The 57,671-nt window shown below is 69.8% G+C and carries 38 protein-coding genes, 3 tRNA genes and 2 pseudogenes (1 of these 43 only partly in view); 28 read left to right on the top strand and 15 right to left on the bottom strand.

Annotation, left to right across the window (positions count from 1 at the left end; translation table 11 throughout):
* Window positions 1-19, top strand: partial view of a carbohydrate ABC transporter permease gene (locus ACFY6U_RS21535; protein ID WP_390040404.1) — the end only. 836 nt of this gene lie to the left of the window's left edge; 19 of the gene's 855 nt are visible here — the last part of the coding sequence; its start codon lies beyond the left edge, outside the window; it ends in the stop codon at window positions 17-19.
* The gene (locus ACFY6U_RS21530) at window positions 16-1,407 is read left to right on the top strand and encodes a glycoside hydrolase family 32 protein (protein ID WP_390040402.1); all 1,392 of its coding nucleotides are present in this window, start codon (window positions 16-18) and stop codon (window positions 1,405-1,407) included. The genes ACFY6U_RS21535 and ACFY6U_RS21530 overlap by 4 nt, the downstream gene beginning before the upstream one ends.
* Before the next feature lie 29 nt (window positions 1,408-1,436).
* Here ACFY6U_RS21530 and ACFY6U_RS21525 read toward each other — a convergent pair whose 3' ends face one another.
* Window positions 1,437-2,501 (bottom strand): LacI family DNA-binding transcriptional regulator, encoded by a 1,065-nt coding sequence (locus tag ACFY6U_RS21525; RefSeq protein WP_390040468.1) that lies wholly within the window; start codon window positions 2,499-2,501, stop codon window positions 1,437-1,439.
* A gap of 249 nt (window positions 2,502-2,750) precedes the next feature.
* Between ACFY6U_RS21525 and ACFY6U_RS21520 the strand changes: the two genes are divergently transcribed.
* Window positions 2,751-3,065 carry a hypothetical protein gene (locus tag ACFY6U_RS21520; protein ID WP_390040400.1) on the top strand — a complete coding sequence of 105 codons (315 nt, stop codon included), beginning with the start codon at window positions 2,751-2,753 and terminating at the stop codon, window positions 3,063-3,065.
* 374 nt (window positions 3,066-3,439) lie between these two features.
* On the opposite strand, the gene ACFY6U_RS21515 is transcribed toward ACFY6U_RS21520, so the two are convergent.
* Window positions 3,440-4,162, bottom strand: coding sequence for a hypothetical protein (locus ACFY6U_RS21515; RefSeq protein WP_390040398.1), 723 nt, complete (start codon window positions 4,160-4,162; stop codon window positions 3,440-3,442).
* A 34-nt stretch (window positions 4,163-4,196) separates the two neighbouring features.
* On the bottom strand, window positions 4,197-11,390 hold the full coding sequence (locus ACFY6U_RS21510; RefSeq protein ID WP_390040396.1) for a ricin-type beta-trefoil lectin domain protein: 7,194 nt from the start codon (window positions 11,388-11,390) through the stop codon (window positions 4,197-4,199).
* A gap of 294 nt (window positions 11,391-11,684) precedes the next feature.
* Between ACFY6U_RS21510 and ACFY6U_RS21505 the strand changes: the two genes are divergently transcribed.
* Window positions 11,685-15,152, top strand: a complete 3,468-nt coding sequence (locus ACFY6U_RS21505; RefSeq protein WP_390040394.1) for a DNRLRE domain-containing protein — start codon at window positions 11,685-11,687, stop codon at window positions 15,150-15,152.
* An 880-nt stretch (window positions 15,153-16,032) separates the two neighbouring features.
* Here ACFY6U_RS21505 and ACFY6U_RS21500 read toward each other — a convergent pair.
* On the bottom strand, window positions 16,033-16,626 hold the full coding sequence (locus ACFY6U_RS21500) for a TetR/AcrR family transcriptional regulator (RefSeq protein WP_390040392.1): 594 nt from the start codon (window positions 16,624-16,626) through the stop codon (window positions 16,033-16,035).
* Window positions 16,627-16,756: 130 nt separating this feature from the next.
* Here ACFY6U_RS21500 and ACFY6U_RS21495 point away from each other — a divergent pair, with 130 nt between their 5' ends.
* The 5 genes and pseudogenes from ACFY6U_RS21495 to ACFY6U_RS21475 form a co-directional block, all read left to right on the top strand.
* Window positions 16,757-17,521 (top strand): 3-oxoacyl-ACP reductase family protein, encoded by a 765-nt coding sequence (locus tag ACFY6U_RS21495; RefSeq protein ID WP_390040390.1) that lies wholly within the window; start codon window positions 16,757-16,759, stop codon window positions 17,519-17,521.
* A 100-nt stretch (window positions 17,522-17,621) separates the two neighbouring features.
* Entirely contained in the window at window positions 17,622-18,572 is a 951-nt protein-coding gene (locus ACFY6U_RS21490) for an alpha/beta fold hydrolase (protein WP_390040388.1), read from the top strand.
* A 44-nt stretch (window positions 18,573-18,616) separates the two neighbouring features.
* On the top strand, window positions 18,617-19,036 hold the full coding sequence (locus ACFY6U_RS21485) for an ester cyclase (RefSeq protein ID WP_390040386.1): 420 nt from the start codon (window positions 18,617-18,619) through the stop codon (window positions 19,034-19,036).
* Window positions 19,037-19,412: 376 nt separating this feature from the next.
* Window positions 19,413-19,811, top strand: a complete 399-nt coding sequence (locus tag ACFY6U_RS21480; protein ID WP_390040384.1) for a nuclear transport factor 2 family protein — start codon at window positions 19,413-19,415, stop codon at window positions 19,809-19,811.
* A 99-nt stretch (window positions 19,812-19,910) separates the two neighbouring features.
* Window positions 19,911-20,026 (top strand): annotated as a pseudogene (locus ACFY6U_RS21475) (DNA-binding response regulator); the annotation flags it as partial.
* A 1,010-nt stretch (window positions 20,027-21,036) separates the two neighbouring features.
* On the opposite strand, the gene ACFY6U_RS21470 reads toward ACFY6U_RS21475, so the two are convergent.
* Both ACFY6U_RS21470 and ACFY6U_RS21465 read right to left on the bottom strand, forming a co-directional pair.
* The gene (locus ACFY6U_RS21470; protein ID WP_390040382.1) at window positions 21,037-23,964 is read right to left on the bottom strand and encodes a discoidin domain-containing protein; all 2,928 of its coding nucleotides are present in this window, start codon (window positions 23,962-23,964) and stop codon (window positions 21,037-21,039) included.
* A 363-nt stretch (window positions 23,965-24,327) separates the two neighbouring features.
* Complete coding sequence (locus tag ACFY6U_RS21465; protein WP_390040380.1) at window positions 24,328-25,341, bottom strand: LacI family DNA-binding transcriptional regulator; 1,014 nt, start codon at window positions 25,339-25,341, stop codon at window positions 24,328-24,330.
* Window positions 25,342-25,781: 440 nt separating this feature from the next.
* On the opposite strand from ACFY6U_RS21465, the gene ACFY6U_RS21460 reads away from it, so the two are divergent.
* From ACFY6U_RS21460 to ACFY6U_RS21425, 8 genes are all read left to right on the top strand, one after another.
* Entirely contained in the window at window positions 25,782-26,840 is a 1,059-nt protein-coding gene (locus tag ACFY6U_RS21460; protein ID WP_390040378.1) for a LacI family DNA-binding transcriptional regulator, read from the top strand.
* Window positions 26,841-26,935: 95 nt separating this feature from the next.
* Window positions 26,936-28,348 (top strand): ABC transporter substrate-binding protein, encoded by a 1,413-nt coding sequence (locus ACFY6U_RS21455; protein ID WP_390040376.1) that lies wholly within the window; start codon window positions 26,936-26,938, stop codon window positions 28,346-28,348.
* Between the two features lie 7 nt (window positions 28,349-28,355).
* Complete coding sequence (locus ACFY6U_RS21450; RefSeq protein WP_390040374.1) at window positions 28,356-29,351, top strand: carbohydrate ABC transporter permease; 996 nt, start codon at window positions 28,356-28,358, stop codon at window positions 29,349-29,351.
* Entirely contained in the window at window positions 29,348-30,214 is an 867-nt protein-coding gene (locus tag ACFY6U_RS21445; protein WP_390040372.1) for a carbohydrate ABC transporter permease, read from the top strand. Before ACFY6U_RS21450 ends, ACFY6U_RS21445 begins: the two co-directional genes overlap by 4 nt.
* 47 nt (window positions 30,215-30,261) lie before the next feature.
* A complete protein-coding gene (locus tag ACFY6U_RS21440) occupies window positions 30,262-31,740 on the top strand; it encodes a glycoside hydrolase family 32 protein (RefSeq protein WP_390040370.1) in 1,479 nt (492 codons plus the stop codon).
* A 1,285-nt stretch (window positions 31,741-33,025) separates the two neighbouring features.
* Window positions 33,026-33,289 (top strand): type II toxin-antitoxin system VapB family antitoxin, encoded by a 264-nt coding sequence (locus tag ACFY6U_RS21435; RefSeq protein ID WP_390040368.1) that lies wholly within the window; start codon window positions 33,026-33,028, stop codon window positions 33,287-33,289.
* Window positions 33,286-33,699, top strand: a complete 414-nt coding sequence (locus tag ACFY6U_RS21430; RefSeq protein WP_390040366.1) for a PIN domain nuclease — start codon at window positions 33,286-33,288, stop codon at window positions 33,697-33,699. The genes ACFY6U_RS21435 and ACFY6U_RS21430 overlap by 4 nt, the downstream gene beginning before the upstream one ends.
* Window positions 33,700-34,395: 696 nt before the next feature.
* Entirely contained in the window at window positions 34,396-35,235 is an 840-nt protein-coding gene (locus ACFY6U_RS21425; RefSeq protein WP_390040364.1) for a TauD/TfdA family dioxygenase, read from the top strand.
* 33 nt (window positions 35,236-35,268) lie between these two features.
* On the opposite strand, the gene ACFY6U_RS21420 is transcribed toward ACFY6U_RS21425, so the two are convergent.
* Entirely contained in the window at window positions 35,269-35,868 is a 600-nt protein-coding gene (locus tag ACFY6U_RS21420) for a TetR/AcrR family transcriptional regulator (protein ID WP_059205527.1), read from the bottom strand.
* A gap of 983 nt (window positions 35,869-36,851) precedes the next feature.
* Here ACFY6U_RS21420 and ACFY6U_RS21415 point away from each other — a divergent pair.
* The 6 genes from ACFY6U_RS21415 (at window position 36,852) to ACFY6U_RS21390 (ending at window position 42,719) form a co-directional block, all read left to right on the top strand.
* A complete protein-coding gene (locus tag ACFY6U_RS21415; RefSeq protein ID WP_390040361.1) occupies window positions 36,852-37,892 on the top strand; it encodes a Rieske 2Fe-2S domain-containing protein in 1,041 nt (346 codons plus the stop codon).
* Between the two features lie 9 nt (window positions 37,893-37,901).
* Complete coding sequence (locus tag ACFY6U_RS21410) at window positions 37,902-38,903, top strand: PDR/VanB family oxidoreductase (RefSeq protein WP_390040359.1); 1,002 nt, start codon at window positions 37,902-37,904, stop codon at window positions 38,901-38,903.
* Window positions 38,904-39,035: 132 nt separating this feature from the next.
* On the top strand, window positions 39,036-40,142 hold the full coding sequence (locus ACFY6U_RS21405; RefSeq protein ID WP_390040357.1) for an ABC transporter substrate-binding protein: 1,107 nt from the start codon (window positions 39,036-39,038) through the stop codon (window positions 40,140-40,142).
* Window positions 40,143-40,222: 80 nt separating this feature from the next.
* Window positions 40,223-41,095, top strand: coding sequence for an ABC transporter ATP-binding protein (locus ACFY6U_RS21400; RefSeq protein WP_390040355.1), 873 nt, complete (start codon window positions 40,223-40,225; stop codon window positions 41,093-41,095).
* Window positions 41,092-41,871: an ABC transporter permease gene (locus ACFY6U_RS21395; RefSeq protein WP_390040353.1), complete on the top strand. Its 780-nt coding sequence runs from the start codon at window positions 41,092-41,094 to the stop codon at window positions 41,869-41,871. The genes ACFY6U_RS21400 and ACFY6U_RS21395 overlap by 4 nt, the downstream gene beginning before the upstream one ends.
* Window positions 41,868-42,719, top strand: coding sequence for an ABC transporter permease (locus ACFY6U_RS21390; protein WP_390040351.1), 852 nt, complete (start codon window positions 41,868-41,870; stop codon window positions 42,717-42,719). The genes ACFY6U_RS21395 and ACFY6U_RS21390 overlap by 4 nt, the downstream gene beginning before the upstream one ends.
* 529 nt (window positions 42,720-43,248) lie before the next feature.
* On the opposite strand, the gene ACFY6U_RS21385 is transcribed toward ACFY6U_RS21390, so the two are convergent.
* Window positions 43,249-44,112: a helix-turn-helix transcriptional regulator gene (locus tag ACFY6U_RS21385; protein WP_390040349.1), complete on the bottom strand. Its 864-nt coding sequence runs from the start codon at window positions 44,110-44,112 to the stop codon at window positions 43,249-43,251.
* 130 nt (window positions 44,113-44,242) lie between these two features.
* Here ACFY6U_RS21385 and ACFY6U_RS21380 point away from each other — a divergent pair, with 130 nt between their 5' ends.
* Window positions 44,243-45,202: an NAD(P)-dependent alcohol dehydrogenase gene (locus tag ACFY6U_RS21380; protein WP_390040347.1), complete on the top strand. Its 960-nt coding sequence runs from the start codon at window positions 44,243-44,245 to the stop codon at window positions 45,200-45,202.
* A 258-nt stretch (window positions 45,203-45,460) separates the two neighbouring features.
* Here the strand turns inward: ACFY6U_RS21380 and ACFY6U_RS21375 are convergent.
* The 4 genes and pseudogenes from ACFY6U_RS21375 to ACFY6U_RS21360 all read right to left on the bottom strand — a co-directional run.
* A pseudogene (locus ACFY6U_RS21375) lies at window positions 45,461-45,520 on the bottom strand (MarR family transcriptional regulator); the annotation flags it as partial.
* Between the two features lie 857 nt (window positions 45,521-46,377).
* Window positions 46,378-46,451 (bottom strand) — tRNA-Ile (locus tag ACFY6U_RS21370).
* 189 nt (window positions 46,452-46,640) lie between these two features.
* A tRNA-Asn gene (locus tag ACFY6U_RS21365) sits at window positions 46,641-46,713 on the bottom strand.
* A 5-nt stretch (window positions 46,714-46,718) separates the two neighbouring features.
* Window positions 46,719-46,791 (bottom strand) — tRNA-Asn (locus ACFY6U_RS21360).
* A gap of 132 nt (window positions 46,792-46,923) precedes the next feature.
* Between ACFY6U_RS21360 and ACFY6U_RS21355 the strand changes: the two genes are divergently transcribed.
* The 4 genes from ACFY6U_RS21355 to ACFY6U_RS21340 all read left to right on the top strand — a co-directional run bounded on the left by ACFY6U_RS21355 (window position 46,924) and on the right by ACFY6U_RS21340 (window position 52,658).
* Window positions 46,924-47,229, top strand: a complete 306-nt coding sequence (locus ACFY6U_RS21355) for a YtxH domain-containing protein (RefSeq protein WP_390040346.1) — start codon at window positions 46,924-46,926, stop codon at window positions 47,227-47,229.
* 148 nt (window positions 47,230-47,377) lie between these two features.
* Window positions 47,378-48,832 (top strand): FGGY family carbohydrate kinase, encoded by a 1,455-nt coding sequence (locus ACFY6U_RS21350; protein WP_390040344.1) that lies wholly within the window; start codon window positions 47,378-47,380, stop codon window positions 48,830-48,832.
* Window positions 48,833-48,996: 164 nt separating this feature from the next.
* Entirely contained in the window at window positions 48,997-50,730 is a 1,734-nt protein-coding gene (locus ACFY6U_RS21345; protein ID WP_390040342.1) for an ABC transporter ATP-binding protein, read from the top strand.
* Window positions 50,730-52,658 (top strand): ABC transporter ATP-binding protein, encoded by a 1,929-nt coding sequence (locus ACFY6U_RS21340; protein ID WP_351495084.1) that lies wholly within the window; start codon window positions 50,730-50,732, stop codon window positions 52,656-52,658. Before ACFY6U_RS21345 ends, ACFY6U_RS21340 begins: the two co-directional genes overlap by 1 nt.
* A gap of 246 nt (window positions 52,659-52,904) precedes the next feature.
* On the opposite strand, the gene ACFY6U_RS21335 is transcribed toward ACFY6U_RS21340, so the two are convergent.
* The 3 genes from ACFY6U_RS21335 to ACFY6U_RS21325 all read right to left on the bottom strand — a co-directional run bounded on the left by ACFY6U_RS21335 (window position 52,905) and on the right by ACFY6U_RS21325 (window position 57,643).
* On the bottom strand, window positions 52,905-54,203 hold the full coding sequence (locus ACFY6U_RS21335; protein ID WP_390040340.1) for an RNA polymerase sigma factor: 1,299 nt from the start codon (window positions 54,201-54,203) through the stop codon (window positions 52,905-52,907).
* Window positions 54,204-54,307: 104 nt separating this feature from the next.
* The gene (gene dnaG / locus ACFY6U_RS21330; RefSeq protein WP_390040338.1) at window positions 54,308-56,227 is read right to left on the bottom strand and encodes a DNA primase; all 1,920 of its coding nucleotides are present in this window, start codon (window positions 56,225-56,227) and stop codon (window positions 54,308-54,310) included.
* A 153-nt stretch (window positions 56,228-56,380) separates the two neighbouring features.
* Window positions 56,381-57,643 (bottom strand): NAD(P)/FAD-dependent oxidoreductase, encoded by a 1,263-nt coding sequence (locus ACFY6U_RS21325; RefSeq protein ID WP_390040336.1) that lies wholly within the window; start codon window positions 57,641-57,643, stop codon window positions 56,381-56,383.
* Window positions 57,644-57,671: the final 28 nt, after the last annotated feature.

The following is a 57,671-nucleotide window of genomic DNA, read 5'->3' as shown; positions in this document are numbered from 1 at the left end:
GGCAGGAGTCAACCGTTGAGCAATGACCCCAACGCGCCGCGTTTCAGAGTCCGTCCGCCCGTCGGCTGGATCAACGACCCCAATGGGCCATTCCGTTGGCGGGACCGCTACCACCTCTTCTACCAGCACAACCCCGACGCACCGGTGCACGCGAATGTCCACTGGGGTCATGCCTCCAGCGCCGACCTCGCGCACTGGGAGCACCACCCGGTCGCCCTCACGCCGACGCCGGGCGGCCCCGACGAGGCCGGCTGCTGGTCGGGCTGCGTGACCGACGACGCCGGCACACCGACCGCCGTGTACACGGGAGTCGACCGTGCCCACGCCGGACTCGGCACCATCTGCCTGGCGCGTGCGGCGGACCCGGACGACGAGCTGCTGACCGAGTGGAAGCCGCTGCCGACGCCGGTGGTGGCAGGGCCGCCGCCGGGACTGGACGTGGTGATGTTTCGCGACCCGTTCGTCTTCCGCCGCGCGGACCGGCGCTGGGCCCTCGTCGGGGCCGGGCACGCCGACGGCACGCCGTCGGTCCTGCTCTACGACTGCGACGACCTGACCGACTGGCGGTTCGCCGGTGTGCTGCTGGACGGCAAGGACCCGGTGGCCGTGGGCGTGTTCGGCGACAAGTCGGTGGGCTGGGAGTGCCCGCACCTGTACCGGACAGCAGGCGGCGACCACGTGCTTGTGGTGTCCCTGTGGGACGGAGATCCCTGCTCCACCGGATACCTGACCGGCCGTCTGCCAGCCGATGGCCAGGGCGCGTTGAGGTTTGTGCCGCGCGCCGGCGGCCGGCTCGACCACGGGCGGGACTTCTACGCTCCCGCCGTGCTCCAGGAACCGGACCGCGCACTGCTGTGGGGCTGGTCGTGGGAGGCCCGCCCGCAAGAGGAGATGGACCGGGCCGGATGGGCAGGCGTCCTCACCGCGCCACGGGTCGTCGACATCCACCCCGACGGTTCACTGCGGGTGAGTCCGGCCCCGGAACTCGACCTGCTGCGCCCGGCCGAGCCGTTCGTCACCGCGCCGGGCCGGGTTCCGCTTCCCCACACGTACGACCTGACGGTCACCGCATGCGAACCGACCACGGTGAGCCTGCTCCGGGGCGCGGCGGGCCGGGAGCTGACCGTCCGGGCGGACCCTGCCTCGGGGACCGTCGTCCTCGACCGCAGCGCCTGGCCCCGGACCGGCAGGGAAGGCTCCGCCCCGATCACCGTGCACGTGCCGAAGGGGCCGGAACTCGCGCTCCGGCTGCTCGTCGACGGCTCGCTCCTCGAACTCTTCGTCGCGGAACGGGCCATGGTCACCGAGCGCGTCTACCGGCGCCCCGGCGACATCGCCGAGCTGGTCGTCGACGGGCCGGGTGCCCGGGTCACTGGCTGGGCGCCGGACCCACGAAGGCGCGGCTGATCACAGGGCAGGCCAGGCACGGGCCAGGGTCACAGGGAGGGCGCCGGTCCCACGGAATCGCGGCTGACCACAGGGCAGGCCAGGCGCCGGACGGTCGCGGGCGGCGTACGGCCGGCTTCGATGGCGTCCAGGAGCAGCCGGGCCGCCGCCTCGCCCATCGCCCGGTGCGGCAGCGCGACCGAGGTGAGCGGCGGTGTGAGGAACGCGGCCATGTGCTCCTGGTCGTCGTAACCGACCACGGACAGATCGGCGGGCACGTCGATCCCGAGCCGGGTCGCGGCGTGCAGGACACCCGCCGCGACCCGGTCGTTGTAGCACAGGACGCCAGTGGGGCGACGGTCCGGATCGACCCCGTCGAGCAGTCGCAGCGCCCCCGCGTATCCCGCGGAGATCTCCCCGCCGCCGCGCACGATCCACTCCGCGGGCACGGTGACGCCCTCGGCGCGCAGCGCGTCCCGGAAGCCGCGGGTACGTTCCGCCGAGGCGATGTCGTCCAGACCGCCGATCACGGCGAGCCGGCGGTGGCCCGCACCGAGCAGCAGCCGGGCCGCGGTACGGCCACCGGCGCGCTCGGCAGGGACCACGGCGGGCAGGGAGTCGTCCTCGGGCAGGCAGTTGGCCAGCACGGAGTGGGTGCGGTGCAGGCCCTCGGGGACGCGGACCCGGCGCAGTGACATGGCCGCGTAGATGATGCCGTCCACGCGCCGGTCGATCAGTTCCGCGACGGCCGCGTCCTCCTTGGCCGGGTCACCGCCGGAGTCGACGGTGAGGACGAGATGGTCGCTGCCCCAGGCGGTCTCCATGGCGCCGCGCAGCAGCCGACCGGCGAACGGCGAGGACGCGATCTCATCGGTGACCAGCCCGATCACGGCCGTACGGCGACGGCGCAGACCGCGGGCCACCGGGTCGGGGCGGTAGCCAAGGCGGGCCGCGGCCTGCCGGATGCGTTCCTGGGTGGCGGGCGAGAGGTTGCCCTCGGCTCGGCCGTTGAACACGAAGGACACCGCGGTGTGCGACACGCCGGCGAGCCGGGCGACGTCCCGTGACGTCGGGCGCCCGGCGCCCGTGCTCCTGCTCTCCTCGGCACCGCCCACGCCGTCCGCCGCCTCGCCCAGCCCGTCCCTGTCGATCACCGTCCACCCTATCCGCGGGGAGCGTCACGGCATACGGGAGATCCTCAGGGCGCCGCGGCGTGGGCGTCCGGTGTGATCACCGGATTCCCCGGAGGGCGGGGACCGCTTCGGACCGGGCGTAAGCAGGTCATCCGCCGGCGATGCCGGCCCACCGGCCCGGTGGAGGGCAGCGCGGGCCGGACCGCACAAGCCGCTCACGACGACCGGGCCGTGGTGGCGGACCTGACCGGCGCCCTCGCCGAAGGTGACGTCCTTGGTCCGGTGGACGGTGTTCTCGATGACCCGGTGCGCGCGTGCCCGGGCCGCGATCTTCTTCGCGGTGGCCTGCTCGGCGCGCAGACCGGTGACGGCGTAGGCGGTCTCGGCCTACCGCTCCTTCTCGCCGATGCGGCGGCGCTTGCGGCGGATGCGCACCACCTGGCGGGCATGCAGGAAGCGCAGTCCGCCGGCGGTGACGATCTCGACTTCGCGGATCTCTTCCCAGCCCTCCCGCGTTCGCGGGAACAGTCCAGAACGGGGACATGACTCCAGGGCAGCGGGCTCGACTGTCGTGCAGGGTCGACGGCGGTCCGTTTCCCGCCGACCTCGTCCTTGACGCCGCGCTCGCGTGGCTGCCGGGGACCCGGTCGCGCACGGCGCCCATGGCGCGGGTGAATCCGCCGCCAAGTGCGTTGATTCCGGCCGCGGGCCTCCGGCGGCGCACGCCCTGTGGGGCGCGCCAGCCGGCGTCCGCCCAGCCTGACGAGCGCGTCCGAAACCGGTGCGCAGCGGATCACCTTTCCAACGCGCAAAGGCTCCGGTCCGAGTCGCCGGACCGGAACCTCACAGTGACCACGCAGAGCACCGCCAGACAGCGTAAGGATTCACTCTCCTGCATGGCCCACTCGCGGACGCAGACCTCACCCGTGGTACAGCACGCGAACGGCGTAGGCGTCGGCCGGAAGTGCGTCGAGGTAGTGGTTGAAGTAGCGGCGCCGCTCGGCGTTTGCGATGTCCAGCCAGCGTCCGTCCAGGGTCAGCAGGGCGTGGGAGGGCAGGGCGGAGTCCATGGCGTGGCGTACCAGGCCGTCGAGGTCGCCGCTCAGGCGGGCGATCGGGTCGCCGCCCACGATCTCCTCCAGTTCCGGGTTGTCCAGGAACGCCGCGATGACCGGCTGAGCGCGGTAGTCCTCCACGGCCTGCATCGGTGAATAGCTCCCGGGGTCGGCGAGGTGCCGGGCCCGGAAGTCCCCGAAGGCGCGGCCGGGCGGGTAGGCGGAGGCGAACTCCTGCCATGCCTCGAAGGCCCTGCGGGCCCCGGCGGCCGCCCGGGCCCGCGGCGTTTCGAGATCCAGCAGCGCTCGCGGGCCGCCGTCGCACAGTGCCGGCGGCACGTTGCGCGGCTCTCCGGACAGGGTCTTGGCACCCCGGACGAGGCGCGGGTCGCCCTCGTGCCCCGGGACGACCAGGAACTCGCAGCCCCCGCCGTCGATCTGCCAGTAGTCCCACCAGGTCTCGCCGTCCGGATCGCCGACGCCGGCGTCACGGTTGTAGTCGTACGGCGCCATCGCCGCGCCGATGGCCCGGACGACGTCCCCCGGGTCGCACGGGGGGACGCACACCGTCACTCGCTCTTTCGCCATAGCCCTTTCCTCGGTCTGTTCCCGACGCTCATGGTCACATCATCGGCGGCGGGTCACAGGACACGAGCCATCCGTCACAGCCCCGCTGCCACGACCGGGTGGCGTCCCAGATCATGTAGAGGTCACCGATCACCCCGAGACCGCCCATGAGCTTGCCCACCCGGCTTCCTGCCCCGCCCGTCCTGGGCTCGGACGGCGCATCGGGCATGCTGGGAGCCTTCTCGATGACCTCACCAGGGGTGATCCGGACGGTCCCGCCGTTGATCTTGCGGACCAGCGGCTGCACGCGTTGCGTGTCGAAAGCACCGTCCGGCCAGATCACGCGCACGTGCTTGTTGCCGACGAACCTGTCCCGGATCGCCTCCGCCTCGGCCTGGCTCTTGGCGACGTAGACGACGTTCTGGGTCTGCCCCTTGCCGGTGCTGGTGGTGTTCATCTTGTTGGAGACCGTCTTGGCGACGTCGTCGGCGTTGAACACCTTGGCGTTGCTCTCGTTGGCGTCCCAGGTGTCGACGGCCACGATCTTGCCGTTCTTCCAGGTGACCTTGATGTAGTCCGCCGTGGCACCGGCCGCGACATGGTCGCCGTTGGGGCCGTGCATCAACCCCTTCCTGGGTATCACACCCTTGTCGTCCTGCCACAGGTACCGGGAGCCGCTGCCGTTCTTGGAACCGTCGTAGTACTTGCCGCCGTTGCGCAGGTCCTCGTTCATGTAGTCGAACGCGACCTTCTCCGAGGCGATGTTCGACTGCCCGCCCAGGGTGTGCGGGACGCCGCGCTCGTCGTAGATGACCTGGCGGCCGCTGACCGCGCGCTGCGTGAGCGCGTGCTCCGGTTTGATCTCCTTCGGGGGGTCTGCCGCGACGGGCACTCCGTTGCGGCACACCGCCGTGCCCTCCCAGCACTCGATGGCCTGCAGACCGTCCGGGTCGCTCTTGGTGACCGGGTTGTTGTCGGCGTAGGAGTAACCGTTGATCTGCAGCGGGTCGGACGGGTCGATGACCGGGTCGGCGGAGAGGAAGCGGCCGGTGGACTGGTCGTACTCGCGGGCGCCGAGGTGGGTCAGGCCGGTGGCCGTGTCCTCGATTCCGGTGCGCAGGTAGGAGCGCCGGTCGGGCCAGCTGGACGGCTGGCTGCCGCGCGTCTCGCCGAAGGGCTTCGAGAAGCGGCGGGTGACAGGCTGTCCGCTGGACTCGTCCACCGTGGTGGTGGCGGTGCCGAGCTGGTCGGTGAGCAGGATGCTCAGCCGGTGACCGGTGGTGCTGCCGTACTTGGTGGAGCGGACCACGGTGGGCGCCCCGGAGTGGGAGTAACCGCGCGAGGCGGCGACGATGTTGCCCTTGGTGTCCGCGCTCACCTCGGTCTCGCCGAGGTAGAGCACGCTGCCCGCGGCGGTGTGCTCCAGCAGGCGGTTGCCCGCGGCGTCGTACACGTACGTCGTGCGGTCGGCCGGCGTCCACTGCTGGGCCGCGCTGCCGTTGCAGGTGTAGAGCTGCAGGTCGGTACCGTCCGCGTCGTTGGAGCTGGGCACGTCGACGCACTTGCCGGAGGCGGGGTTGTAGAGGCTCTTGTCGGAGGTGCGGACGGTGAACTTCTGCGCGCTGCCGCCGTCGCAGGCGGCCAGCAGGATCTTGGTGCCGTTCGCGGTGCCGGAGGCGCTCGCGCACTTGCCGAAGATCCGCAGGGTGTCGCCGGTCGTCCGCCACTGCTGGGCGCGGGAGTTGTTGCACCGGTAGAGCTGGACGGGGTTGTCGTCGGCGTTGGAACCGCCGGCGTCGTCCAGGCACTTGCCGGACAGGCCGACGACCGCTCCGGCGCCGTCGCCGAAGCCCTTGACCTCGGTGACCTTGTCCTCGGCGCTCCACAGGAGGCTCTGGGTGCCACCGGGCAGGGTCCGGGTCTCGGCGTTGCCTACCGCGGTGTAGGTGTAGCTGGACGCGGTGCCCGTGGCCGGGGTGACCCTGGTCAGGGTGTGCGGCTGCGCGAGCGTGCCGCCGGTGCCCTGGGCGCCGTAGCCGTAGACGCTCTTGACGTCCTTGGCGGTGTCGGCGGGGTCGTGCTCGGTGAGGCTCGCCCGGTTGCCGATCGCGTCGAAGGTGAAGGACTGCCAGTAGGCGGTGGTGTCGGTGGAGACCGTGCCGGCGGCGGGTGCGGCGGCGGTCAGCGAGGCCGCCATGTCGCTGTCGGGCGCGGTGGCGTCCGCGGCGGAGTCCGGTGCCTCGGCGATGGGGCCGGCCGAGGACTGGCCGTCCTGCCGGTAGCCCCAGGCGGTGCCGCTCGCGGACTTGCAGCCGGTGCCCGCGGTGCCCACGGCCACCGAGGAGGTCCAGGCCTGGACCATCTCGCCCAGGTAGTCGTAGCTGAAGCACTGGGTGTCCCAGGTGCTCGTCGACCCGGTGGTCTGCTTGCGGGCGCTGGAGGTGACGTTGCCCGCCCGGTCGTAGGAGTAGTAGGAGTCCGAGATCCGGTGGGAGCTGTCGGTCTCCCGGTCCCACACGGTGCGCTGGACGCGGCCGGTGTGCTCGTCGATGAAGTTCGTCGTCCACACCCGGTAGGGCTGCGCTCCGCTGACCGTGCGCAGGGGCTCGCCGTAGGGCGAGTAGGTGACGTCAGAGGTGTACCAGGTCAGGCCGGAGGTGGACTGGGGCAGGCCGTCGCTGTCGTAGCGGGTGACGACCTTCTCCTTGGCGAGGCCGCCGACGGCCGGCAGGGTGACGCTGAGCGGCTTGCCGGTGGGCGTGTACGTGTACTCGTACCGGTAGGTGCCCGCGAGTCCGGTGGTGTCGGCCTGCGCGGGGACGACGATCTCGCGTCCGGTCGGCCGGTACTCGCTGTCGTAGCCGGTGACCGAGTCGACGTAGTCGCCGGTGGCGTCGTGCCGGATGGAGGAGGCGGGCTTGCCGACCGCGCCGGGCAGGTCGTAGGTGAACTCCTTGACCGGCGTGGCGGTGGGCGAGCCCTCCCGCACGTAGGTGACCCGGCCGACGGCGTCGTAGGAGGTGTAGGTCGTCTTCTGGTTCGCGTCGGACGCCTTGGTCTGCCGGTCGAGGTCGTCGTACTCGAAGGACGAGGTGCCGAGGTCGGGGTCGGTGGAGGTGCTGAGCCTGCCGCGCGCGTCGTAGGTGTAGGTCCAGAGGTTGCCCTGGTGGTCCTTGACGGAGGTGCGGTTGCCCCGGGCGTCGTAGCCGTACCAGGTGCTGCGCCAGTCGCTGAGGTCCTTGTTGGTGAAGTGCTGGACGCGGGTGGCCCGGCCGAGGGCGTCGGTGGTCGTCTTCGTCGCCGGGGTGGCTCCGCCGGCGGGCTTGGCCAGCGTCCAGTTGTCGCCGTAGCTGGTGGTGTCGGAGTAGACGGCCGTGCCGCTGTGCAGCGCGGTCGTCTTCACCGGGCGCTCCCGGCCGTCGTACGCGGTCCGGGTCATGCTCGGCACCAGGCTGGGGCTCCTGGGCTTGAACTGGGCGGCTTCCGGCTCGCCCTTGGCGAGGTAGTCGCCGGTCTGTTCGCGGACCAGGCCGTGGTCGTCGTAGCGGGTGTCGACGACGACGCGGCCGGGGCCGTGCGCCTCGCTCTGGACCTGGAACTTGCGGCCCAGGCCGTCGTAGAGGGTGACCTGCTTGCTGTAGGTGCCGTCGTCCTTGATCGTCTGCACGGTGACCGCGGTGGGCTTGGTCGTGCTGGCGGTGACGGCGGCCATCTGGTAGCCGATGATCACGTCCGGGGACTGGTCGCCCGCGGAGCGGGACGCCGACCAGCCCTTGGTCAGCCGGCCCAGCGCGTCGTACTCACTGCGGGAGACGTGCCCGTTGGTGTCGGTGACGGTCAGGGCCAGGCCGCGGCCCGGGTCGTAGGTGGTGGTGCTGGTGTGTCCCTTCGGGTTGATCGTCTTGATCGCGGTGACCGGTCCGCCGATGTCGGCGGGCGTGTACTGGGTCTCCGTGACGCCCTTGAGCGGGTCGGTGATCTTGCGCGGCCGGCCGAGCGGGTCGTAGCTGCGGCCGGTCACCACCGAGTAGCCGACGCCGGTGCCGTCGGGGGTGGCGGTGCTGGTGGCCAGGCCCTTGGTGGGGGCCGCGCCCCAGGCGCCGTTGTCGTAGCTGGTGCGGGTGGCGTTCATCAGCTGGGTCGCCGGGTCGGCGGTCGCCCAGCCGTCGCAGGAGGTCGCCGTCATCCGGACCTGCTTGGGCAGGCCGATGAGGTTGGCGTCCTCGTTGTTGACGTAGTCGGTGCGGGCGCAGGTGTAGTCGCTGAGCTTCTCGCCGCTCCCGTCGGGTGTGACGACGGCGGTCTGCACCTGCCACGGCAGCCCGTGGTCGGTCTCGAACTCGGTCTCGGTGCGCACCGCCTGCCAACTGGAGTCGACCGTCTGGATCGCGTCGGTGCGCCGGACCCCGACCTGCTGGGCGAGGAGCGGGTCGAGTCCGCCGTCCCGGGTGCGGGAGGCCGTCTGGTGCGACCAGGGGTAGTTCAGGGTGCGGTTGAGGAGCCGGCCGCCGGTGCCGTCGTAGGTGAGGGTCTCGGCGGCCATGCCGGCGTACTGGGGCGCGTCGTCGGCGGCCAGTGTGACGGTGCCGGTGGAGTCCTTCACCGCGCCGCCGGTGCCGCGGAAGTAGCGGGTGACACCGTACGACTGGGTCTGCGGGACGCCCACGGTGGTGCCGCCGTTCTTCGCACCGCGGTACGTGGACACCTTCTGGTAGCCGCGCCAGACGCTGTAGGTGCGCAGGCTCGGCTTGGTGAGCTCGTCGTCGTCCTGGCTCCAGGCCGCGTCGCTGTAGGCGTACTTGGTGGTGACGCGGTCCGAGACACCGGAGATCTTGTCGGTCTCGGTGACCGAGTCGACGACGTACTTGTTGAACCAGGCGAGCGGAGGCTTGGCCTGTTCCGCGTCCGGCGACCAGCGCACGGGGTAGCAGGTGCCGTGGTTGTCGGCGGGGTCGACGGACGGCTCGGTACGGCAGCCGCCGCGGTAGACGACCTCGACGTCACCGCCGTTCTCGGTGGACACCGTGCCGATGCGGGGCCGGGTGAACCCGGGCCGCGGGTCGCCCTTGTAGCGGGGGACCAGGTTGGGCAGCTGCTGGTCCTTGAGGTAGCCGCCGAGCGGGTCGTCCTTGCTGACGACGTACGGCCCGAAGCTGACGCCGGACGTGGTCAGCAGGGTGCCGGTGGTGTCGCCGGGGGCGTAGCCGGTGCGGGTGACGGAGTCCAGCCACAGTCCGGGCGAGGTGTTGTACCAGTCGCGCGGGAAGGAGTGGTGGAGGGTGTAGGTGTCGACGCGGGCCAGGCCGCTGCTGCCGGGCCGGGCGGCGTACGTGGTCACCGTGCCCAGCCGCATCCGGATCCAGAACGACGGGAAGGCCGGGCACAGCTTGGAGTCGGACTTGCAGTTGAGGTTGCCGGGGCTGTCCCACCAGGGGCGGTAGGAGGCGGGGTTCTTGGTGTCGTCGAACTTGTCGGCGGCGCAGGAACCGTCGGTCTCCACGCAGCGCTGCACGGCGTCGAAGACGATCTTGGCGGCGGGGCTGGTGAGGCTGTCGGGGCGCATCCCGTACTCGATGGTGTCCGGGTAGCCGCCGCGGACGTACTTCTCGGGCGTCTTGAACTTCTTGTTGACGGCGTAGTAGTTGGTCGACTTGTGCCAGGTGACGACCATGGTGTTGCCGTGCACGTCGACGACCTTGTCCAGGCCCCAGCTCCAGGCCTGCTGCTGCTTGGTGCCGTCGCTCGCGGTGCAGCGGGAGTCGGCGAAGGCGTCCTTGTGGCAGGGCTCGCCCGGGTGGTTGCCGAAGACGGGGACGGTGAAGACGGAGTCGGTGTCGGCATGGCCGCCGCCCACCTTGTTCAGGCCGTAGTAGTACTGCGTGCCGTCGGTGGTGGTGACGACCCAGTACTCGCCGTTGTTGTCGCCGTTGTCGCCGCCGGTCTTCAGCACGACCCTGGTGCCGTCGTCCTTCTCCAGCCGGTAGCTGTCGGTCTCGCCGACCCGCACCAGCTGGGTGGTCCTGCCGCCGAGCGACAGCACGGCGTTGTACGACACCCAGCACAGGTCGGACGTCTTGTACTTCTTGTCCTTGTTGTTGGGCGCCCCCGCGGCGGTGTCCTCGCGGTCGTCCTTGCAGGTGCGGTAGCGGCGCTCGATGTGCCCGGGGTCGTAGTTCCAGCCCTCGCCGATCCAGGACGACTGGGGCGAGGAGGTGGCCGTTCTGCCGTCCACCGCCTGTGAGTTGTAGTCGAAGGAGATCTCCGGCCGGGGGCCGGCCGGCGCGGGCGGCACCTGGAGCGGGTAGGACCAGGTGAAGGCGCCGGAGGAGTCGCCCGAGGCCCACTTGCCGTCGGTCGTCAGGGGCGTGGCCTTGAAGGTGCCGGCCGGACCGCCCCCGGAGTCGACGGCTCCGATCACGGCGCTGTCGCCGCTCGCGGCGGCCGGCTGCGCGTAGGAGGCCTGCACGACGCCCGAGCCGGCGAAGCCGGTACCGCTCGCGGCGGCCTGGCTGACCGTCCCGTCGGCCGCGGTGTCGACGGTGGCCGTCACGGTCTTGGCGTGCGGGTCGTTGGCCGTGTCCAGCTCGGTGTACTGCTGGCACTCCTCGACGTCCGGGGTGGTCAGGTAGCACTCGGGGAACTGGACGAACTGCAGCCGGGAGGCCCAGTCGGCGCCGTAGAGGTTCTCGAACTTCTGGTAGCTCAGCTGGACCGAGACCGGAACCGAGCCGGTGGCCGGCGCGGTCACCTTGACGAGGGTGCCGTCCACGCCCTGGGCCTCGGGGGCGGCGCGGTCGAAGACGCCGACCTGCCAGGTGCCGCTGGGGGCGGGGGCGTCGGGGGCCGGTCCCAGCTTGACCGGGAGGGTGCCGGCGGGCACGTAGTCGGTCTGCGTGGCGGCGGCGGAGCCGCCGGTGCGCAGGGCGGTCTGGGTGGTGCCGGTGCCGAAGCTGACCGGGACGCTGCCGGACGGGGCCGGGGTGGTGGTGCCGGACGGCGCCTCGGTCTGGTCGGCGGGCTGGTCCGTGCGGATGCTGTCGAGGCCGGGGTCCCGGGTGGTGCCGGCGACCGCCTCGTCGTCGGTGAGCTTCACCAGGTCGACGTCCTCGCGCGGCGCGTCGGCGGTGGTGGGATCCGGCGGCGAGGCGAACGCCTGGGCGGGCAGCAGAGCGAGCGCCACTGCCGCGGCCACCGGCGCGAGCACGGCGGAACGGCGTCTGCGCCGGTGCGCGGACAGGAAGAAGGGCACGGCGAAAATCCCCCGGTCGACCCGAAACAAGGTGGAGTGGCGCCTGGGTTGACCGCAGGTGAAGCCACTTCAAGATCGGCCAGATTCTGTGTCCATGCCATGAAGAAATCCAGAGTTCCCTGTGACCATGTGGCAATGATCACGTCATGTAACAGTCAAAGGAGCGTCAATCGGGATGCTCCGGCGCCCGCGGAGCCCTGCCGCGGCCGTCGGTTCAAGACACAGGCGTGACGGGCGCGTTCGCGTAGGTCATGATCTGCACCCGTTGCCCTAGGGGGGAAGGAAAACTCGCTCATGACCAGCAAGTGGCGGCGCCCGCGCGCCCGCCGGGCCGCGGCCGCGGCCGTCGTGGCCCTGGCCACGGTCGGCGGCCTGACGTACGCCGGGCTGACCGGCACCGGCAAGGACCGGCACCCCGGCACCGACCGCCCGGCCCGCGCGGCCGCACCGGTCACCGAGGCCGAGGCCGCCTCGCGTGCGGCGAGGTCCGGCAGGCCGGTCGAGGTGACGGCGCTGCGGACGGCGTACGAGACCACCTGGGCACGGCCCGACGGGCTGTTGCAGCGGCGCGTGCACGCCACACCGGTCCGCGCCAAGGCCCACGGCCGCTGGCAGTCGATCGACACCACGCTGGTCCGCACCGGAGACGGCTGGTCGCCACGCGCCACCAACGTCGGTCTCACGTTCTCGGCCGGCTCCCGCACCGCCTCCGCACGTGCCGACCGCGGGACCGGGGTGCGCAGGGTCTCGCTGCTCACCGCGGCCGCCGGCACCGGTACCGCCCTGGTGACGCTCACCACCGGGGAGCACACCGTCCAGCTGACCTGGCCGGGGACCATCCCCACGCCGGTGATCGACGGCTCGCGCGCGCTGTACCCGGAGATCATCCCCGGCGCCGACCTGGTGCTGACGGCGGACGACGGGGGCTTCGCCCAGCTGCTGGTGGTCAAGTCCCGGCAGGCGGCCGCCGATCCACGGGTGGCGCAGCTGACCTACGGGCTGACCTCCCCCGACCTGACCTTCAGCCTCGACCCCACCACCGGCATCGTCAGCGGCCGGGACGCCGACGGCGAGGAGGCGGCGATCTCGCCGACGCCGCTGATGTGGGACAGTTCCGGGACTCCCGCCCTGACCGACGGTCAGGCGGGCACGAGCGCGTCGCCGACCGCCGCCGAGAGCCTGTCCGACGACGCCAGTGCCGCACCGGACGACTCGGAGTCCCCCACCGCCTCCCCCGAGCCCAGCGACTCCGTCGACGACAGCGACGACGGCGATGTCGATGACGAGGTGCTGCCCGACGCGACCGACGAGGCTCCCGACCCCTCGGCCGGCGAGAGCGAGGGCGCCGCGCCGTCCGTTCCCGCCGAGCCCTCGCCCGAGCCGACCCACACGGGGGCGGCCGCCACCCTGGACCTGCCCTCGCTGGCCGGCCCGCAGCCCGACTCCCGCGGCACGCTGGTGACGGCCGACCTCGACGGCTCCACCTGGTCCCTGACACCGGACCAGGACTTCCTGACCGACCCCGACACGGTCTACCCGGTCTTCATCGACCCGTCCGTCAGCAAGCACACCAACGACTGGACCACCGCCTACAGCCGCCACCCCAACGCGAACTTCTACAACGGGCGCAACTTCAACAAGGGCACCCACGAAGCGCGCGTGGGCTTCGAGTCGGACACCTGGGGCACCTCGCGGTCGTTCTTCAGCATCGACTGGAACCCGGACCTCAAGGGCGCCACCGTCATCAGCGCCAAGCTGCACGCGCTGGAGACCTACTCGTGGTCGTGCAGCGCCCGCACGATGAACGTCTATCTGACCGGTGCGATCAGCAACAGGACGACCTGGCGCAACGCTCCGAAGATGACGGCCGGCAACAAGCTCGCGAGCAAGAGCTTCGCGCACGGCTACAAGTCCTCGGGCTGCCCCGACGACTACGAGGCGTTCGACGTCAAGCCGGCCGCGCAGAAGGCGATCGCGCACGGCTGGTCCACCCTCACCATCGGCTTCCGGGCCGGTGACGAGGACTCGGCGTACTCGTGGAAGAAGTTCCAGGCGGACGGCGGCAACGACCCGTACGTCGAGCTGGTCTACAACCGCCCGCCGGCCGCCCCGTCCCACCTGGACCTCGACCCCGACCTGTCCTGCGACACCACCTCGCCGTACGTCAACGTCGGCGCGTCCTCGATCACCTTCTGGGCGAACAGCAGCGACAAGGACGCCAACCTGGACTCGCTGCGCTTCGAGCTGTGGCCGACCGGCGGCAGCGGGAACCTGCTGGGCAGCAAGGCCAAGGTCACGGTCGGCAGCCAGACCGACTCGGCCCGGGTGCACACCGACCCGTTCTCCACCAGTGGCCTGAAGAACGGCGTCAAGTACTCCTGGCGGGTCAAGGCGGTGGACAAGCGCGGGGCGACATCGGGCTACACGCCGTCGAAGACGCCGTGCCGGTTCGTCTTCGACAGCTCCCGGCCCACGCCGCCCGTGGTCACCTCCACGACGTTCCCCGACGCCGACGCGAAGGACGACGGCTTCGGCAACGCGGACGAGGACTCCACCTGGTCCACCGTCAAGTTCGGCACGGCGGGCTCGTTCACCTTCAAGGCCTCGCAGACCGACGTGGTCAAGTACGAGTACGGCTACAACTCCGCCTCGTACAGCGGTTCCGTGTCGCGGACGAACGGCGCCGCCACCTCCACCCTGACCACCTACTCCGGCGCCAAGCCGCCGCTCGCCGGGCCGAACGTGCTCTACGTGCGTGCCGTGGACGACGCCGGGAACGTGTCCGACCCGCGGAAGTACTTCTTCTACGTCACCCCGCGCGACGCGGTCGACGCGCCGGGAGACTTCACCGGCGACGCCTTCCCCGACCTCATGGTCGTGGACGCCAACGGCAACCTGCGCATGTACCCGGACAAGGGCACCACCGACGGCTCCAAGGGCACCGGCGCCCTCGGCTACTCCATGTCCGGCGCCTACCAGGAGAACAGCGACAAGGACCCGAACGGCGACGACCTGCCCCTGTACTCCCGTCCGTCCTCCGGTTACTGGAAGAACACCCTCATCGCCCACCTCGGCGACGTCTACGGCGGTGACGGTCTGCAGGACCTGATCGCGGTGCGCGCGGGAAAGCTGTGGGTGTACCCGGGCGACGGCTACGGTGCCGTCGACATCGGCAAGCGGCACGAGATCCTGCTGCCGCCCGGTGCACCGGATCCCTCCACGATCACCCAGATCGTCTCGGCCGGCGACGCCACGGGCGACGGCAAGCCCGACTTCTTCCTCACGGTCGGCGACGCGCTGTGGGCGCTGGTCGGGTACAACGGCGCCACGGTGGACGAGGCCCGGCGACTGTCCGCGTCAGCCTGGACCGAGCGTGACCTCGTCACCGCCCAGGACGTCTCCGGCGACGGCGTCACGGACTTCGTCTACCGCTCGGATGTCAGCGGACGACTGCTGCTTCGCAAGGGCATCAAGGACACCGCGACCGGCGGGGTCGACACCGGTTCGCTCGCCTCGGCGGCCGCCTCCTCCGGAGGCGCGGACACCGAGTACGGTGCCTCGGGCTGGGGCAGCTCCAGCATCAGGCTGGTCTTCGGCACTCCGGACGCCAACGGGGACGGCATCCCCGACATCTGGACGCTCAGAGTGGATGGCACCGTGCGCTTCTACACCGGCAGTCGCACGGCGCTCAGCGGCTCCGGTACGGAGATCATCGGCAACGGCGACGGCATCGGCTGGAAGAACAAGCTGGCGATCGGCTGACCCATCGCCAGGTACCGCGGACGAGGCCGACGCACACGGAACTGCCCGTGCGCGTCGGCGTCGAGCGTGGGCGGATATTCCCTTCCGGTGTCGTCCCCGCATCGGGATCGACGACAACCGGCGTCCCCGCCGAACAGCGGATCACACTGCTCGGACTCCGGCCGACGCGTCCAGATGAGCGGCGACCGGTTCCCCTCACTCGCCGCCGACGCCAAGGCCGGCAGACTCGACGAACGCCCTGCCCTGACCCGATGCCCGTGCCGAGCGCCGGACATCGCCCACGCGAGACAAAACGCCACACAGTGAACGGCCGCCGGCCCCTGGCTCGACGCCTGCGGCAGGCCGAGCCCGCACAGGACTCCACGAAACCGGCGGAGCCACCCGCCAGACACGACGAAGCCGCAGCTCAGAAGGTTTCTCCTCGCACAGCGAGTGGTGGGGCGGGTGGGACTCGAACCAACGGCTGACGGATTATGAGTCCATTGGGGATCTTGGCGGTCCTTGCCGATCAGTGCCGATTCACACCGTTCTTGCAGGTCAGACGGGCTGATGAGGGTCAGCCCTGTGCAGTGCTTGTCGGTCTGTTCCTGTCCTTGTGGCCCCTCAATGACCCCTGGGGGTAGATGAGTTGGACGCCTGCCACGGCAGCAGCCACGTCCGCCCAGTTCAGCCGAGGGGGCTGGAGCCCTTCGCGCAGCGGAGTCCCTTACCGACGCGATGATGCTCCATCCCAGGCCACCGGGGTGGAGCATCATCCCTGACGTCACGAGGCGATCCCGCCCACCGGACTGCGCATCGACCTGGGTAGCGGCGCGTCGATCGGGTCAGCCGAGGACGTAGGTCCCATCGCCGGACTCAGCAACGATCTTCAATTTGCCGATCACGAGCTTGGCCACGTACTGAGGGCTTGGTCGGCGACGCGGTGCATGTCTTCTCGGCTGGCGCCGCCGGCGGCCTGCACGGCGAGGCCCTGCCCGACGGTGTGCACATAGCGGGCGAGGGTGTCCGGGTCGGCGGTGAGTGGCAGGTCGCCCTCGGCCTGGGCCTGTTCGAACCGTTTCCGCAGGGCGGCCACTCCGGCCTCGCGGCGTTCGGCCAGGTCGCGGCGGACCGGTTCGCTTTCCGGGCCGGCGGCCAGCGCGGACTGCACCAGCAGGCAGCCGCGCGGGCAGCCGGGCGCGGTGTGGGCCTCCACGCCTCCGTGCAGCATCGCCTCGGCCACCTGCCGGGCGGTGGGCAGCTCAAGTGCCGGGCCCACAAAGGCTCCCGGGCCCTGCACATAGCGGTCGACGGCCTTGCGGAACAGCTCCTCCTTGTTGCCGAAGGCGGCGTAGATGCTGCGCCGGTTGATCCCCATGGCCTCGGTCAGCGCGGCGAGCGAGGCACCCTCGTAGCCCTCGGCCCAGAACACCCGCATCGCCACGTCCAGCGCCTCGTCGGTGTCGAAGGACCGGGGCCGTCCCGTGCTGGGCATCGAAGCCTCCTTGAGAAAAAGTTCGCCGCCACGGAATGACTCCCGTGGTTGCTCAGGTTAATGTCATCCCGGATATAGTAACCGAGCGGTTCGGTTCGTAAGTGAATGCGGAAGACATCGGAGACCCCCTATGAGCCCCCAGCCCGCCCTCGGCACCACCCAGTCCGGCGTACGGCCCCTCGACGGCAAAACCGCCCTGGTCACGGGCGGATCCCGGGGCATTGGTGCCGCGATCGTGCGTCGTCTGACCGCCGACGGCGCCCAGGTCGCCTTCACCTACGCCAGCGCCAAGGAACAAGCCGACGCCGTGGCCGAGGCGACAGGCGCCCTGGCCGTGCAGGCGGACAACGCGGACCACGAAGCCGTCCGGGCCGCGGTCAGCCGCACCACGGAGCATTTCGGCGGACTGGACATCCTCGTCAACAACGCCGGCGTCTCCCACGCCGCACCGATCGAGGACTTCCCGCTGGAGGAGTTCGACCGGCTCATCGCGGTCAACGTCCGGGGCGTGTTCAGCGCCGTCCAGGCCGCCGCTCCCCACCTCGGCCCGGGCGGTCGCATCATCACCATCGGCAGCGTCATCGTCGACCGCGTCCCCTTCCCCGGCGCAACCGTCTACGCCCTGACCAAGGCCGCCGTCGCCGGTCTCACCCGGGGACTGGCCCGCGAACTCGGTCCGCAGGGCATCACCGTCAACAACGTGCAGCCCGGCCCCACCGCTACGGACATGACCCCTGACTCCGGCCCGTACGCGGAATCCCTGAAGCAGCTCATGCCGCTCGACCACTTCGCCGAGCCCGCCGACATCGCCAGCGCCGTCGCCTATCTCGCCGGCCCCGAAGCCCACTTCATCACCGGCACCAGCTGGAACGTCGACGGCGGCATCGCCGTCTGACCGCCCACCCCGGGCGGCCGCAAGCAGGCACGGTCCACCGGCCTCCAGCCGCACCACCGTGCACGACAACACCCCCTGTCACAAAGGACCTACCACGACCATGAACGCTTCCACCACAGCCTCCACGACCGCCCTGGCCGCCGGATCGGAGGAGCCGCTCAGCCCCGGCTACGACGCCGCGACCAAGGACGACGCCGAGTTCAACAAGCTCTTCCAGCACGGCTTCACCACCATCGACGACCTGCAGATGCACTACGTCATCGGAGGCGACGGCCCGCAGGTCATGGTGCTGCTGCACGGCTGGCCGCAGAGCTGGTACGAGTACCGCCAGATCATGCCCTCGCTGCTGCCCGGCCGCACCGTCATCGCCATCGACCTGCCGGGCCTGGGCGACTCGACCGGAAACCCGCACTCCAGGACCAAGGCGGTCCTGGCCACCTACGTCCACATGCTGCTCGACCACCTCGGCCACCGCGAGAACGTACACGTCGTCGCTCACGACTTCGGCGTCAGCGTCGCCTACCCGCTGGCCGCCCAGTACCGCGAGCAGATAGCAGGCCTGTTCCTCATGGACTACGGCCTGACCGGCAAGAACCTGAAGTTCGCCGCCATCGAGTCGATGTTCTGGCACTTCTCCTTCAACAAGCAGCGTCCGCTCGCGGAGGAACTGGTCACCGGCCGGGTCGAGACCTTCCTCACCCACTTCTTCCAGGGGATGAAGACCGCCGGCGAGAACATCTCCGCCGACGAAATGGCCGAGTTCGTCCGGCTGTACTCCCGCCCCCAGGTCCTGCACGCCGGCTTCGAGCTCTACCGGACCGAGACCCAGGACGAGGCCGACAACACCAAATTCCAGGAGACCCCGCTGACCATCCCGGTCCGCATGATCACCCAGGCCGGCCTCGCCGACATGGTCCTGGGGCCCCTCCAGGACGCCGCCCCCCACGCCACCTCCGCCGACGTCCCCGGCGCCGGACACTTCCTCCTCCACGAAGCACCCGACCGCGTCCTGGCCGAGATCAACGCCTTCTACCCCACCCCCACAGCCTGACCGACTTCGAAAGCCGGCACACCGAAGTGAGAGGAAAACCTCTGATGAACAGCCAACCCACTTCCGCCCGCGATGTCCCTACCCGCCTGTTCGCCGCCTTCGACGCGGGCGATATCGCTGCGCTGGACACCCTGGTCTCGCCCGATCTCGTCGACCACAACCTGCCCGCAGGGGCTCCCTCGGCGATCGAGGGGATGAAGGGGATGGTCGCTGCCATGCGCGACGGGTTCACCAACCCTCACCACGAGATCGTCTACCAGGCCGAGACAGACGACGGCTGGGTCGTCTCCCAGTGGGTGGTCACAGCGACCCACACCGGCCCTTGGTTCGGACTGCCCGCGACAGGCCGTGACGTGACCTGCTCCGGCATCGATCTCGCGCGCGTGGTCGACGGCCGGATCGTCGAGGTCCGGCACGTCGAGGAGCTGCTGCAACTGCAGATGCAGATGCAGCTCACCGACTGAGGCAGCAGCAAAGACACATCAGCGCGGCGTGAGCCGACCGGACAAGGGACCCCCGGCGAAGAGTCGAAGTTGATCGCCCCCAGACCCTTCGCCGGGGGTTCTCATGGCTCACGCTGTTGCCCCGTCGGCTCCTTAAAGCCGTCTGGCGACATACCGGAGGCGCCCGCTCCATTGACATGGTGCAGAGAAGGATCAAGGCGCGGTCCCGCACACCATCACCGGCAGGAAGAGCTCCGGGTCCCGGTCAAGCGCATCCTGCAGGGCACCGAGATCGAGCAGGTGGCCGAGGCCCGGCGCTGAGCCCCAGCCATAAAGAGCTGGACCCAAGTCCAGGACGCATTGCCGCACCGCGCGGCCAAGAGAACCGAGGAAAGAGATGTCGGGCAAAGAACCGGACCCCACGGACTTCAGCGTGGTGAACACCTTGCTGGCCGCGATCGAGAAGGGCGACATGGACGAGGTGCGCCGCTGCTTCGCACCCGACGCGCTCACCTGGCACAACTTCGACGAGATCGAGCAGGACGTCCATGCCATGGCTGCGATGCTCGGTCACCTCTGTGCCCTCTCGACGAGCCGGAGCTACGAGGACCGACGCATCACGACAGTCGGCTCGCAGGCGTTCCTGCAGTACACGCTGACCGCGGTGCTCCACTCCGGAGGCCGGTTCCGAATGCCGGCGATGATGCGGCTGGAGGTCGACTCCGACGGGCTCGTGGCACGGATCGAGGAGTACTTCGACTCGCGCGTGCTCGACGGCCTCGCCGAAGTGTCGTGACGGCCTCCGCCTTCAGCGAGAACGAGAGCGTGGCTCCCCGGGGGCCAGAACGTCACGCCGAAAGGACGGCCCCACGTCGTTCCCGTCATTGTCGGCTTCGACGCCGGCTCCGACACCCTGCCGACGATCGAGGCGGCGCAGGTCAACTGCTCAGGGATGCCCCGCGCGACGGGCTCTTCACGGCCGCCCGCGCAAGGGCCGACGGCCGCACCGTTAGCGAAGGACCGCGATCCACGGCCCACGACAGAACTGACTCACCCGTCTGCGATGTCCTCACACGGGCATGATCGGCTCATGGACCGCCGAGGGCTGTGTCCACGGGGCGGGGATGCCAGTTCACAGCGACAGCCGGTTCAGACCTCCTGTGCGGCCCCGGCCGCCTCACCGGGCGGACGGCTTCGGCAACAGGCCGCCTACGACCCTGTAGTGCCCTTTCCTCTTCGGGCAGTGTCCTTCTCCCCCACTCTGCGGACCCAGACGTACCGGCAGCCGCGCCGCCCTCTCCGCCGGTCCGGTATTCGACTGGCCGTACGAAGGATGTCCCCCCGATGCCCACGCAACGGTAAAACGGACAACGAATCGCCCCGGAGACACTGTCGGCCTGGACACGCCCGCGCCGTCCCGGCCCCTGTACGGCCCCTGGGTCCTGGCATCGGCCCTCAAGGCAGTCGCCCAGGCCGCGAGCGACACCCTCGATCATCTACTCACCCGCAGGTCAGGGGGCGGAGCTCCCCCGAGCAACGCCCGACTCCAAACCCGCGAGCAGCGGATTCAGTCCGTTCAGGCAAAGTTGACGATCCAACAGCCCAAAATGAACGTTTCCGCAGGTCAAAGCCCTGCGCAGGTGGGGCGGGTGGGACTCGAACCCACGGCCGACGGATTATGAGTCCTTCGAGGATCTTGGCGACCCTTGTCGATCCATGCTCATCCTGGCCGTTTTCCCAGGTCGGCGCCTGTTTGGCGCCGTACTCCTTCTCGGCCCTTGTCAGTCTTTTCCGATCCTTGTGTCCAACCTGCGTCCAGAACGCGTCCCGGAGGGACAGGTCCGGCGGGGTATCGAGACGATCGCCCAGCTCGGGGGCGTCTCTCCAGCTCACCCGCAGCGGATTCACCTTCCAACGCGCAGATGCTCTGTCTCGGGCTTTGCCCTGGGCCGCACGGCTTGATGCAACCCCACGCCCGGGCCAGCGAGCCGACCCGGGCGTGGGAGCGCGTTTTAAGGTGCTCAGTCGTATGCGTTGAACTCTGCGATCGACCACCAGTTGTCGGCGCTGCCGGTGTTGACCACCTTGACGTAGCGCGCCGTCTGCGTCGCGAAGGTCACGGCCTCGATTTGCTGGCCGTCGGAGCTGAGGGCGGCAACCTTGGTCCATTTCGTGCCATCCGATGACACGAACAGGTCCGCGCCTCGCGCGTAGTCACCGGTACTGCTGCCCGAATCCAGGGCGATGGTGTCGAAGGTCTGCGCTTTACCCATGTCCACTTCCACCCACTGGCCGGACTCCTGCCCGGTTCCGGAGCTGTAGCGGGTGTCGGTGTCATCGTCGATCATGTTCGCGAGCACATCGGTGGCGTACGGGCTGAGCTTCGACGCCTTCGCGGTCCAGCCGGTCTTCGAGAGCGCAGTGCCCAGGCCGTTGACGGTGAACGTGGAGTCGCCTGCGGGCTGCCCGCCGGCTCCGTTCACCGACACCTTGTAGGTGTCCGACGGGAGTTCGTCCGGAACGTACGCGCTGATGCTGGTGTCGGACCAGCTGGCGATGTCGGCGTGGATCCCTCCGAAGTACACGGTGCCCAGGCCCTGGGTCTCGCCGAAGTGAGAACCGGTGATCGTGAACTTGGAGCCCGGAATGCCGGTGGTCGGCGTCACGCTCCCGAATGCGGGCGTCGAATAGCTCGACAGGCTCTTGGTCGTGAACATCGCCGATGTCCCGCCGGGCAGCGTGTACGCGTACTTTCCGTCAGGGGAGATCGGGAAGCTCTGGCTGCTCTTGGTTGCGTTGTAGACGACGGAGACGTTCGTGCCGTCCGAGCCGGTCCAGTTCTGCAGCTGAAGTCCGTGCGGTACCGCGGTCGGGGCTTGGATCGAACCGTTTTCGCCCGGGGTTCCGTTCACGTTGATCTCGCCGATGGACCAGTGGAAGAAGAACGACGGTGCGGTGCTGACGATGCGAATGTATTGCGCCTTCTGCGGCGGCATGGTGATGGTCGTCCTGCCCAGGGCGCCGTTGCCGTTGGCGACCGCGCTGCCCCAGTGCTCGCCGTCGTTCGATACGTACACCTGATACTGGAAGACGGAGTCGAAGGCGTTCTTCGCTGTGTTGTCGAGCGTGATCTGGTCGAAGCTGGTCGGGCTGCCGAGGTCGACCTGGAACCAGTCGCCGCTCTTCATCTTGATGGCGGTGCGCCATCGTGTGCTGAGGTCGCCGTCGACGGCATCCGCTGCCGGATCGCCCGACTGGCTCGACGAGGACGTGGCCTTCCATCCGTTGCGGCTGAGCGCCGTTCCCGGAGTCTTGATGGATGCTCCCACCGGGAGGGAGTACGTGGTCAGCTTGGAGTCGGTGGTGACGGAGTTCTGTATGGGCAGCAGTTGCGGGTCGTAGGTGATGGTCTGCCGACCGGACGCCGACTTGAAGGTGAAGTCGTGCGTGGGGTCCTCGACGTTGCCGGCCGCGGGCGTGGTGCCGCTCTGCGTGGGGCCGGAGTAGGTGAATGTGGCGGCATTGCCGGCGTTCAGCATGTAGTTGAAGGACTGCGTTCCGTCCGCGACGCTGATGGTCTTCGCGGCGTTCGAATCGTTGTACGCGACGAGGACCTTCGATCCGTCAGGGTTCTGGAAGGCGACGTCGTTGACGCTGCCGGCCCCGAAGGTGTTCGAGTAGATCCGGTGGGCTCCGGGCTTGACGAACTTGGTGACCTGGGCGAGTGCGTAGTAGTCCGGGTTGTACGTGACTTCGCCGCTCGCCGGGTCGATGGTCACCAGCCCGCGGCATTCACCGATGCCGTTCGTGTCGCTGTTGAGCGGACCCATGCTGGGGTCGAGTGCGATGTTCCACAGCATCGAGCCGTTGGCGTAGTTGCGCGTGGTGTCGATCATCCAGGTGTCGAGGGCGTCGTGGAAGGCCACCTGCTGGTCGGCCTGCCACACGCCGCCGGTGGCTTCCGTGAGGTATATCTGCTTGTTCGGATAGTCGTCGTGGGTCAGCGTCTGGTAGATCGGGCTGCCGCTGTAGATGTGGAACCCGGATCCCACGGCGTACTTGGCGGTCGTCGGGTCGTTGTAGATCGACTCGGGGTACGAGGGGACATCCCAGTTGTGGTCCCACGCGAGGATCTTCGTGGAGAGGTCCTTGGCTGCGAACGCCTGGCCCATCTCCTTGACCAGTTTGGTCTCCTGGCTGGGAGTCAGGTACGTCCCGGGCCAGGTCGGAGCGTTCAGCGGCTCGTTCTGCGGTGTGACGTAGGAGATCGGCACCCCGGCCTTGCCGTAGGCCTGTATGTACTTGACGAAGTAGCCGGCGAGCGCCGAGTAGTCCGTGTCGAGGAGAGTTCCTCCGATCATGGAACCGGAGGTCTTCATCCAGCCCGGGGGGCTCCAGGGTGTCGACGTGACCTTGATCCCGGGGTTGAGGGCGAGTGCCTGCTTCAGTTCCGGGATGATGTAGGCGGCATCGTGCTTGATGGAGAAGTGCGCCAGCGTCGGATCCGTCTGCCCCGCCGGCATGTCGTCGTAGGAGTAGTTCCCGGTCGCCGTGAAGTCCGTGGCGCCCATGGGCGAGCGGACCATACTGAGACCGATGCCCGCGGAGGGGCTGAAGAGCTTCTGCATCAGGGTGTTGCGGCCGCTCGTCGGCAGTTTGTTGATGAGGTATGCCGAGGAATCGGTGAGCGCCGCCCCGAAGCCGGTGATCTTCTGGTACCTGACGCTGTCGTCGACCTTGATGGTGAGCGGGTTGGTCGCCGGCTGCGTCTGGAACGACACGGCCTTCTGCTTGGCGACCCACTGGTTGGATCCGACGTCCGTGAGCCAGACCTGCACGGAACTGCCGTCCGCCGGCGTTGCTGCCTGTGCCGGTGGGAAGGCGGATCCGGCTGCGAGGCCCACAGTCAGTGCAGTGAGCCGTAGCAGCATGCGTTTGATTCTTCGCATGCTCATTCCTCCGAAGGAGCTTGTGTGCGGGGGTTGTTGTGTCGACGCGGTTGCACTCGCCTCGGACAGCCGCTGACGGATGACGGTTCACCCACGGGACTGACAGCGATCGCGCATCTTGATGCGGTGTCGGCCTGCTTGATCGGCGCGACACAACGACGTACCGGTCTCGACACGCGCTCCTGGCGGCTGACCCAGCGGCGGCTGTCGCCGTCGCTCCGCTCTCTGGCGTATCCAACCCGCCGAGACCTCATATCCACTAATTCGGGTTAGCGAGCAAACCGTAGGCGCGGCATGATCGGGCGTCAAGGGGTGATTCCGGGAAGTTTTCGCTGAATTCGCGGGTGTCCGAGGGGGCCCGGCTCAGGATCCCGCGCGCCCGCGGGCCGTCGGGGCCGCCGTCGAGTCACGCATGACGAGCGGGCAGTGCACCAAGGTGCGGCCCGTCGGAGCGGCGGGCCGACCATGGGCCAGCTGCTCCGCGGCCTGCCGTCCCATCGCGTCATAGGGCAGGCGTACGGTGCTCAGGGCCGGGCGGACCTCCGCCGCGAGCTGGAACTGATCGTCGTACCCCATCACCGACACGTCCTCGGGGACCCGGATGCCCGCCTCCAGCAGACCCAGTAGCGCGCCGACGGCCATCCGGTCGTTTCCGCACATGACCGCGGTCGGCAGAGGGCCGCGCCGCAGCAGCGTACGCACCAGGTCGTAGCCGGAGTCGGCGTGGTAGTTGCCGGAGAGCACCGTGTGCTCGCGTGGGTCGAGTCCCGCGCCGCGCAGCGCCTCGCGAAAGCCGCGCAGCCGGGCTTTGGTGGCCCACTGTCCGGGGTTGCCGGTGAGGTAGGCGATGTCGCGGTGCCCGAGGTCGAGCAGTGCCTGGGTGGCCTCCCGTCCGCCTCGTTCCTCGTCGGGCACGATCGCCGGGACGGGGTCGTGCGGGGCGAAGCAGTTCAGCAGGATGGTCGGAACCCGGGTCGCGGCGTCCGGGAGGATCACCTGCCTGGTGCCGACCGCGGCGAAGATCAAGGCGTCGACCTGCCGGTCGAGGAGGTCGGTGATCAGTTGCTGCGCCCGGCGGTTCGAACCGCCGGTGTTGACCAGGAGCAGCAGGTTGCCCTGGCGGGTGCAGGCTTCGTGCGCGCCTTTGATCGCGGCGGCGGCGAACTCGCCGAAGTCGACGTCGTGGCTGACGAAGCCGACGGTCGCGCTGCGCCCCTGTCGCAGCCCCTGAGCGGCGCGGTTGGGGCGGTAGCCGAGCTCGTCGACCGCTTGCAGGACCCGTTGCCGGGTCTCGTCGCTGATGGTCTGCCCGGATGTCTGGTTGAGTACGAAGGAAACTGTCGCGGGTGAGACGCCGGCCAGACGTGCGACGTCCACCCGTCGGGCTCGATTCGCCGGTGGTTGGCCAGGTGCGTGGGCTGACACGCCGTAAGGCTAACCCCACATGGCGACGGACCTGGTCCGGCCGGATACGGGTGTCCCGCACGTGCATGTCCGCCGCGCCGCCGGCCACGCGCGGCCCCACCTTCAAGGGGCTCCGTCCTGGCGTCGTCCTCGGCAGTGAAGGTGCTGCCGCAACGGCAAAGTTCCCTGCTCAGCGAGGCTTTGGGGGTTCCACCGCCCACCCCGATGGGCGGAATCCCCGATTCCCCCCGGAGGTTGGACCGGGCTGTCGCACGCGGACATACCGGGGCCACGAGTCCGTAACGAGCCATTGACAGGAGCGTTGGCCGAAGGCACTCTCGTCTCCACACGGATGGCAAAACGATTGGCCAACCGGAATCCACCAGTTTGAGCACCGGACTTAGGCAGGGACGATGGGGCGCCGGATCGGGATCAAGGACGTGGCAGCGGCGGCAGGTGTGTCCGTCACGACCGTGTCCCACATCCTCAACGGCGTCGAGGGCAAGCGCGCCAGCGCCGAGACCCGGCAGCGCGTCCTGCGGATCGCCGAGGAGCTCGGGTACGCGCCCAACGGCCTGGCCCGGGGTCTGCGGCTGCAGCGGTCGCAGACCATCGGCTTCATCAGCGACGAGATCGCCACCACCCCCCACGCGGGCGGGATGGTCCTCGGAGCCCAGGAGGCCGCGGCGGCTCACGGCATGCTGCTGCTTCTGGTCAATACCGGCGGCGATGCCGAGCTCGAACGTCGCAGCATCGAGATGCTGCTCCAGCGGCAGGTCGACGGCGTGCTGTACGCGGCCATGTTCCACCGGGTCGTGAGCCTGCCGGAGAGTCTGCGCGCCACGCCCACGGTGCTGCTGGACGCACGGAGTGCTGATCCCGCGATCCCCTATGTGGTGCCCGACGAGGTGCAGGGCGGCTACACGGCGGTGCGCGAGCTGATCGACCACGGGCACCGCCGGATCGGTATGGTCGTGCCGACCGAGGACATCCCCGCTCTGCGCCTGCGCATCGAGGGCTACCGCAACGCGCTTGCCGACGCCGGGATCTCCTACGATCCCTCCCTGGTCGTCGCCGAGGCGACGGTGCCCACCGAGACCACCGCCGGTCACGCGGCCGCCGGCTACCGGGCCGCGCGGCGCCTGCTTGCGGCGCAGCAGCGGCCGACGGCGCTGTTCTGCTTCAACGACCGGATTGCCGCGGGCGCCTACCGGGCCGCCGCGGAACTGGAACTGTCCGTCCCCGGCGACCTGTCGGTCATCGGGTTCGACAACCAGGAGCTGATCTGCGAGGCGCTCCACCCCGCGCTGAGCACGGTCCAGCTCCCGCACTACGAGATGGGGGCACGGGCGGTCACCCAGTTGCTCGCGCTCACCGAAACGCCCGCTCCGCCACCGGGCGCGGTCACCCAGGAAATGCTGTCTTGCCCGCTGGTGGCGCGGGCATCGGTCGCTTCGCCGCCCCGACTCTGACCCCGGGGCGGCGAAGCATTCGCACTACGACAGGCGACCGTTACGACCGGTCGTCATCCCTGTCAGCGCTTGGTACACACAGTGAGGGTACACGCATGTCCTCTGGCCTTTTCAAGGAGCCGTTGAGCCGTCGCGGCCTGCTGAGAGCGGGCGCCGCCTCCGCCGCACTGGTGGGCGTGGGCGGACTGGCCTCCGCCTGCTCCTCCGGCTCCTCCTCATCCGGGTCCTCCGGCTCGAAGGTGCTGAACGTCGCCGTCTTCGCCGCCCAGACGCAGGCGGACAAGATGGCCGAGGCCGCCAAGACGTTCGAGGCCGCGCACCCCGGCGTGAAGGTGAAGTTCACCGGCACCACGGGCACGGACTGGAACGACTTCTTCAGCAAGTTGCTCACCCAGATCGCGGCCGGCAACGCGCCGGACATCGCGGCGGTGGCCACCGAGGGCCTGCAGCTGTTCGCGGCCAAGGGACTGGCCCAGCCGCTGGACGACTACGTCAAGCGCGACGCGGCCGCGCTCAAGCCGTACTTCGCCGACGTCCACCCGGCGCTCGTCGAGGCGATGATGTACCAGGGGCATCTGTACGAACTGCCGACCGACTTCAACGCCGGGAACATGTTCTACAGCACCTCCCTGTTCAGCAGCGTCGGCGTGGACCGTCCCGCCGACAACTGGACCAAGGACGACTTCTACGACATAGCCAAGAAGATCTCCGGCAAGGGCGGCAACACGGTCGGCTACGACTGGGTCGTCCGGCTGTGGGGCAGCTGGACGTCCTGGATGTACGCCAACGGCGGCAACCTGCTCACCGAGAGCAAGTGGGACGGCGGCGACTGGGTGTGGAACACCTTCTACCCGGGCAATCCGCTCGCGGCCGGCCGCAAGGGCGGCTGGCGATGGGGCGACCCCACCGCCAACTCCGCCCCGGTCGTCGAGGCCCTCGACTACATGGTCCAGCTGCACAAGGAGGGCCTCTCTCCCAGCCCTGACGTCGGCGGCGGCACCACGCTGCAGGGCCTGTTCGCCGGCAACAAGATCGGCATGTCCGTCGGCGGCGGCTTCTGGGCGGGCGGCCTGCACAACGCCGGCATGCAGACGGGCTCGTTCGACGTGCAGTACTTCCCCAAGTGGAAGACCCAGCGCCACCTGTTCGGCACCGGCGGCTACGGCATCATGAAGTCGTCCAAGAACAAGGACCTGGCCTGGGAACTCCTGAAGACCCTGGTGTCCCCCCAGAGCCTGGACCTGCTGTTCCCGGGCAATGTCACCACCTTCCCGCGCAAGTCGATGTCGACAGCCGCCCGGTACGCGACCACCGGCCCGAAGCACTGGAACGTCTTCTACGACACGCTCGACCTCGACAACACCGCTCCGATCCCGGCCCCGCCGTACTACAACGCCATGGCCATCGCGCTGAACAAGCGCACCACCCAGGCCATGTCCAGCGGCAACGCCAAGGCGGCCCTCGACGGCCTGCAGAGCGACCTCGAGACCGCGGCGAAGACGGGATGACGCGCTGATGTCGCAGCCAGTCCAAAGCCGTAGCCGCGCGTCCGCCCCGGCGGGCGCGCGGCCCGGCCGCCCCCCGCAGCACCTGGCGGATCCGACGGCGGCGCTGCGGCGCCGCGCCCAGGCCCGCCAAGTCCGCCGCGAAGCCCTCTTCGGATACGGGATGGTGGCGCTGTCGCTGGTGGTGGTGTTCGTCTTCACCGTGGCGCCCATCGTCGGGTCGTTCGTACTCGCGCTGTTCAAGTGGGACGCCATCACCAGCCCCCAGTTCGTCGGCCTGCAGAACTTCGACACCCTGCTGCACGACAAGGCGGTCACCCACTCGCTGCTGGTGACCTCCAGCCTCGCCGTCATGATCGTCTTCCTCCAGGTCGCCCTCGGTCTGGGGCTGGCACTGCTGGTGGCCCAGCGCGCCTCGAAGATCGTGCAGAACCTGTTCCGTGCGGCGTTCTTCCTGCCGATGCTGGCCTCGGCGGCCTCGATCTCGATCGTGATGTCGTACATCTTCGACGATCACTTCGGAGTGATCAACTACTACCTGAGCGCCCTGCACCTGCCCACGGTCCCCTGGCTGAGCTCGACCGCGGGAGCCACGGCCACCATCGTGATCGTCGCCGTGTGGCAGCAACTCGGCTTCACGTTCATCCTCTTCGTCGCCGCACTCGGCTCCGTACCGCCGGACGTCCTGGAGGCCGCGCAGATCGACGGCGCGTCGTCCGCCCGCGTGTTCTGGCGGATCAAGCTCCCCCTGATCAGCCCCACGGTGCTGTTCGCCTGCACCGTCGGCCTCATCAACACGATGCAGCTGTTCGACCAGCCCTACGTGATGACCAAGGGCGGTCCGGGCGACTCGACCTACACCACCGTCCTGCTCGTCTACCAGACGGCCTTCCAGAACCTCCAGTTCGGCTATGCCTCGGCCGTCTCCGTACTGCTCTTCGTCGCCCTGCTGGTCATCACGGCCGTGCAGTTCACGGTGAGCCGGAAGTGGGTGTTCTACTCATGACCACCGTCCTCGACCGGCCCGCCGCCGCAACGCCCAGGCGCCGGCGCCCGCACATCACCTCAGTGCTGTCGGTCACCGTCCTGACCGTGGCGGCCGTACTGATCGTGGCGCCGCTCGTGTGGGCGCTCTCCACCTCGCTGCGCACCCCGGCCACCTCCTTCGACCAGCCCCCGCAGTGGATTCCCACCCACCCGATCTGGTCGAACTACCAGGCCGTCTTCCAGCAGGTCCCGCTGGGAACCTTCTTCCTCAACAGCACCCTGGTCACCGGGCTGATCGTGATCGGCCAGCTGATCACCTCGACCATGAGCGGCTATGCCTTCGCCATGGTGCGCTTCCGCGGCAACAAGGCGCTGTTCGCCGTCATCCTGGCCACCATGATGGTGCCGCTCCAGACGACCATCATCCCGGTCTTCCTGATCATCAAGTACCTGGGCCTGACCGACACCAGCATGGCCCTGGTCCTGCCCGCCGTCGGCGGTGCCTTCGGCACCTTCCTGATGCGCCAGTACTTCCTGCAGATGCCGCGGGAACTCGGCGAGGCGGCACGGGTGGACGGGGCCTCGCACTTCCAGGTCTTCGCCCGCATCTACGCCCCCATGGCGCGGGCGCCGATGGCGACGCTGGCGGTGCTGACGTTCTCCGCCTACTGGAACGAGTTCTTCCGCCCGCTGATCTTCCTTCAGTCCACCGACAAGTTCACCCTGCCCCTGGGCCTGGTGAGCCTGCAGGGAACCCTGGGCACCGGCAGCATCTCCATCGTGCTCGCCGGAGTGGTCATCGCCCTGATCCCCAGCGTGCTGATCTTCGTCGCCGCCCAGCGGTACTTCGTCGAGGGGATCGTGGCCGGCTCCTTCCGCTGACCGCCGCCACTCCCCGCACGCTCTCCGACTCCTCGAAAGGCACGCGTGTGTCCACCGCGCCCTTTGACCCCCTTGACCCGCACCGGCCCGTCGCGCATCTGCGGCCGCCCCGCAACTGGATCAACGACCCGAACGGGCTGGCCTTCCACGACGGCCACTACCACGTCTGCTACCAGTACAACCCGTACGGAGCCCGCCACGAGAACATGCACTGGGGCCACTTCCGCAGCCCCGACCTGCTCAGCTGGGAACCCCTGCCCCTCGCCCTCGCCCCCACGCCGGGCGGCGAGGACGCCGACGGCTGCTTCTCCGGCAACGCCGTCTCCGACGGCGACCGGCTGATCGCCTTCTACTCCGCCCTTCGCGAAGACCGCTGGTACCAGCCGGTCACCACCGCCACCTCCCGCGACGGCGGCCGCACCTTCCGCCCCCGCGGCGCCCTGATCGTCCCCGAGCCCCCCGACGGCTGCACCATGTACCGCGACCCGTACGTCTGGCGGGACGGCGACCGCTGGCGGATGCTGGTCGGCGCCGCACTCGCCGACGGCCGCGGCGCAGCCCTGCTCTACGACTCGCCCGACCTGGAGAACTGGACCTACCGAGGGCCCTTCTGTGCCGGCACACCGCAGCCGGTCGGCTCCGGTGACCGGTACACAGGGGAGGGCTGGGAGTGCCCCCAGTACCTCCCGGCGCCCTCCGGGCGGCGCGGTGCCCTCATCTTCAGCGCGTGGGACGCCCACGACGGTCCCAGATGTTCGGTGGCATTGACCGGCCGCCAGACCGGCGATGTCTTCGAGGCCGGCGCACCGGTCCTTCTCGACCATGGTCCGGACTGCTACGCGCCCGCGCTGTTGCGCGCGCCGGGGGGCAGATGGCTGCTGTGGGGTTGGTCCTGGGAAGCTCGCGAGGCAGACTGGGCCGCCCAGGACGGCTGGGCCGGAACGCTCACCCTTCCCCGCGAGATCTCCCTCCCGCAGGACGGCTCCCTGCACCAGCGGCCCGCCGCCGAACTGCTGGCCCTGCGTGGCGACCACACCGTCCACGCGCAGGGACGGGTCACCGGCGCGGATCCGGTGGAACTGGGCGAAGTCGGCCGCAGCTTCGACCTCACGGCCCGCCTGGACCCCTCGGGCGAGGCACGCCTCCGCCTGGTCACCTCCGCCGACAGCTCCGAGTACCTCGACATCAGCCTCGCCCCCGCCACAGGTCACCTGATCGTCGACCGCGACCGGGCTTCCCTGGACGCCCGCGCTCGCGGCGGTTCCTACCGGATGCCCTGCCCTGCCGGCCGGCCGGTCGACCTGCGCGTGGTCGTGGACCACTCCATCGCAGAGATCTTCCTCACGGCCACCGGCCAGGTGCTCACCCTGCGCTTCTACCCGACCGGGCAAGCACCGTGGCGCCTGCAGGCCCGCAGCGCGCCCGGAGCGGGCCTCGGGTACGCCGTCGACGCGTGGGAGCTGCTGCCCCTCGTGGTCAAGGACCAGAGCGGCGACGTCGAACAGCTGGAAAGGCGGACCGCATGACGGCGGTCATCGTCGGGGAGGCGCTGGTCGACGTGGTGTGGCACACGGGCAGCACACGCCTCTCCCCGCGCCCGGGCGGCAGCCCCGCCAGCGTAGCCGCCTCCCCAGCGATTCCGACCGCGCCACCATCGCCCTCGCCTACCTCGACCGGGGCAGCCGGCGCCGCCGATACGACTTCCTGCCCGCGTGGGATCCGGCTCAGATCCCCGTCGCCCCGAACACCACGCTGTTCCACACCGGCTCGCTCGCGGCCGTAGTGGAACCCGGCGCGTCCCGCGTCGTCGCGGCGTGCCGCGACCTGCGCGACCGGGGCGGCACCGTCTCCGTCGGCCTCAACGTCCGTCCAGCCGTCCTCCCCGACCGTGGCGCCTACCGCAGGCAGGCGTCACGCCCGGCCGAAGTCGCGGACGTGGTCAAGGCCGGCGACGAGGACCTCGCCTGGCTCTACCCCGGCCTGCACCCGCACACCGCCGCACGCACCCTGCTCGACCTGGGCCCGGGCCTGATCGTCGTCACCCAGGGAGCGCAGCTTCGACGCTGCACTGTCGCCGGAGCACTGGCCTGCACCCGGCACGGGGCTCAGCCGCCGAGTCGAGGAGAGATCGACGCGACGCCGGCAAGCAGCCCGGGGGCTCTGTCTGACAGATCTCCCGGCGAACAGACGTCCCGCCCGCCTCCTGACAGCCGACGGGACGAGCGGCCCGCAGGCGAACCGGCGCGGCCCTTGCCTGCGGGCCGCTTGAACGGAGCCGCGCACGTAGAGCGCCTCCCGGGTACCAGCCAACCCGTCGGGCCCACCTGCCGCTCCCACATCGGGGCAGAGCCGAAGGCCACCAGCAGCACTTCCTATTCCCCGCGTCCGGCCAGCGTCCAGAATTCAGTGCCCGACCCCTCGCAGACCGTGTCCCCTCGGCCGGCGTCTCCGTGTCGGCAGTCGGCCTCCTGCCGGGCAATGGCAGAGGCAGTCCTCGGGCCGACGTGCTCGCCATGTCCGGGGTATCGACTTCCTGGGAGCTGTCCCCGTGTGCGACCGCACCACGGTCCTTCCTGCCAGCGGTCCCGTCGAAGACGATTGCTGGAACCCGACCACGCGGCCTGGCTCAAGAAATAACGGCCTCCATCTGGAGCATCCCCTCAATCCGCCAGGGCCTGTCCGGTGTCGACTCCCCACCGATCGGCCAGTCCCTGACCCACACGAACGGTTGCGGCCCCGCACCTCGGAATATACAAAAGATCTTGTATCTTGATACACTTGGCCTGATACACCCAAGCGGAGGAGGCCACCATGAGCCGGACGGTCATCGATCTCGACGACGAGGCACTGGAAGCAGCTGCCAGAGAGCTCGGCACCTCCACCAAACGCGACACCATCAACACCGCGCTACGGGAAGTCACGGCCCGCTACCGGCGTTTGCGAGCACTCGACGAGGCCCGCGAACTGGTGGCCGAGGGCGCTCTGGACATCGACCTCCTGCTGGACAAGAGCGCATACCGCTCCACGAGCGCGGGCGCGGCGGACGATGACCGCGACACCGGCGCGCACGAGTGACAGTCGCCGACTACCTCATCGACACCTCCGCACTCGCCCGCGTCCTGCTCCGCCAGAACACGGCCGAATGGGAGGACAGGATCGCCGCCGGTCTCGTCGCGATCTGCGACCTCACCGAACTGGAAGTCCTCTACTCGGCCCGTTCGGCCACGGACCGCGCCCGCTTGAAGACGGCACTCGACGCCCACTACGCCTGGTGCCCCATGCCCGACGGCGTCTACCGCCGCTCCCGCGTCATCCAGGAACAGTTGACCGCCAAGGGAGAACACCGCAGCGCGGGCCCCGTGGACCTCCTGGTGGCCGCAGCCGCGGAAGAAGCGGGACTCACTCTGCTCCACTACGACCGCGACTTCGAAACCATCGCCCGGACGACAGGGCAGCCGGTCCGCACGATCGACCTCAGGCAGTAAAGCTCGCGCGGTGCCGACAGGCACCGAGCTTCTGGCCGATGCGGCCGCCTGGCGGTCAGTCCGCTGCGGCCTGGGCCGTCTCCCGACACCCAGGGGTCACCGGGCGACACCACTTCCGGATCCTCGCGTCCAGCCAGTGTCCAGAATTCGACGTCCAGACGCTCACACAGCCCACCCACGACGCCATCCTCCGGCCGTGGGCTGATACGTCTACGCAGCTCAGCGACCTCAACTAAGGCTGATGGCAGCGGAGTCGAACTCACGAGCAGCGGATTCAGCCCCGTAACCCAAGGCCCTGAATCCGCACCCCAGATGAGACGTTTCCGCAGGTCACAGGCGTACATGGTGGGGCGGGTGGGACTCGAACCCACGGCCGACGGATTATGAGTCCTTTGAGGATCTTGACGGCCGTTGCCGATCAACGCTCATTTTTGACGCTTTCCCAGCTCAGACACGGTGATCCGCGCCAGTCCTGTGTGGTGCTTGTCGATGTGTTGCTGTCCTTGTGGCCCCTCAACGGCCCCGGAGGGTCGATCAGCTGGGCGCTCACCACAGAAGCAGTCGCGTCCGCGCAGTCCAACCAAGGTGGGCAACTCAAAGCACGCCGGTGCGTGACTTCGGTGAAACATGGGGCTTCTACTCTCATTGAACCGGTTGGTTCAATCAGGCTTGGTTTCGCGGGCTTCAGGAGGCGCCGTGTCGGACGTCAGCACCGCAAGTTTCATCCCGCGCAGAGTAACCGGCCCCCAGGAGGCGGCAGAGGTGCTCGCCGCCGAGGGCGCGGCCATCATGACCGGGCTGGCGGACGAGGAGAAGGCGGTCGCGATGGGCCGCGCGATCATGGGGGACCGGGCTGTGCGTTGCGGTACCCAGTTCGAGGCGACGAAGGAGAGCGCCCGGGTAGAGGCGATGAAGATGAAGGCGCAGCCCGCCGACAGACGCGGCCGCAAACGCGACGCCGCCGACTCGACCGAGGAGCGGATGGTCGCCCACAACGACGGCTTCGCTTTCGGTGACTACGCCCCCGACCATCTGTTCCTGTGGTGCGAGCGGCCCGCGGCCAGCGGCGGCGACTCCTTCCTGATCGACACCTCCCGGCTGCTGGACCTGCTGGCCGCCGATCCCGGCAGTGCCGCGCTTGCCGATTTCTGCCGCACTGTCGACATCGACCACTCCGAGCCCAACTACCCGCAGGGCAACTTCTCGCCGATCGTCCGGCAGACCCCGTCGGGCCGCTTCCAGGGCCGTCACCATCCCTATCTCGCTCCGGTCGAGGGCCCGTTGGAGCCGGAGCACTGGACGTATGTGCGCGCCTGGCAGGACGCGGTCGTCGCAGCCCGTGACGGCGGGCCGATGTTCCGAGTGGGCCCGGGCGAGATGATCTGCATTGACAACTACCGGGTGCTGCACGGCAGGGACGGCTACAGCGACCCGCTGCGCAAGGTCTGTTCGATCTGGGGCTGGAGCCAGGACGCGGTCGCGGTTCCGGACGGCCCGTTGGACATTGTCGTCCCCCGGATCCCGATGGCATCTTGAAACCCGGTCGTTCCAGGGATATGTGACGGGGTATCAGGATCTGGGAGCGGCGGCCGTCGCCCGTCGTGCGATCGACTCGGCGGCGGACGCGATCACCCGATCGGTCCCGGCCCGGTCGCCCGAGGTGATCAGGTCCAGTTGCAGGCCGCGCCACAACGCGACCAGTTCCCGGGCCAGATCGTCCGCGGCGGCCTTCGGCACGCCGCCGCCGCCCAGTGATGCCGCAAGTTGTTCGCGCCACTCGCTGCCTACCGACCCCAGGAAGCTGTCGAACCGGCCGCGTCGATGCGCGGCCAGGCCCAGTACCTCGAAGAACGTCCGGTGGAACGGCAGGTTCTCGGCTGCCGCCACTGCGTCCCAGGCCGCGGTGATCCGCTCACGCAGCGGGCGCAGCTGGTCGTCCATGATGACGAACGCCTCGCTGAGAATCGGGAAGCGCCCGCTCGCCTCGGCCAGCGCGGCCGTGATCAGCTCCTCCTTGGAGCCGAAGTAGTACAGCAGCATGCGATTGTTGGTGCCGATCGCGCTGCCGAGCTTGCGCAGGGTCAAGTCCGCGACGCCGTGCTCCAGGACGTAGTCCGCGGTCAGCCTCAGTAGGCGACCACGTTCGGACAGGGCCGGGGTATCGGGCATGGCCAGCACATTACCCGCAGCTCAATGGGTGTCACCGAGCGGCTCGGGGCCCGACGGGACACTCATGGACACGGCGGCCTTCAGCAGCGCCTCGGCCCGCAGCCAGGGATTGAGCACATGCACCCACGACTGATCACCTGGCTGCCCGGCTTGGATGGCCTGTCTCCCCCTACCGGCCCGTCTCCCGGTTCTGCCCCGAACGCCGGAACGTGGGTGCCGCTGACGCCACCTCCGCCGGCTCCGAACACAACTGAACGTCCGAGGACCGCAGCGCACTCCCCCATGTCACGGTCGTCACCGACCCGTACTGCGCGACCGGCCCCACCTCCAGCGACCACGAAACGTACAGCATCCCCACGACGGCCGTCCTGGACCTGATGCCGCCTGCACCGGAAATCACACATGCCATGGCCCGGGCGGAATCGAGTACCTCGCCGAGGACACCCGTCCTGGCCGACTACGACGCGAGTGTTGCTGTGCTGGGTCATCGAGCCCATTCCCGTGACACGAAGACTCCATTGGGTGCCGCGGTTCCGCGGGCGCTCGCTTCGGCGCCCCGAGCCAAACCCGGGCATGGAATCCGTAAGTAACAAACACGGAATGGCAGGGCAATCTCCGTGCGTCAGTCTCGGCTTGGTCGTCGGGCGACAGACAGTCGGCACTGAGCACGGAGGGATGCGCGATGAGCTTTTTCAGCGCGTGCAGCACGGACCTCCGGTGCCGTGCCCACCAGTCGGCCTGGACGCGCGGACGCGTGGCGCACGGTTCACATCCGGAGTCCGAGGGCTCTCACAACTGACCTCGTACCGATGACCGCGGCCGGTGCCCTGCACTGTCTGCGGTTCCTCGGTGCCTCTGCCCCGGGATCGGCCTCTCGCCGCACTCTTACGCCGCGCACTTGTCCCATGCCGTCGTACTGGCGTGCGCGCCTCACAGATGTCCATGTGGCCGTTCCCAGCCGCGCTACGCAGAAGGATTTCCGCATGACCACTGCTCCACCCCGGCCTGCCCTGCCCCGCGACTGCACGTTTGATGCCGACGACTGGGCGATCCTCGCCCAGCACTGGTACCCGGTCGCCCTGTCGAGCGAGATCGGCGACGCCCCGGCCGCCGTGCGCCTGCTCGACGAGACCCTCGTGGCCTATCGGGTGGGCGGCAGCGTGGTCGTGGCCCACGACATCTGCCCGCACCGCGGCGTTCCGCTGAGCCTCGGCGGTGGCGACGGGACCGGCATCACCTGCGCCTACCACGGGCTGCGGTTCGGCGAGGGCGGCCGGTGCGTGCAGGTGCCGGCCCATCCGGAGTCGAAGATCCCGTCCCGGCTGAACCTGCGGACCTACCCCGTCGTCGAGCGGTACGGGCTGGTGTGGACATGCCTGCGCCCCGAGCCCGACACGGCCCCGGTGATCCCGGCCATGGCCCACTGGGACGAGGCGGGCTTCCAGCAGATCAACTGCCCCTGGATCGACATCGCCGCGTTCGCCGGCCGCCAGGTCGAGGGCTTCCTCGACGTCGCCCACTTCGGCTTCGTCCACCTCGACTCCTTCGGCGACCCCGACAACGTGGAGGTCCCCGACTACACACCGGTACGCCACCAGTACGGCCACTCCGTCGACTACTGGAGCACCGTCAGCAACTACCCGCACGGCACCAAGCAGGCCCCGCCCGGCTACCGGTGGCTGCGCCACTTCGACGTGCACCTGCCGTTCACGGCCACTCTCGTCGTGCACTTCCCCGACGGCGGCCTGCTCAACATCATGAACGCCGCTTCCCCCGTCTCCGCCCGCCAGACCCGTATGTTCGCGCCCATCGCCCGCAACTTCGACACCGACCAGCCCGTCCAGGCCGTATACGACTTCAACCGCACGGTCTTCGAGGAGGACCGCGCCGTCGTCGAGGTCCAGAAACCCGAGAACCTCCCCCTCGACCCGAAACTCGAAGTGCACATCCCCGCCGACCGCAGCTCCATCGCCTACCGCCGCGGCCTCCGCGACCTGGGCCTGAGCCACTTCTTCACCGCGTAGGGGCCCACCGTGCAGACACTCGACGTCATCGTCCACACGATCTCCCTCGCCTCCAGCACCAGCCGCAGTTATGAACTCCGGGCGGCGGACGGCGGGGCCCTGCCGTCCTTCGAGGCCGGCGCCCACATCGACGTCCATCTCGGGCCCTCCCTCGTCCGTCAGTACTCCCTGTGCAACTCCCCCCGGGAAAAAGGCCGTTACCTGATCTGCGTACGGCGTGACGACGCCGGCCGGGGCGGCTCCCGCACCCTGCACCGAGACCTCACCGTGGGCCGACGGCTACGGATCTCGCCCCCGCGCAACCACTTCCCGCTCGTGGCGGCCGGGCATCACGTGCTCGTCGCGGGCGGTATCGGCATCACACCCCTGCTGTCGATGGCCGAAGCCCTGGCCGCGCGGGGAGCGTCGTTCGTCCTGCACCACTACACCTCCAGCGCGGCGGAGGCCCCCCTGCTGGAGCGGCTCCAGAGCCCCGCTCTCGGCGAGCGGGCAGTGGTCCACCACAGCGACCAGGGGGACACCGTCCGCGCGGGGCTGCCCGCCGAACTGCAGGTCCCGGAAGCGGACACGGCCGTCTACGTCTGCGGGCCCGACGGTTTCATGACTCACGTCGTGGCCGAGGCGACCGCTGCGGGCTGGCACCCCGGGCAGCTTCACACCGAACGCTTCGCCCCGACGGCTCCGCCATCCGCCGAAGCCGGAGACAGAGACAGAGACGGAGACGGAGCCAAAGCCGGAGTCGCCGCCGAATTCACCGTACGGATCGCGAGCACCGGCACCGGCTATCGCGTCCCCGCCGACCGCACCATCGCCGAGGTCCTCACCGCCCACGGCGTCGAGGTCGAGCTCTCCTGCGAGCAGGGAATCTGCGGCGCCTGCCTCACCCCCGTCCTGTCCGGCGAGCCCGACCACCGCGACGAGGTCCAGACCCCGGACGAGCGCGCGGCGGGCGACCGGATCACCATCTGCTGCTCCCGCGCCCGTAGCCCCGAACTCCTCCTCGGCCTCTGACCTGGGGTCTCTGATCCCAGGTCGGCCGCCCGACCGGAGACCGGCCCGGCACTGTCCGGGCCTTGCCCCATCCACGTTCCTCATATCCGCCAGGAGCCGGTGCCGACCCGGCCAGTGAAAGGAAAGCGCGCCATGACCACAAGTACGAACAGTGACGACAGAGCGTTCGCCGCCACCGACCGCCGTCTCTTCCTCAGACGGGGACTGCAGCTGGGCGGTGCCGTACTGCTCGGCGGTCCGCTGCTGGCCGCGTGCGGCGGTTCCGACTCGTCGTCCTCCACCTCCTCCCCCACGTCCTCCGGTTCCAAGAGTTTCGGTGAGCTGACGCTCCGGCTGTCGTGGATCAAGAACGTCGAGTTCGCGGGCAGCTACATCGCGGACAGCAAGGGCTACTACACGGACGAGGGCTTCTCGAAGGCCACGCTGATCGGCGGCGGCCCGTCCGCGACGCCGATGGAGACGGACGTCGTCACCAAGAAGGCGCTCGTGGCGATCAGCGCCCCCGACATCACAGGCGCGGCCGTCGCCAAGGGCGCGCCACTGAAGATCATCGGTGCGCAGTACCAGAAGAACCCGTTCTGCATCATGTCGATGGCCAAGGCCCCGATCGCCAAGCCGGAGGACATGTACGGCAAGAAGATCGGAGTCCAGGCGGGCAACGAGTCCGTGTGGGCGGCGTACATCAAGGCGACAGGGCTCGACGAGTCGAAGATCACGAAGGTGCCGGTGCAGTTCGACCCGCTGCCCCTGACCCAGGGCACCGTGGACGGCTGGTTCTCCTTCGTGACGAACGAGCCGAACACGCTGCGCCTCAAGGGATTCAAGGTCGCCACGATGCTGCTCGCCGACACCGGCTATCCGCTGGTCTCGGAGACGTACTGCGTCCGCCAGGACACCATCGACAAGCAGCGTGACCTGCTCAAGGCGTTCCTGCGCGCGGAGATCAAGGGCTGGAAGGCGAACATCGCCGACCCGGCGCTCGGTGCGAAGCTCGCGGCCGAGACGTACGGCAAGGGGCTCGGGCTGACGACCAAGGAGCAGACCCTCGAGTCCAAGGACGAGAGCGCGCTGATGGTGAGCGCCGACACCAAGAAGAACGGCCTGTTCACGGTCACGCAGGCGCTGATCGACGAGAACATCAAGACGCTGAAGTACGGCGGCCTCGACATCACCGCCGACAAGCTCTTCGACCTCTCGATCCTCGAAGAGGTCTACAAGGAAGACCCCAGCCTCATCTAAGGCCCCGGCGGTACCGGTGCGGCCCCGTCGGCCCGCCGGTACCGGCTTCCCCTACCCGCACCGCACACAGAGGTCATCCGATGAGTACCGCAGCAGCCGTTCCCGAAGCATCCGACGACTCCGGAGGGCCGGCCGATACCGGCACCGGTCTGTCCCTGCGCGGGCTGAGCAAGGAGTTCAAGCTCGGCCGACAGCGCGTACCCGCACTGGCCGGCGTCGACCTGGACACGACTGAGGGTCAGTTCCTCGCGCTGCTGGGGCCGTCGGGCTGCGGCAAGTCGACCGTTCTGCGGATCCTCGCCGGGCTCGACAGCCCCACCTCCGGTACGGCCCTCGTGCACGGCGAGGACCCGGAGGCGGCCCGCAAACGGCACCACCTGGGCATAGCCTTCCAGGACGCCGCGCTGCTGCCGTGGCGCTCGGTCGCCGCCAACATCCGGCTCCCGCTGGAGATCAGCGGCATCAAGGCCGACCCGGCGGCGATCTCCGACCTCATCCAGCTGGTCGGCCTCGAAGGCTTCGAGAAGGCACGCCCCGCCCAGCTCTCCGGCGGCATGCGGCAACGCGTCGCCATCGCCCGCTCGCTGGTCGTCGACCCCAAGGTGCTGTTGCTGGACGAACCGTTCGGCGCGCTGGACGACATGACCCGCCAGCGGCTCAACCTCGAACTCCAGCGCATCTGGCAGGCCCGCGCGGTGACCACCCTGCTCGTCACGCACTCCATCAACGAGGCCGTGCTGCTGAGCGACACCGTCGCGGTCATGTCGCCCCGTCCGGGCCGGATCGTGGAGAAGGTCACCATCGACCTGCCCCGTCCCCGCACACCGGAGATGATGCGCTCCCCCGAATTCCACGCGTATGCCGACCAGTTGTCGGAACTCCTCTTCGGCCGCGCCGACCCGCCCGCCGACAGCGCCGGCGACGCTCCCGATCCCGCGGTGGAGGCGTCATGAGTGCGCGGCGTTCCGCCTGGGCCGGCGGCGCCGTCGGCATCGCGGCTCTGATCGGGGCGTGGTCGCTGCTGTCCACCACGGTCGTCGGCACCGGGGACGGCGTGCCCACCCCCTGGGCGGTCGTGGCGAGCGTGTTCGACGACGGCTGGACCTTCTACAGCCCGCATGTCGAGCAGACCGTCGGCGAGGCCCTGACCGGCTATCTGGTCGGCAACGGGCTGGCGCTGGCTCTGGCCGTACTGGTGCTGCTGGTGCCCGTGCTGGAGCGGGTGATCACGCAGATCGCGGTGGCCTCGTACTGCCTGCCCATCGTGGCGATCGGCCCGATCCTGTCCCTCGTCCTCGACGGGGACAAACCGATGTCGGCGATGGCCGGGCTGTCGGTCTTCTTCACCACCCTCATCGGCGCACTGCTCGGGCTGCGCTCGGCCGACCCGGCCGCGCTCGACCTGGTACGCGCCTACGGCGGCGGCCGCTGGCAGCAGATGCTGCGGGTCCGCCTGATCGCCGCGCTGCCCAGCATCCTGGCCGCACTCAAGATCGCAGGTCCGGCGGCGCTGCTCGGCGCGATCATCGGCGAGTACCTCGGCCGCGTCGACAGCGGCCTCGGTATCGCCATGACCATCGCCCAGCAGCAGCTCGACGTGCCCCGCACCTGGGGCATCGCCCTGGTCTCCGGCGCGGTGGCAGGAATCGCGTACGGCGCGGTCGGGCTGGTCGCCCGCTACGCCCTGCCGTGGTCGCGCACGACGACAGTGGAAGGCGGAGGCGCATGAGCACCGCGACGGAGACGGAGACCGGGACCAGGAGGCAGACGGCCCCCGCGTTGCGCCTGGCGGCGGGCGTGCTGCGCCCGCTGCTGAACGTGATCGTGACGATGGCGGCCGTCGTCGTCCTGTGGATCGTCTTCCTTCAGGTCTACGACCTGGACCCGCTGGTGGCCAAGTCACCGGTCGACATCTTGCACTACTTGTTCACCGGCCCGGACGCGGGCGCCCACCGCTCCCTGGTCTCCTCCGGTCTGGGCCGCACGCTGCTCGACGCCGGGTCCGGCTTCGTGGCCGGGCTGGCGGCGGCGGTCGGGGTGGCGGTCGTCTTCGTACTGTCCCGGAGCGTCGAGCAGGCGCTGCTGCCGATGGCGGTCGTCCTGCGGTCGGTGCCCCTGGTGGCGATGACCCCGCTCATCACGCTCGTCTTCGGACGGGGCCTGACGGCCACCACCGTCATCAGCGGCCTGGTCGTCTTCTTCCCCGCCCTGGTCACCATGACCTTCGGCCTGCGCTCCGCCTCCCGTCAGGCGGCCGATCTGTGCCGCGCGTACGGCGCCGGAGACTGGACCGTCGCCCGCAAGGTCATGCTGCCCAGCGCGGTCCCCGCGTTCTTCGCCAGCGCTCGCGTCGGCGTCCCCGGAGCCCTGATCGGCGCGCTGCTCGCCGAATGGCTCTCCACCGGACAAGGCCTCGGCTACGCCATGCTCAAGGACTCCTCCACCTTCGACTACGACCATCTCTGGGCCTCGGTCGCGGTCCTCACCGCGGTGTCCGCGCTGGCGTACAACATCATCGCGGCCATCGAGACCGTCGCCCTGGCCCGCTTCGCGCCCAACATCCGTCCGGGCGCCTGATCCCGTCCCGCCTACGACTGGAGACCTGCTCAACGGATGCCTCCGCCCTCGCCACGGCGTTCGGCGCCCAGCTCCCCGCATGGGTGCTGACCGCGTTGGCCGACGTGCCCGAGACCCTGCCCACCGGACGAGGACCGCGTCCGTCTCATCAACCGTCTCGCTGAACGCAACCACCAGGAGGACACCGGCGGCCCGTTCGCCGCCCTGGTCGTCGAGACGGGGACCGGACGACTCGTGTCGGCCGGCGTCAACCTCGTACTGTCCTCAGGTCTCTCCTCCACCCACGCCGAGGCAGTCGCCGTCTCCCTCGCGCAGACCCGGCTGGCCGCATGGGACCTCGGCGCCCCGGGCGGTCCTGATCCCAACGCGCACGTTGCCCTCAACCATGTTCCGCGTCCTCGGACTTCCCGCCGAATGCCGCGATGTCGCCCACGGCTCCGTCATGCCAGAAACCTTGCAGGTCGCCGTCAACGTGGTTGCCCGCCGCTCCAAGCTCGAACTGGCCCGCAGGTTTCGATTCTGTGGTGGGTCAGCGAGCGCCCGGCAGGCCGGCGAGCAGTTGGAGTCGCTCGGCGTCGGGGCTGTCTTCGGCGGCGGTGCAGACCATGAGTGCGGGGCCGGGGTTGCCCGGTATCGGGTAGGCGTCCCAGTCCAGGTTCAGTTCACCGACCTGGGGGTGGTTGAGGCGCATTTGGCCGCGGGTCGGTTCCTCCACGTCGTGGAGGGCCCACAGGGCCGCGAACTCGTCGCTGTGGACCGCGAGTTCACCCACCAGCTCGACCGCGCGAGGGTGGCTGGGATCGGCGGCAACCTGTGTCCGCAGCATCCCGATCAGCTCCGCGACGGTGGCCGCCCGGTTCGGGCACGCCCGGTCGGCCTCGGGCTGCAGGAACAGCGCCAGCAGGTTCCGCTCCCTCTGCGGCTGCCGGGTGAACTCCCCCAGCAGGGCACCGCCGAGAGGATTCCAGGCCAGCACGTCCAGGAAACGGCCGACGACCAGAGCGGGCGAGGCCATGCCGCGCAGCAGTCGTAGCGTGGTGTCCGGTACCTCCTCCGGCTCGTACGAACGCGGCAGGCGGGCCGGGATGCGTGCGGCGGCGGCGAGGCTGTGCAGGTGGCGGGTCTCCTCGGCGGAGAAGTTGAGGGCGCGCGCGAGGGCGTCCAGAACCTGTTCGGAGGGCCGGACGTCGCGTCCCTGCTCCATGCGCTGGTAGTAGTCCGAACTCACCCCGGCCAGCAGGGCCAGTTCCTCCCGCCGCAGCCCGGCGACGCGCCGCCGCGGGCCGGGCTCCAAGCCGACGTCCTGTGGTCGCAGCCGAGTTCGGCGGGTGCGCAGGAACTCGGCCAGTTCGCGTCGGGGATCGTCGCTCATGGCGAGGGGGGCGTCGGTCACAGCGCCAGTATGCCGTCGGCGCGGCCCGCGAGGGTGGGTCTGCCAGACCCAGGAAAAGGAGAACGACCGTGATGGCGCGTGCGAGGTCCAGCATCGGACACACCACAGCCGGTCACGGAAGGACAGCGACATGAAGGCCGTTCAGATCATGAGTTTCGGTACGGCGGACGTACTGCGGATCAATGACGTGGATCGTCCCGCTCCCGTCGCGGGTGAGGTACTGGTGTCGGTCGAGGCGTCCAGTGTGAACGGACACGACGTGATCGTCCGCGCGGGCGAAGTGAAGATGGTGTCGGGACGCCGGTTCCCGATCGGTGTGGGACTGGACTTCGCGGGCACCGTCGCCGCGACCGGCGCCGGTGTCGCGGGTTTCCGGGTCGGGGACCGGGTGTGGGGCATGGTGCATCCCCGGCAGCGGCACTCCGTCGCCGGGGCGGCCGAGTACGTCGTGGTCTCCGCGGAGCGGATCGCGCATGCCCCGGCGGACCTCTCGTCGGCCGAGGCGGCAGCCCTGGTGGTCGCGGGTTCTACGGCGCTGATCGCGCTGCGCGACAGCGTGCACCTCACAGGCGGCGAACGGGTCCTGGTCCGGGGCGCGGCCGGCGGCGTCGGCACAGCCGCCGTGCAGTTGGCGCGCGCCATGGGCGGCCATGTGACCGCGCTGGCCCGCGACCGCCACGCCGAACTCCTCACCGACCTCGGCGCCGACGAGGTCCGCGACTACGGCTCCACCACCTCGGACCAGATCGGGCCGTTCGACGTCATCGTCGACACGGTCGGCTCGGAACTGCACTGCTACCGAAGCCGGTTGGCCAAGGGCGGCCGGATGGTCACCGTCGGACTGTCCGGTTCGGCCCTGGCCGCGATCGCCGCGTCGAGCGTGCATGGCTCCCGCCGCATCCGCACCTTCAGCGCCAACCCCGAAAACCCCGTGCTGCGCGATGTGGCCGACCTCGTCACGTCGGGCGCGCTGCGCCCGGTGATCGACAGCGTGTACCCGCTCGCGGACATCGCCGCGGCGCACGAGGCGTTCGAGCGCGGCGGCGTCGCGGGCAAGCACGTGGTGACGGTGCCGCGTAGCTCCGTCTGACGGGCCCCGGTCAGTGGGCGTGGTGCGCAGGTCTGTGCCGCGGCCCTGGGCGTCGGCGGTCACGATCCGGGTCGCCATCCGTGACAGCCGCTTCCGGTCTGCTTCGGGCAGTGGCTCGGCACACCTCTCGATCTGCTCGGCGAACTGCGCGGCGATCTGCGCCACGAGCTGTCGGCCGGTTTCGGTGATCGATATCTGGAACGAGCGGCGGTCGACGGCGCTGACGGTGCGGGTGACCAGGCCGCGGCGCTGCGCGCGGTCGACGAGGTCGGTGATCGAGGACTTGTCGAGGCCGAGATGCCGGCCGAGCTGGTTCATGGTCGGCTCCCGGTCCCGATCCACTCCGAACAGCCGCGTCTGGATGACCGACAGGTCGTACTGCCCCGCGATCTCCGCCTTGCGCCCTGCACCAGGAACGACAACCGGGCCAGGGCATCGACCAGCCCGAGATCCTCGGCTACGGGCGACGGTGCGGTCGCTGATTGCGGAGATCCCCATGCCGTTCTCGTAGAGCGTGCGGATCTCGTTCCAGCGGGCACGGACCTGCTTCTGATCGCGCGTCTCCTCGGGTGGCGCGGCGGTGCTGTCCGGCGGGGCCGTTTCCTCTTCGGGCCGTTTCCTCGGCCCTCAGCCATCGCCAGACGCTCTCCCGGCAGCCATCTGCTGCCACTGAACACCAGGTGCGCTATCGGCACGCAGGCCGCCGACACCCCTGGAAGACATCACGGATCGAGCGACACGAAGGCGACAGTGTCTCCACAGCGCAATGAGCAGCCGACATCGCCCTACCCGCGTCCACGCACCCGCCGTGGCGGTATCTGCGCTGTCTCCGCTGCTGGATCGGTACCGGACTGGCCGCGCTGTGGATGGCGGCCCATGCCGCGCAACCAGGCAAATGGGACAACGAATCGCCCCGTAGACACCCTCGGCCTGGACACCTCCGCGCCGTCCCGGCCCCTGTATGGCCCCTGGATCTTGGCATCGGCCCTCAGGGCAGTCGCCGGGAAGACAGGCGACAACCTCAAGCGCCTACTCCGCCGCAGGTCGGAGGGTTCGAACTTCCCCGAGCGCCGCCGAACCCCAAACCCACGAGCAGCGGATCCAGTCCGCCCAGGCGAAGCTGACGCTCCGACACCCAAAAATGAACGTTTCCGCAGGTCACAGCCCTGCACAGGTGGGGCGGGTGGGACTCGAACCCACGGCCGACGGATTATGAGTCCGCTGCTCTAACCGGCTGAGCTACCGCCCCATAGCGGCGTGTCGCGCACAAGTGTGCGCGCCGTCTGCCGCAGCATAGCCGCTCATACGATCTCCTGCTTCGGCTGGTCGGCGAACTGCGACGTTCACGACCTTGAGGACATCGGCGCAGGCCCGGCGGTTCCCGCGGACGCCCGACGCACATGAAAAAGGACCCCCGCAGGGGTCCTCGTTCAGCATGCTCCCCCGACTGGACTCGAACCAGTAACCTGCCGGTTAACAGCCGGCTGCTCTGCCAATTGAGCTACGGAGGACCGAGCTCCCCCGACTGGACTCGAACCAGTAACCTGCCGGTTAACAGCCGGCTGCTCTGCCAATTGAGCTACGGAGGAATGCCTCGTTGCATCGAACGTACCTACCTGGGTATTCGCCAGGGGGCGCCCGCTCGCTGCGACACATACATTAGCGCAAGCAGGGGGGTGCTCCGCCAATCGGTACTCCCACACGTCGGAAGGGTGGCCGCCATGCGTTACAAGCTCACGTTCGTCGTCGGGCTCGCTCTGGGTTACGTGCTCGGCACGCGCGCCGGACGCGAGCGCTACGAACAGCTGAAGAAGTCGGCCCGTCAGGTCGCCCAGAACCCGGCCGTCCGCAACACCGCCGAGACCGCCGCCCAGCAGGGCCGCGTCTACGCCGGCAAGGCCATCCACTCGGTGAGCGAGAAGGTCGGCGACCGCATGCCCGACTCGGTCGCTGCCCGGGTCCGGTCCCTGCGCGAACGCAACACCGACGGAGCAGCCGGCGACGACTGGGGTACCAGCAACACCTGACAGCGCTTTCCGGCGCCGGGCAGCCCGTCCGACCTGGGGGCGCGGGGAACTGCGCCAGCAGCCCCCACCCGCCGTACGGCACAAGGCACTCACCCCAGAAGGCGCCCGTCGGCCGAACCACAGCGGAGCGTGCGGCAGAATTTCGGTCATGGGGATAGTCGCCGGGTTGGACAGCTCACCCGATTTCACTCGCATCGTGGTCTGCGACACGGACACGGGTGCGGTGCTCCGCCAGGGATACGCACCGCACCCGCTCGACACGCCGGACGGCGCGGCGCGCCCCAGTGACGTCGACCCGCAGGCCTGGCTGCTCTCCCTCGGCGAGGCCGCCGGCGGCGGGCTCCTGGAGGGCGTGCAGGCCATCGGCGTGTCCGCGCAGCAGAACGCGCTGATCCCGCTGGACGCCCAGGGCAACACCGTCCGCCCCGCGATGGTCGGCGGCGACAAGCGCGCCCAGGTCGCGGCCGCCGATCTCATCGACGCGCTGGGCGGGCGGGAGGCCTGGGCACAGGCGGTGGGGTGCGTGCCGCAGGCCGCGCAGCCCGTCACCAAGCTGCGCTGGCTGGCGAAGACCGAGCCGGAGAACGCCCGCCGGACCGCCGTACTGCTGCAGGCCCACGACTGGCTGGTGTGGCAGCTGCTCGGCCGGCCGGTCCGGAGGACCACCGATCGCGGTGGGGCCTCCGGGACCGGGTACTGGTCGGCGGCCACCGGCGGTTACCGGCCCGACCTCGTCGAACTCGCCCTGGGGCACCAGGCGATGCTGCCCGACGTGATCGGCCCGTCCGACGCGGCCGGCACCACCCCGGAGGGGCTGCTGATCTCCGCGGGGACCGGCGAGACCATGGCCGCCGCCTTCGGGCTGGGGCTCGGGTTCGGGGACGCCGTGGTCTCGCTCGGCGCCTCGGGGTCGGTGATGGCCGTGCACACCGAGGCGCTCGCCGACACCTCCGGGATGATCACCTCGCTCGCCGACGCCACCGGCATGCACCTGCCGGTCGTCACCACGCTCAACGCCGTACGGGCCCTGCGCGGCACCGCCGAGCTGCTCGGGCTGGCGGATCTGGAGGCCCTCTCCGACCTGGCGATGAAGTCCACGCCCGGCTCGCACGGGCTGGTCATGCTGCCGTACCTGGAGGGCGAGCGGACGCCGAACCTGCCGCACACCGCCGGGACGCTGGCCGGGCTGCGCCGGGAGTCGATGAAGGCCGAGCATCTCGCGCGGGCCGCGTTCGAGGGCATGCTCTGCGGGCTCGCCGACGCGCTGGACGTGCTGCGCGGCCGGGGTGTGGAGGTGCGGCGGATCTTCCTGCTGGGGCAGGCCGCCGAGCTGCCGGCCGTACAGGCGGCGGCGCCGATGCTGTTCGGCGCGCAGGTCGTCGTACCGCAGCCGGCGGACTACGCGGCGATCGGTGCGGCCCGGCAGGCGGCCTGGGCGCTCGGGGTCTCGCAGGGGACGCTGGACCCGCGGACGCCACCGGTGTGGCAGGGCGCGGCGGCGCAGGTCCTGGAGCCCGGGGACGAGCTGGCGGTCGGGCAGGCGGTGCGGCAGCAGTTCGTCTCGGTGCGGGAGCAGACCCATCCGGGGGCGTTCCGGGCGTAAACCCCCCGAAGCGTACGGCCGCGCACGTCCCCGCGCGTCCGCTCTCGGGTTAATCGGTTGAGGTAACGCGGGTGGAGTGTCGGACGATAGGGGCCTAGGGCAAACACCCCGCCCTTCGGGCAGACCACCCCGCCCACCCCACCGCCGACTCCGAGAGACGTAGCGTGCTCATACGACTTCTGCGGACCTATCTCAGGCCCTACAGGAAACCCATCTCCATCCTGGTGCTGCTGCAGTTCCTGCAGACCTGCGCCACTCTCTACCTGCCCACGCTCAACGCACACATCATCGACAACGGCGTCGTGAAGGGTGACACGGACTACATCCTGACGTTCGGCGCCCTGATGATCGGCATCTCGCTCGCACAGGTGGTGTGCAACGTCGGTGCCGTCTACTACGGCGCCAGGACCGCGTCCGCGCTCGGCCGGGACGTGCGTGCCGCCGTCTTCGACCGGGTGCAGTCCTTCTCCTCGCGTGAGGTGGGTCACTTCGGGGCACCCTCGCTCATCACCCGTACGACCAACGACGTACAGCAGGTCCAGATGCTGGTCCTGATGGCGTTCACCCTGATGGCGTCGGCGCCCATCATGTGTGTCGGCGGCATCGTGCTCGCCCTCGGCCTGGACGTTCCGCTGTCCGGGGTGCTGGTCGCCGTCGTACCCGTGCTGGGGATCAGCGTGACGCTGATCGTGCGCCGGCTGCGCCCGCTGTTCCGGGCCATGCAGGTCCGGCTCGACACGGTGAACCGGGTGCTGCGCGAGCAGATCACCGGCAACCGGGTGATCCGCGCGTTCGTCCGCGACGAGTACGAGCAGGGCCGGTTCGGCGGGGCCAACAAGGACCTGACCGAGATGCAGCTGGCCACCGGCAACATGCTCGCCCTGATGTTCCCGATCGTCATGACGACGGTGAACGTGTCGTCGATCGCGGTGGTGTGGTTCGGCGCCCACCGGATCGACAGCGGCGGGATGGCGATCGGTGACCTGACCGCCTTCCTCGCCTACCTCATGCAGATCGTCATGTCCGTGATGATGGCCACCTTCATGTTCATGATGGTGCCGCGCGCGGAGGTCTGCGCCGAGCGCATCGAGGAGGTCCTGGACACCGAGTCCAGCGTCGTCCCGCCGCTCGCGCCGGTCACCGAGCTGCGCCGCCACGGCCACCTGGAGGTCCGGGCCGCCGGGTTCCGCTATCCGGGTGCCGAGGAGCCGGTGCTCAAGGCCGTCGACCTGGTCGCCCGGCCCGGCGAGGTGACCGCCGTGATCGGCTCCACCGGCAGCGGCAAGTCCACCCTGCTCGGGCTGGTCGCGCGCCTCTTCGACGCCACGGACGGTCAGGTCCTCGTGGACGGCGAGGACGTCTCGGGCCTCGCCCCGAAGCTGCTCGCGCAGACGGTCGGCATGGTCCCGCAGAAGCCGTACCTGTTCGCCGGCACCGTGGCGACCAACCTGCGCTACGGCAACCCGGACGCCACCGACGAGGAGCTGTGGCACGCGCTGGAGGTGGCGCAGGCCAAGGGCTTCGTGGAGAAGCTGGAGGGCGGGCTGAACGCGCCCATCGCCCAGGGCGGTACGAACGTCTCCGGCGGCCAGCGCCAGCGCCTCGCCATCGCCCGGACGCTCGTGCAGCGCCCGGAGATCTACCTCTTCGACGACTCCTTCTCCGCCCTCGACTACGCGACCGACGCCGCCCTGCGCGCCGCGCTCGCCCAGGAGACGGCCGAGGCGACCGTCGTCATCGTCGCCCAGCGGGTGGCGACCATCAGGGACGCCGACCGGATCGTCGTCCTCGACGAGGGACGCGTCGTCGGCACCGGCCGCCACCACGAACTCATGGCCGGCAACGAGACCTACCGGGAGATCGTGCTCTCCCAGCTCACGGAAGCGGAGGCTGCCTGATGGCCGGGCCCATGGGACGCATGATGGCCGGGGGCGGCCCCGACCAGCGCTCGATGGACTTCAAGAACTCGGGCAAACGGCTCCTCGCCCGGTTCAAACCCGAACAGCTCACGATCTACCTGCTGCTGTTCTGCGTGGTCGCGAGCGTCACCCTCAACGTGATCGGCCCGAAGATCCTCGGCCGGGCCACCGACCTGGTCTTCGCCGGCGTCATCGGCAAGCAGATGCCCGCCGGGGCCACCAAGGACCAGGTCCTCCAGGGCATGCACGAGCGGGGCCAGGACACGGTCGCCGACATGCTCAGGAGCACCGACTTCACGCCGGGCAAGGGCATCGACTTCGACCAGGTCGGCAACGTCCTGCTGTTCGCGCTCTGCACCTACGTCGTCGCCGGCCTGCTGATGGCGGTGGCGACCCGGCTCGTCAACCGGTCCGTCAACCGCACGATGTACCGGCTGCGCGAGGACGTCCAGACGAAGCTGTCCCGCCTGCCGCTGTCCTACTTCGACAAGCGGCAGCGCGGCGAGGTGCTCTCCCGCGCCACCAACGACATCGACAACATCGGCCAGACCCTCCAGCAGTCGATGGGCCAGCTCATCAACTCGGTGCTCACCATCGTCGGCGTGCTCGCGGTGATGTTCTGGGTGTCCTGGATCCTGGCGCTGGTGGCCCTGGTCACCGTGCCGCTGTCCTTCCTGGTCGCGACCCGCATCGGCAAGCGCTCGCAGCCGCACTTCGTGCAGCAGTGGCGCTCCACCGGCAAGCTGAACGCCCACGTCGAGGAGATGTACACCGGGCACACCCTGGTGAAGGTGTTCGGCCGGCAGGAGGAGTCCGCGCAGCAGTTCGCCGAGCAGAACGAGGCGCTGTACGAGGCCGGGTTCAAGGCGCAGTTCAACAGCGGGGTCATGCAGCCGCTGATGATGTTCGTGTCGAACCTGAACTACGTGCTGGTGGCCGTGGTCGGCGGTCTGCGGGTCGCCTCCGGCGCCCTGTCCATCGGTGACGTCCAGGCCTTCATCCAGTACTCCCGGCAGTTCTCGATGCCGCTGACCCAGGTCGCCTCCATGGCCAACCTGGTGCAGTCCGGTGTCGCCTCCGCCGAGCGGATCTTCGAACTCCTCGACGCGGAGGAGCAGGAGGCCGACCCGGTCCCCGGCGAGCGCCCCGCCGAACTGCGCGGCCGGGTCGCCCTGGAGCACGTCTCCTTCCGGTACGACCCGGAGAAGCCGCTGATCGAGGACCTCTCCCTCACGGTGGAACCGGGCCACACGGTCGCGATCGTCGGCCCGACGGGCGCCGGCAAGACGACGCTCGTCAATCTGTTGATGCGGTTCTACGACGTCTCCGGCGGCCGGATCACCCTCGACGGCGTCGACATCAGCCACATGTCCCGGGACGAACTCCGTTCCGGGATCGGCATGGTGCTCCAGGACACCTGGCTGTTCGGCGGCTCCATCGCGGAGAACATCGCGTACGGCGCCTCCCGCGAGGTCACCCGCGGCGAGATCGAGGAGGCGGCACGGGCGGCCCACGCCGACCGGTTCGTCCGGACCCTGCCCGACGGCTACGACACGGTCATCGACGACGAGGGCACGGGCGTCAGCGCCGGTGAGAAGCAGCTCATCACCATCGCGCGCGCCTTCCTGTCCGACCCGACGATCCTCGTCCTCGACGAGGCGACGTCGTCGGTCGACACCCGCACGGAAGTCCTGATCCAGAAGGCGATGGCCAAACTGGCGGACGGCCGGACGTCGTTCGTCATCGCCCACCGGCTCTCCACGATCCGCGACGCGGACACCATCCTCGTGATGGAGAACGGGTCCATCGTGGAACAGGGCGCGCACGCCGAGCTGCTGGCCGCGGACGGGGCGTACGCCCGGCTGTACAAGGCACAGTTCGCGCAGGCGGTGGCCGAGGTGGACTGAGCCGTCACCCGGCGCTGGGGCTGGGCACGGGTGGGGACGCTTGCCGGCGCTTGCCGGGTGCCTCCCCCAGCCTCCGGCGGGGGGACCCCCAGCGCCCGCCCGTGCCGCCCTGCGGCACGCCTGCCCGCAGCTGTGCAGCTGTGAGGGAGCGGCTGGGCAGCGCCCCGTAAGGGGCGCTGGGGGTACCCCCGGCCGAAGGCTGGGGGAGGAACTGCGCGAGCAACCCCCACGCGCCCGCACCCGGCGTCAGTCCAGGTAACCCCGAAGCTGATCCGCGAAGGCGTGGTCCCGCAGCTTGTTCAAGGTCTTGGACTCGATCTGCCGGATCCGCTCCCGCGTCACACCGAAGATCCGGCCTATCTCCTCCAGCGTCCGAGGACGGCCGTCGGCCAAGCCGTACCGCAGCTGGACCACCTTCCGCTCCCGCTCCCCGAGCGTCGACAGCACCGCCTCCAGGTGCTCCCGCAGCAGCAGGAACGCCGCCGACTCGACGGGGCTCGCCGCGTCGCCGTCCTCGATGAGGTCGCCGAGGGCGACGTCGTCCTCCTCGCCCACCGGGGCGTGCAGGGACACCGGCTCCTGCGCCAGCCGCAGCACCTCCCCCACCCGCTCCGGCGCCAGATCCAGGTGCGCGGCGACCTCGTCGGGCGTCGGCTCGTAGCCCCGCTCCTGGAGCATCCGGCGCTGGACCCGGATGACGCGGTTGATCAGCTCCACCACGTGCACGGGGACGCGGATGGTGCGGGCCTGGTCGGCCAGGGCCCGGGACATGGCCTGGCGGATCCACCAGGTGGCGTACGTCGAGAACTTGTAGCCGCGGGCGTAGTCGAACTTCTCCACGGCGCGGATCAGTCCGAGGTTGCCCTCCTGCACCAGGTCGAGCATGGTCAGACCGCGGCCGACGTACCGTTTCGCGACCGACACCACCAGCCGCAGGTTCGCCTCGATGAGGCGGCGCTTGGCCATGCGGCCCATGACGACCAGCCGGTCCAGGTCCAGCGCCAGTTCGCTGTCGAGGTCGGGGGTGCTGCCCAGCTTCTCCTCGGCGAACAGGCCGGCCTCGACGCGGCGGGCGAGCTCGACCTCCTCGGCGGCGGTGAGCAGCGGGATGCGGCCGATCTCGCGCAGGTACTGGCGGAACAGGTCCGAGGAGGGACCGCCGGTGTCGGCGCGCGCGGCGGCCCGCGGCTCGGCGGGCTCGGGCTCGGGCTCCGCGTCGGGGGCGTCGGCCGCGAGCTCCTCCGGGGCCGGGCCGTCCGGCTCGGTCTCGGGGTGCAGCGCGGCCCGGCTCTGCGGCGGCACGCCGGCATGGCCGCCGGTATCGGCTTCCGGCTCGTCCGTGAGCGTGCTGCTGTCTGTCTGGGTCAGGGTCTGGGTCTGCACGGGGGCGACCTCCAGGATGATCGCTGCCAGGGGGTACGGCAGCGGTACTTCGGGGGCGGAGACGACGGCCTCGCCGCTGTCCGTCCCGTACGCGATGAGTGGAACGGCGGGGGTGTGGGACCCGTCCGGGACGGGCCGGCCGCGCTCCGAGGACTCAGGCACCGCACCCCAGTGTGGGGTAAGACACATCGCCGCCACGAGGGGCGTGCGGTGACTTTTTGCGTCCGGTCCGTGACCGCGCGGTTATCCTGCCGGCCGGCCGGGGCTCAGAGGGCGGCCGGACCCTGCTCGCGCAGCGCCTGCCCGTACTGCTGGAGCACCCACAACTCGTTCTGCACGGAGGCGAGTTGGGCCGGGTCGCCGCCGTTGCCGAGGCGGGTGAGGGTGATCTGGATCTCGTGGATACGGCGGTCGACGGCGCGGCGGCGGACGGTCACGAGTTGCTCGCCCGCGTAGTTCTCGTCGACCGTGCGGCGCATGATCGCCTCGACGGCGAGCTCGGTGACCATCGCCCGGACCGCGTCGTCGGCGGCTGCGTCTCGGACGCGGACCAGGTACTCCTGCGGGTCCTGCACCCCGTACTCGGCGCCGCCCGCCTCCATGATGGTCCGGCGCACGGCCGCGTAGGGCTCGGCGGTGAACTCGTCGACGCCGTAGGCGTCGAAGGCCGGGGAGACCAGTTCGGGGCGCTGGAGGGCGAGCTTCAGCAGCTCGCGCTCGGTGGCGTAGACGGCGTTGCGGAGGTTGAGGGCGGGCCCGGAGACGACGGGGCGGGCCGTGCCGGTGTCGTACGACGGCTGCTGCGGGCCGCGCGCCGGGCCGCCGGCCCCCCTGCCACCGCCGCCGCCCTTCTCCCGGGCCCAACGGGCCAGCTGGGCCACCCGCTTCACCACGAACTGGGTGTCGAGGATGCCGAGCATGCCGGCGAGCTGGACGGCGACCTCGTGCTGGGCGCCGCTGTTCTTGATCCGGGCGACGACCGGCGCCGCCTCGTCGAGGGCGGCCGCGCGGCCCGCCGGGGTGTCCAGGTCGTAGCGGGCGACGATCTGGCGGAGCGCGAACTCGAAGAGCGGGGTGCGGGGTTCGGTCAGGTCGGCGACCGCCTCGTCGCCCTTGGCCAGGCGCAGCTCGCAGGGGTCCATGCCGTCGGGGGCGATGGCGATGTACGTCTCGGCGGCGAACTTCTGGTCGTCCTCGAAGGCGCGCAGGGCCGCCTTCTGCCCGGCCGCGTCGCCGTCGAAGGTGAAGATCACGCGGGCCGATCCGTTGTCCATCAGCAGCCGTCGCAGGATCTTGATGTGCTCGCCGCCGAAGGCCGTACCGCAGGTGGCGATCGCGGTCGTCACCCCGGCCAGGTGGCAGGCCATGACGTCCGTGTAGCCCTCGACCACGACCGCGCGGCTGGCCTTCGCGATGTGCTGCTTGGCGAGGTCGATGCCGTACAGGACCTGCGACTTCTTGTAGATCGCGGTCTCGGGCGTGTTGAGGTACTTGGGCCCGTTGTCCGCCTCGTAGAGCTTGCGGGCGCCGAAGCCGACGACCTCGCCGCCGATGTCCCGGATGGGCCACATCAGACGGCCGCGGAAGCGGTCGATGGGCCCGCGCCGCCCCTCCTGGGACAGGCCGGACGTCAGCAGCTCCTTGTCGGTGAAGCCCTGGCCGCGCAGGTAGCGGGTGAGGTGGTCCCAGCCCTGCGGGCTGTAGCCGACGCCGAAGTGCACGGCGGCGGCCTGGTCGAAGCCGCGCTCGGCCAGGAAGACCCGGCCGGTCTCGGCCTCGGGGCTGGTCGCGAGCTGCTCCGCGTACCAGACGGCGGCGATCTTGTGCGCCTCCACCAGGCGGATGCGCTCACCGCGCTGGTGGGACGGGTTGTACCCGCCCTCCTCGTAGCGCAGGGTGATGCCGGCGCGGGCGGCCAGCCGCTCGACCGCCTCCGAGAAGGAGAGGTGGTCGACCTTCATCACGAAGGCGAGGGTGTCGCCGCCCTCCTGGCAGCCGAAGCAGTGGAAGAGCCCCTTGCTCGGGCTGACCTGGAAGGACGGCGACTTCTCGTCGTGGAACGGGCACAGGCCCTTCAGGTTCCCGCCGCCCGCGTTGCGCAGCTGGAGGTACTCGGACACGACGGCGTCGATCGGGACCGCGTCCCGTACCGCCTTCACATCCTCGTCATTGATCCGTCCGGCCACGCGTGAATTCTACGGGGGCGAACCGACAGCCCCGGGCGCGTGCAGCGCCCCGTCAGGGGCGCTGGGGGTACCCCCGGCCGAAGGCCGGGGGAGGAACTGCGCGAGCAACCATGCACCACCCGCACCCGCGAGACGACAGAACCCCGCAGCCCCTTAGGCAAGCGACTCCAACGGCACATGCGGATCCGCCAGCGCATCGGTGTCCACCACCGCCCGCGAGGTGATCAGCCGCTGGATCGGCTCTGTGACATCCCACACGTTCACGTTCATCCCGGCCAGCACCCGCCCCTCCTTCACCCAGAACGCGATGAACTCACGCTTACCGGCGTCACCCCGGATCACGACCTGGTCGTACGACCCCGCAGGCGCCCACCCGCTGTACTCCATGCCCAGGTCGTACTGGTCGGTGAAGAAGTAGGGCACCCGGTCGTAGGCGAGGTCCTGCCCCAGCATCGACCGCGCCGCCGCCGGCCCGCCGTTCAGCGCGTTGGCCCAGTGCTCCACGCGGAGCCTCGTGTCGAACAGCGCGTGCGGGAACGCGGCCACGTCGCCGGCCGCGTAGATGTCCGGGTCGGACGTCCGCAGCCGTTCGTCGACGACGATGCCCCCGCCGTCCGCCCGGTCGGCCAGCTCCAGCCCGGCCGCCTCGGCCAGCCCGACCCGCGGCGCCGCGCCGATCGCCGCGAGGACGTCGTGCGCCGGGTGCTCCTCGCCGTCGTCGGTGCGCGCGGCCAGCACCATGCCGTCCTGGCCGACGATCTCGGTGAGCCGCACCCCGAAGCGGAACCGGACCCCGTGCTCCTTGTGCAGCTGGGCGAAGACGTTGCCCAGTTCGGGCCCGAGCACGCTGTGCAGCGGGGTCTGCCCGTGCTCGATGACGGTGACCTCGGCGCCGTACGTCCGGGCCGCCGCCGCGACCTCCAGGCCGATCCAGCCGGCGCCCGCGATGACGAGGTGCCCGTTGTCCCGGCCGAGCGCGGCGAGGACGCCCTTGAGGCGCTCGGCGTGCGCGAGGCGGCGCAGGTGGTGGACGCCGGCCAGGTCGGTGCCGGGGATGTCGAGGCGGCGCGGCTCCGCTCCGGTGGCGAGCAGCAGCTTGTCGTAGCGGACCAGCGTGCCGTCGTCGCCGAACCGCACGGTCTTGGCGGCGCGGTCGATGCGGTCCACGGTCTGGCCGAGGTGCAGTTCGATGTCGTGCTGCGCGTACCAGGCGGGCTCGTGCACGAAGACGCTGTCGCGTTCGGCCTTGCCGAGCAGGTAGCCCTTGGAGAGCGGCGGCCGCTCGTAGGGGTGGTCGCGCTCGTCGCAGATCAGTATCACCCGGCCGGTGAAGCCCTCGGCTCGGAGCGTCTCGGCCGCCTTCGCACCGGCGAGTCCGCCTCCGACGATGACGAATGTCTGGTCCGCGTCGACCACTTGATGCCTCCTCGTAGGGGTGCCGCCA

This window comes from Streptomyces sp. NPDC013157, assembly GCF_042899865.1.
Classification (GTDB): domain Bacteria; phylum Actinomycetota; class Actinomycetes; order Streptomycetales; family Streptomycetaceae; genus Streptomyces.
This window is presented reverse-complemented; position numbering and strand designations above follow the sequence as displayed.

Bases quoted from the DNA above. Each gene is read 5' to 3' on its own strand.
- ACFY6U_RS21490 (WP_390040388.1), top strand. From the start codon at position 17,622: ATGAACGCTTCCACCACAGCCTCCACGACCGCCCTGGCCGCCGGATCG.
- ACFY6U_RS21380 (WP_390040347.1), top strand. From the start codon at position 44,243: ATGAAGGCCGTTCAGATCATGAGTTTCGGTACGGCGGACGTACTGCGG.
- ACFY6U_RS21480 (WP_390040384.1), top strand. From the start codon at position 19,413: ATGTCGGGCAAAGAACCGGACCCCACGGACTTCAGCGTGGTGAACACC.
- ACFY6U_RS21515 (WP_390040398.1), bottom strand. From the start codon at position 4,162: ATGGCGAAAGAGCGAGTGACGGTGTGCGTCCCCCCGTGCGACCCGGGG.
- ACFY6U_RS21435 (WP_390040368.1), top strand. From the start codon at position 33,026: ATGAGCCGGACGGTCATCGATCTCGACGACGAGGCACTGGAAGCAGCT.
- ACFY6U_RS21350 (WP_390040344.1), top strand. From the start codon at position 47,378: ATGGGGATAGTCGCCGGGTTGGACAGCTCACCCGATTTCACTCGCATC.
- ACFY6U_RS21420 (WP_059205527.1), bottom strand. From the start codon at position 35,868: ATGCCCGATACCCCGGCCCTGTCCGAACGTGGTCGCCTACTGAGGCTG.
- ACFY6U_RS21500 (WP_390040392.1), bottom strand. From the start codon at position 16,626: ATGCCCAGCACGGGACGGCCCCGGTCCTTCGACACCGACGAGGCGCTG.
- ACFY6U_RS21355 (WP_390040346.1), top strand. From the start codon at position 46,924: ATGCGTTACAAGCTCACGTTCGTCGTCGGGCTCGCTCTGGGTTACGTG.
- ACFY6U_RS21405 (WP_390040357.1), top strand. From the start codon at position 39,036: ATGACCACAAGTACGAACAGTGACGACAGAGCGTTCGCCGCCACCGAC.
- ACFY6U_RS21470 (WP_390040382.1), bottom strand. From the start codon at position 23,964: ATGCGAAGAATCAAACGCATGCTGCTACGGCTCACTGCACTGACTGTG.
- ACFY6U_RS21445 (WP_390040372.1), top strand. From the start codon at position 29,348: ATGACCACCGTCCTCGACCGGCCCGCCGCCGCAACGCCCAGGCGCCGG.
- ACFY6U_RS21395 (WP_390040353.1), top strand. From the start codon at position 41,092: ATGAGTGCGCGGCGTTCCGCCTGGGCCGGCGGCGCCGTCGGCATCGCG.
- ACFY6U_RS21460 (WP_390040378.1), top strand. From the start codon at position 25,782: ATGGGGCGCCGGATCGGGATCAAGGACGTGGCAGCGGCGGCAGGTGTG.
- ACFY6U_RS21505 (WP_390040394.1), top strand. From the start codon at position 11,685: ATGACCAGCAAGTGGCGGCGCCCGCGCGCCCGCCGGGCCGCGGCCGCG.
- ACFY6U_RS21340 (WP_351495084.1), top strand. From the start codon at position 50,730: ATGGCCGGGCCCATGGGACGCATGATGGCCGGGGGCGGCCCCGACCAG.
- ACFY6U_RS21415 (WP_390040361.1), top strand. From the start codon at position 36,852: ATGACCACTGCTCCACCCCGGCCTGCCCTGCCCCGCGACTGCACGTTT.
- ACFY6U_RS21400 (WP_390040355.1), top strand. From the start codon at position 40,223: ATGAGTACCGCAGCAGCCGTTCCCGAAGCATCCGACGACTCCGGAGGG.
- ACFY6U_RS21450 (WP_390040374.1), top strand. From the start codon at position 28,356: ATGTCGCAGCCAGTCCAAAGCCGTAGCCGCGCGTCCGCCCCGGCGGGC.
- ACFY6U_RS21495 (WP_390040390.1), top strand. From the start codon at position 16,757: ATGAGCCCCCAGCCCGCCCTCGGCACCACCCAGTCCGGCGTACGGCCC.
- ACFY6U_RS21455 (WP_390040376.1), top strand. From the start codon at position 26,936: ATGTCCTCTGGCCTTTTCAAGGAGCCGTTGAGCCGTCGCGGCCTGCTG.
- ACFY6U_RS21390 (WP_390040351.1), top strand. From the start codon at position 41,868: ATGAGCACCGCGACGGAGACGGAGACCGGGACCAGGAGGCAGACGGCC.
- ACFY6U_RS21485 (WP_390040386.1), top strand. From the start codon at position 18,617: ATGAACAGCCAACCCACTTCCGCCCGCGATGTCCCTACCCGCCTGTTC.